Source organism: Janthinobacterium sp. OK676 (genome assembly GCF_900103595.1).
In the GTDB taxonomy this organism is placed as follows: Bacteria; Pseudomonadota; Gammaproteobacteria; order Burkholderiales; family Burkholderiaceae_D; genus Janthinobacterium.
Genome location: NZ_FNHA01000001.1, coordinates 335288 through 390393, shown reverse-complemented (window position 1 = coordinate 390393; position 55106 = coordinate 335288). Strand labels below are relative to the sequence as shown.

General features: G+C 64.2%; 57 protein-coding genes (2 of these 57 running past the window's edge). 31 read left to right on the top strand and 26 right to left on the bottom strand.

Features of this window, described 5'->3' with window-relative positions; all coding sequences use genetic code 11:
* Both BLU39_RS01870 and BLU39_RS01865 read left to right on the top strand, forming a co-directional pair.
* Positions 1-988: the 3' end of a polysaccharide deacetylase family protein gene (locus BLU39_RS01870; RefSeq protein ID WP_092708870.1), read on the top strand. The gene continues 1715 nt to the left of window position 1, outside the view; the window shows 988 of its 2703 coding nt (coding positions 1716-2703); the start codon falls outside the window, past its left edge; the stop codon is at positions 986-988.
* Between the two features lie 2 nt (positions 989-990).
* Positions 991-1359: an immunity 22 family protein gene (locus BLU39_RS01865; protein WP_157808749.1), complete on the top strand. Its 369-nt coding sequence runs from the start codon at positions 991-993 to the stop codon at positions 1357-1359.
* Here BLU39_RS01865 and BLU39_RS01860 read toward each other — a convergent pair.
* Positions 1344-2567 (bottom strand): response regulator, encoded by a 1224-nt coding sequence (locus BLU39_RS01860; protein ID WP_175539181.1) that lies wholly within the window; start codon positions 2565-2567, stop codon positions 1344-1346. The two genes, BLU39_RS01865 and BLU39_RS01860, sit on opposite strands and share 16 nt — an antisense overlap.
* Positions 2568-2687: 120 nt before the next feature.
* On the opposite strand from BLU39_RS01860, the gene BLU39_RS01855 reads away from it, so the two are divergent.
* Both BLU39_RS01855 and BLU39_RS01850 read left to right on the top strand, forming a co-directional pair.
* A complete protein-coding gene (locus tag BLU39_RS01855; protein ID WP_254788857.1) occupies positions 2688-4736 on the top strand; it encodes a TonB-dependent receptor in 2049 nt (682 codons plus the stop codon).
* A 17-nt stretch (positions 4737-4753) separates the two neighbouring features.
* Positions 4754-5299, top strand: a complete 546-nt coding sequence (locus BLU39_RS01850; RefSeq protein ID WP_092708859.1) for an RNA 2'-phosphotransferase — start codon at positions 4754-4756, stop codon at positions 5297-5299.
* 4 nt (positions 5300-5303) lie between these two features.
* On the opposite strand, the gene BLU39_RS01845 is transcribed toward BLU39_RS01850, so the two are convergent.
* The 10 genes from BLU39_RS01845 to BLU39_RS01800 form a co-directional block, all read right to left on the bottom strand.
* Entirely contained in the window at positions 5304-6518 is a 1215-nt protein-coding gene (locus tag BLU39_RS01845) for a PepSY-associated TM helix domain-containing protein (RefSeq protein ID WP_198511155.1), read from the bottom strand.
* Entirely contained in the window at positions 6518-8980 is a 2463-nt protein-coding gene (locus tag BLU39_RS01840) for a TonB-dependent siderophore receptor (RefSeq protein ID WP_092708856.1), read from the bottom strand. The genes BLU39_RS01845 and BLU39_RS01840 overlap by 1 nt, the downstream gene beginning before the upstream one ends.
* A 93-nt stretch (positions 8981-9073) precedes the next feature.
* Positions 9074-10069 carry a FecR domain-containing protein gene (locus BLU39_RS01835; RefSeq protein WP_092708853.1) on the bottom strand — a complete coding sequence of 332 codons (996 nt, stop codon included), beginning with the start codon at positions 10067-10069 and terminating at the stop codon, positions 9074-9076.
* Positions 10066-10575: a sigma-70 family RNA polymerase sigma factor gene (locus BLU39_RS01830; protein WP_092708850.1), complete on the bottom strand. Its 510-nt coding sequence runs from the start codon at positions 10573-10575 to the stop codon at positions 10066-10068. Before BLU39_RS01830 ends, BLU39_RS01835 begins: the two co-directional genes overlap by 4 nt.
* Positions 10576-10703: 128 nt before the next feature.
* Positions 10704-11873 (bottom strand): HupE/UreJ family protein, encoded by a 1170-nt coding sequence (locus BLU39_RS01825; protein WP_092709852.1) that lies wholly within the window; start codon positions 11871-11873, stop codon positions 10704-10706.
* A gap of 17 nt (positions 11874-11890) precedes the next feature.
* Positions 11891-13102 (bottom strand): tetratricopeptide repeat protein, encoded by a 1212-nt coding sequence (locus BLU39_RS01820; protein WP_092708847.1) that lies wholly within the window; start codon positions 13100-13102, stop codon positions 11891-11893.
* Positions 13103-13165: 63 nt separating this feature from the next.
* Positions 13166-13414: a hypothetical protein gene (locus BLU39_RS01815; RefSeq protein WP_092708844.1), complete on the bottom strand. Its 249-nt coding sequence runs from the start codon at positions 13412-13414 to the stop codon at positions 13166-13168.
* Between the two features lie 13 nt (positions 13415-13427).
* Complete coding sequence (locus tag BLU39_RS01810; protein ID WP_175539180.1) at positions 13428-14927, bottom strand: DUF4331 domain-containing protein; 1500 nt, start codon at positions 14925-14927, stop codon at positions 13428-13430.
* A gap of 374 nt (positions 14928-15301) precedes the next feature.
* The gene (locus BLU39_RS01805; protein ID WP_092708841.1) at positions 15302-15949 is read right to left on the bottom strand and encodes an NrsF family protein; all 648 of its coding nucleotides are present in this window, start codon (positions 15947-15949) and stop codon (positions 15302-15304) included.
* On the bottom strand, positions 15946-16536 hold the full coding sequence (locus BLU39_RS01800) for a sigma-70 family RNA polymerase sigma factor (RefSeq protein ID WP_092708838.1): 591 nt from the start codon (positions 16534-16536) through the stop codon (positions 15946-15948). Before BLU39_RS01800 ends, BLU39_RS01805 begins: the two co-directional genes overlap by 4 nt.
* A 159-nt stretch (positions 16537-16695) precedes the next feature.
* Between BLU39_RS01800 and BLU39_RS01795 the strand changes: the two genes are divergently transcribed.
* The 7 genes from BLU39_RS01795 (at position 16696) to BLU39_RS01765 (ending at position 21912) form a co-directional block, all read left to right on the top strand.
* Positions 16696-17502 (top strand): DUF1223 domain-containing protein, encoded by an 807-nt coding sequence (locus tag BLU39_RS01795; RefSeq protein ID WP_092708835.1) that lies wholly within the window; start codon positions 16696-16698, stop codon positions 17500-17502.
* Positions 17502-18098, top strand: coding sequence for a cytochrome b/b6 domain-containing protein (locus tag BLU39_RS01790; protein ID WP_092708832.1), 597 nt, complete (start codon positions 17502-17504; stop codon positions 18096-18098). The genes BLU39_RS01795 and BLU39_RS01790 overlap by 1 nt, the downstream gene beginning before the upstream one ends.
* A gap of 10 nt (positions 18099-18108) precedes the next feature.
* Positions 18109-18879: a molybdopterin-dependent oxidoreductase gene (locus BLU39_RS01785; RefSeq protein WP_254788856.1), complete on the top strand. Its 771-nt coding sequence runs from the start codon at positions 18109-18111 to the stop codon at positions 18877-18879.
* An 83-nt stretch (positions 18880-18962) separates the two neighbouring features.
* Complete coding sequence (locus tag BLU39_RS01780; protein WP_092708826.1) at positions 18963-19235, top strand: pentapeptide MXKDX repeat protein; 273 nt, start codon at positions 18963-18965, stop codon at positions 19233-19235.
* A gap of 167 nt (positions 19236-19402) precedes the next feature.
* Positions 19403-20623, top strand: coding sequence for an MFS transporter (locus BLU39_RS01775; protein ID WP_092708823.1), 1221 nt, complete (start codon positions 19403-19405; stop codon positions 20621-20623).
* A gap of 61 nt (positions 20624-20684) precedes the next feature.
* On the top strand, positions 20685-21233 hold the full coding sequence (locus BLU39_RS01770) for a DUF6714 family protein (protein WP_092708820.1): 549 nt from the start codon (positions 20685-20687) through the stop codon (positions 21231-21233).
* 37 nt (positions 21234-21270) lie between these two features.
* Positions 21271-21912 carry a CatA-like O-acetyltransferase gene (locus BLU39_RS01765; RefSeq protein WP_092709846.1) on the top strand — a complete coding sequence of 214 codons (642 nt, stop codon included), beginning with the start codon at positions 21271-21273 and terminating at the stop codon, positions 21910-21912.
* On the opposite strand, the gene BLU39_RS01760 is transcribed toward BLU39_RS01765, so the two are convergent.
* Positions 21909-22667: an AraC family transcriptional regulator gene (locus BLU39_RS01760; protein WP_092708817.1), complete on the bottom strand. Its 759-nt coding sequence runs from the start codon at positions 22665-22667 to the stop codon at positions 21909-21911. The two genes, BLU39_RS01765 and BLU39_RS01760, sit on opposite strands and share 4 nt — an antisense overlap.
* 86 nt (positions 22668-22753) lie before the next feature.
* Here BLU39_RS01760 and BLU39_RS01755 point away from each other — a divergent pair, with 86 nt between their 5' ends.
* A complete protein-coding gene (locus BLU39_RS01755; protein WP_092708815.1) occupies positions 22754-23515 on the top strand; it encodes an alpha/beta fold hydrolase in 762 nt (253 codons plus the stop codon).
* 5 nt (positions 23516-23520) lie between these two features.
* Here BLU39_RS01755 and BLU39_RS01750 read toward each other — a convergent pair whose 3' ends face one another.
* Together BLU39_RS01750 and BLU39_RS01745 are read right to left on the bottom strand one after the other, a co-directional pair.
* Positions 23521-24162, bottom strand: coding sequence for a LysE family translocator (locus tag BLU39_RS01750; protein WP_034755914.1), 642 nt, complete (start codon positions 24160-24162; stop codon positions 23521-23523).
* 106 nt (positions 24163-24268) lie between these two features.
* Positions 24269-25345 (bottom strand): YeiH family protein, encoded by a 1077-nt coding sequence (locus BLU39_RS01745; protein WP_254788854.1) that lies wholly within the window; start codon positions 25343-25345, stop codon positions 24269-24271.
* Positions 25346-25451: 106 nt separating this feature from the next.
* On the opposite strand from BLU39_RS01745, the gene BLU39_RS01740 reads away from it, so the two are divergent.
* From BLU39_RS01740 to BLU39_RS01720, 5 genes are all read left to right on the top strand, one after another.
* Positions 25452-26354 (top strand): LysR family transcriptional regulator, encoded by a 903-nt coding sequence (locus BLU39_RS01740; protein ID WP_092708810.1) that lies wholly within the window; start codon positions 25452-25454, stop codon positions 26352-26354.
* A 40-nt stretch (positions 26355-26394) separates the two neighbouring features.
* Positions 26395-26967: a helix-turn-helix domain-containing protein gene (locus tag BLU39_RS01735; protein ID WP_092708807.1), complete on the top strand. Its 573-nt coding sequence runs from the start codon at positions 26395-26397 to the stop codon at positions 26965-26967.
* 7 nt (positions 26968-26974) lie between these two features.
* Positions 26975-27505, top strand: a complete 531-nt coding sequence (locus BLU39_RS01730; RefSeq protein ID WP_092708805.1) for a GNAT family N-acetyltransferase — start codon at positions 26975-26977, stop codon at positions 27503-27505.
* Positions 27506-27679: 174 nt separating this feature from the next.
* Positions 27680-27943 carry a DUF378 domain-containing protein gene (locus tag BLU39_RS01725; RefSeq protein ID WP_051991725.1) on the top strand — a complete coding sequence of 88 codons (264 nt, stop codon included), beginning with the start codon at positions 27680-27682 and terminating at the stop codon, positions 27941-27943.
* Between the two features lie 9 nt (positions 27944-27952).
* Entirely contained in the window at positions 27953-28303 is a 351-nt protein-coding gene (locus BLU39_RS01720) for a hypothetical protein (RefSeq protein WP_092708803.1), read from the top strand.
* A gap of 42 nt (positions 28304-28345) precedes the next feature.
* Here BLU39_RS01720 and BLU39_RS01715 read toward each other — a convergent pair whose 3' ends face one another.
* Together BLU39_RS01715 and BLU39_RS01710 are read right to left on the bottom strand one after the other, a co-directional pair.
* Positions 28346-28762 carry a c-type cytochrome gene (locus BLU39_RS01715; protein WP_092708801.1) on the bottom strand — a complete coding sequence of 139 codons (417 nt, stop codon included), beginning with the start codon at positions 28760-28762 and terminating at the stop codon, positions 28346-28348.
* 140 nt (positions 28763-28902) lie between these two features.
* Positions 28903-29781, bottom strand: a complete 879-nt coding sequence (locus BLU39_RS01710) for an EamA family transporter (RefSeq protein WP_175539179.1) — start codon at positions 29779-29781, stop codon at positions 28903-28905.
* A 210-nt stretch (positions 29782-29991) separates the two neighbouring features.
* On the opposite strand from BLU39_RS01710, the gene BLU39_RS01705 reads away from it, so the two are divergent.
* Both BLU39_RS01705 and BLU39_RS01700 read left to right on the top strand, forming a co-directional pair.
* The gene (locus BLU39_RS01705; protein ID WP_139178119.1) at positions 29992-30471 is read left to right on the top strand and encodes a hypothetical protein; all 480 of its coding nucleotides are present in this window, start codon (positions 29992-29994) and stop codon (positions 30469-30471) included.
* Positions 30472-30570: 99 nt separating this feature from the next.
* On the top strand, positions 30571-30987 hold the full coding sequence (locus tag BLU39_RS01700; protein ID WP_092708796.1) for a hypothetical protein: 417 nt from the start codon (positions 30571-30573) through the stop codon (positions 30985-30987).
* Between the two features lie 60 nt (positions 30988-31047).
* On the opposite strand, the gene BLU39_RS01695 is transcribed toward BLU39_RS01700, so the two are convergent.
* Positions 31048-32916: a phytase gene (locus BLU39_RS01695; protein WP_092708794.1), complete on the bottom strand. Its 1869-nt coding sequence runs from the start codon at positions 32914-32916 to the stop codon at positions 31048-31050.
* A 14-nt stretch (positions 32917-32930) separates the two neighbouring features.
* Positions 32931-35468, bottom strand: coding sequence for a TonB-dependent receptor (locus BLU39_RS01690; RefSeq protein ID WP_092708791.1), 2538 nt, complete (start codon positions 35466-35468; stop codon positions 32931-32933).
* Positions 35469-35773: 305 nt separating this feature from the next.
* Between BLU39_RS01690 and BLU39_RS01685 the strand changes: the two genes are divergently transcribed.
* The 6 genes from BLU39_RS01685 to BLU39_RS01660 all read left to right on the top strand — a co-directional run bounded on the left by BLU39_RS01685 (position 35774) and on the right by BLU39_RS01660 (position 42963).
* On the top strand, positions 35774-36682 hold the full coding sequence (locus tag BLU39_RS01685; protein WP_092708788.1) for a GGDEF domain-containing protein: 909 nt from the start codon (positions 35774-35776) through the stop codon (positions 36680-36682).
* Positions 36682-37707, top strand: a complete 1026-nt coding sequence (locus tag BLU39_RS01680; RefSeq protein ID WP_092708785.1) for an AraC family transcriptional regulator — start codon at positions 36682-36684, stop codon at positions 37705-37707. Before BLU39_RS01685 ends, BLU39_RS01680 begins: the two co-directional genes overlap by 1 nt.
* Positions 37708-38120: 413 nt before the next feature.
* Positions 38121-39515 (top strand): class I SAM-dependent methyltransferase, encoded by a 1395-nt coding sequence (locus tag BLU39_RS01675; protein ID WP_092708780.1) that lies wholly within the window; start codon positions 38121-38123, stop codon positions 39513-39515.
* Entirely contained in the window at positions 39515-40858 is a 1344-nt protein-coding gene (locus BLU39_RS01670; protein ID WP_092708777.1) for a sensor histidine kinase, read from the top strand. Before BLU39_RS01675 ends, BLU39_RS01670 begins: the two co-directional genes overlap by 1 nt.
* Before the next feature lies 1 nt (position 40859).
* Complete coding sequence (locus tag BLU39_RS01665; protein WP_092708774.1) at positions 40860-41957, top strand: hybrid sensor histidine kinase/response regulator; 1098 nt, start codon at positions 40860-40862, stop codon at positions 41955-41957.
* Positions 41950-42963: a response regulator gene (locus BLU39_RS01660; RefSeq protein ID WP_092708771.1), complete on the top strand. Its 1014-nt coding sequence runs from the start codon at positions 41950-41952 to the stop codon at positions 42961-42963. Before BLU39_RS01665 ends, BLU39_RS01660 begins: the two co-directional genes overlap by 8 nt.
* Positions 42964-43026: 63 nt before the next feature.
* Here the strand turns inward: BLU39_RS01660 and BLU39_RS01655 are convergent, their stop codons facing one another.
* The gene (locus tag BLU39_RS01655) at positions 43027-43554 is read right to left on the bottom strand and encodes an SRPBCC family protein (RefSeq protein ID WP_092708768.1); all 528 of its coding nucleotides are present in this window, start codon (positions 43552-43554) and stop codon (positions 43027-43029) included.
* Between the two features lie 227 nt (positions 43555-43781).
* On the opposite strand from BLU39_RS01655, the gene BLU39_RS01650 reads away from it, so the two are divergent.
* A complete protein-coding gene (locus BLU39_RS01650) occupies positions 43782-44567 on the top strand; it encodes a DNA/RNA non-specific endonuclease (RefSeq protein WP_092708765.1) in 786 nt (261 codons plus the stop codon).
* 21 nt (positions 44568-44588) lie between these two features.
* Positions 44589-44843, top strand: a complete 255-nt coding sequence (locus tag BLU39_RS01645; protein ID WP_092708762.1) for a nucleotidyltransferase family protein — start codon at positions 44589-44591, stop codon at positions 44841-44843.
* A 30-nt stretch (positions 44844-44873) separates the two neighbouring features.
* On the opposite strand, the gene BLU39_RS01640 is transcribed toward BLU39_RS01645, so the two are convergent.
* The 7 genes from BLU39_RS01640 to BLU39_RS01610 form a co-directional block, all read right to left on the bottom strand.
* Complete coding sequence (locus BLU39_RS01640) at positions 44874-45473, bottom strand: hypothetical protein (RefSeq protein ID WP_092708759.1); 600 nt, start codon at positions 45471-45473, stop codon at positions 44874-44876.
* Complete coding sequence (locus BLU39_RS01635) at positions 45470-46243, bottom strand: hypothetical protein (RefSeq protein WP_139178117.1); 774 nt, start codon at positions 46241-46243, stop codon at positions 45470-45472. Before BLU39_RS01635 ends, BLU39_RS01640 begins: the two co-directional genes overlap by 4 nt.
* Before the next feature lie 159 nt (positions 46244-46402).
* Positions 46403-49279 (bottom strand): M16 family metallopeptidase, encoded by a 2877-nt coding sequence (locus BLU39_RS01630; protein ID WP_092708753.1) that lies wholly within the window; start codon positions 49277-49279, stop codon positions 46403-46405.
* A gap of 75 nt (positions 49280-49354) precedes the next feature.
* Entirely contained in the window at positions 49355-49687 is a 333-nt protein-coding gene (locus BLU39_RS01625) for a type II toxin-antitoxin system RelE/ParE family toxin (RefSeq protein ID WP_092708750.1), read from the bottom strand.
* 1 nt (position 49688) lies between these two features.
* On the bottom strand, positions 49689-49976 hold the full coding sequence (locus BLU39_RS01620) for a type II toxin-antitoxin system Phd/YefM family antitoxin (RefSeq protein WP_092708747.1): 288 nt from the start codon (positions 49974-49976) through the stop codon (positions 49689-49691).
* 81 nt (positions 49977-50057) lie between these two features.
* Positions 50058-51158, bottom strand: a complete 1101-nt coding sequence (locus tag BLU39_RS01615; RefSeq protein ID WP_232731090.1) for a sensor domain-containing diguanylate cyclase — start codon at positions 51156-51158, stop codon at positions 50058-50060.
* Positions 51133-52032, bottom strand: a complete 900-nt coding sequence (locus BLU39_RS01610) for a sensor histidine kinase (RefSeq protein ID WP_092708744.1) — start codon at positions 52030-52032, stop codon at positions 51133-51135. The genes BLU39_RS01615 and BLU39_RS01610 overlap by 26 nt, the downstream gene beginning before the upstream one ends.
* Before the next feature lie 288 nt (positions 52033-52320).
* Between BLU39_RS01610 and queE the strand changes: the two genes are divergently transcribed.
* From queE to BLU39_RS01590, 4 genes are all read left to right on the top strand, one after another.
* Entirely contained in the window at positions 52321-52956 is a 636-nt protein-coding gene (gene queE, locus BLU39_RS01605; protein ID WP_034785949.1) for a 7-carboxy-7-deazaguanine synthase, read from the top strand.
* A gap of 9 nt (positions 52957-52965) precedes the next feature.
* Positions 52966-53412, top strand: coding sequence for a 6-carboxytetrahydropterin synthase QueD (gene queD / locus BLU39_RS01600; protein WP_035819191.1), 447 nt, complete (start codon positions 52966-52968; stop codon positions 53410-53412).
* A complete protein-coding gene (tadA, locus tag BLU39_RS01595; RefSeq protein ID WP_092708741.1) occupies positions 53405-53914 on the top strand; it encodes a tRNA adenosine(34) deaminase TadA in 510 nt (169 codons plus the stop codon). The genes queD and tadA overlap by 8 nt, the downstream gene beginning before the upstream one ends.
* Positions 53915-54137: 223 nt before the next feature.
* Positions 54138-55106, top strand: partial view of a TonB-dependent hemoglobin/transferrin/lactoferrin family receptor gene (locus BLU39_RS01590; RefSeq protein ID WP_092708738.1) — the start only. The gene runs 1395 nt beyond the window's last position; only the first 969 of its 2364 coding nucleotides appear in the window; its start codon is at positions 54138-54140; the stop codon falls past the right edge of the window.

The following is a 55106-nucleotide window of genomic DNA, read 5'->3' as shown; positions in this document are numbered from 1 at the left end:
CAGTTCCGGGCGCGACCTCGGCTATATCGTGCCATTTGACTCCGACCCGGCGCAGTTCGCCACGGATGCGATCCCGATGACGGAAATCCAGAATATCGCGGAGTCCCTGACGGCCAAGCACGCGTTCTTCGTCATGGATGCGTGCTATAGCGGCCTGGGCCTGACGCGCGGCGCCGGTTCCAGTTCCTTCCTGCGCGACAACGCCAAGCGCATCGGCCGGCAAATGCTGACGGCCGGCGGCGGCGACCAGCTCGTCGCCGACGGCGGACCGAACGGCCACTCCGTGTTCACGTGGACCCTGTTGCAGGGCCTGGCGGGCAAGGGCGACCTGAACGGTGACGGCCTGATCACGGCGACGGAACTGGCGGCCTATGTGGCGCCGGCCGTGTCCAGCGTCTCGAACCAGACGCCCGCGTTCGGCAGCTTGCCCGGTTCGGAAGGGGGCGATTTCGTCTTCGAATTGCCGGGCGAGACGGAATTCCTCAGCCCGAACACGACGCAGCTGTCGACGGAAGCCATTGCCCTGAACAGCAAGCTCGACGCCAAGCCGGCGGCAGCCAGCGTGACGGTCAAGGATTTGCAGGGCGGCGAACAGAAGATCGTCACGCCAGGCGCCGTGCCGACCTCGACGCGCCAGCTGGCGCAGCGGGCCAACGACCGCGGCTTGCAGCTGTACAAGGAGAAACAATATGCGGCGGCGGAAGCGCAATTTACGGAAGCGCTGAAATTGCGTCCCGACTTCGCGCTGGCGGCCAACAACCTGGGCTTCGTCTTCTACAAGCAGGAAAAATACCGCGAAGCGGCCCGCTGGTTTGAAAACACGGTCAAGATGGACCCGTCGCGCGCCATCGCCTATCTGAACCTGGGCGACGCGTATGCCAAGGCCGGCGATGCGGCCAAGGCGAAGGCGGCCTATAAAACCTATCTGGAACTGGCGCCGACGGCAGCGACGGCGCCAGCCGTGCGGCAAAAGATGGAGAAGCTTTAATTTTGCCGACAGTCCACGTATTTGCCTGCAGCGGCCGTTTCCCCAGTTGGGAAGCGCTGCAGGCCTACCTGTCGCCCACGTACACGGACGATGGCGATGCCGTGCCGTCCCCATTCATCCTGGAAACGGGTCTCACGCAGTACGAGCCGGCCTGTTTCGAAAGCGCCATGCTGGCGTCGCCCGCGCCGCTGGCGCAATTGCTCGATGGCGTGTCGTATCCCGACAGCTGGCTGGCGCAGGCGTGCGCGGACGCGGATGGGCAAGGCGTGCTGGCCGACACGGCCGTCTGCGTGTTTGCGCCGAACCAGCTGGCGCACCCGCAGCGCAGTGTGCTGCATTACGTGGGCAGCTATGCCTACGCCGGTGGCTGAGCGCCGTCCTGGCGCTCTTCATGCAATAACTTGTTGACCGTGGCCAGCAGGCTGGTGCCCGACGTGGTGATGAAACGGGCGCCCGCCGCCTGCGCTTCCGTGCCGTAGCTGGCAACCGTATCCTTGCTGCAATACACGACGATGGGCAGTTCCGGCAAGGTCTGGCGCACTTCGCGTACCGTGCGCACGCCCGCATCCTTGATCCGGCGGCCGTTTTCCACCCTGGCCATGTCCGTGATGAACAGCGCGTAACGCTTCTGTTGCAGCATGGCCAGCGCCTGCCGCGTCGATACGGCCTGGTCCACCTTGATGTTTTCCCGTCCCAGCTGTTCCACCAGCAAGGTATTGTTGCGCGGATGGTCGTCCAGCCACAGCACCAGGCTGGACGGTTTTTGCGCCGTCGGCACGCCGGCCAGGGCGGTGACGGCCGCGCCGCCATCGGGCGGGCGGGCCAGCAGCAGCTGGGTGACGGCTTCCTGCATGTCGTCGAGCGATTTTTGCTGCAAGCGGCTCAGTTCCGTCACTTCGATTTCCTTGCCGCTTTCCAGGCGCACGGATTCATTCTTGACGAGATTGTCCGCCCGCTTGATGATGATGGACAGGTAGATGCGCGTAAGCAAATAGCCGATCAGGAAGCCGTGCACGGAAAAGAACAGCATGATGCCGCCCACCACGGCCATGGCCGTGGGCGTGTCGGTGGCCAGGCTGGGCGCGATGAAGGCGGCCATGCTGCGCGCGCTGCCGGGCAGGCTTTTGAGCTCGATCAAGCCCACGCCGACGATGATCTTCGTCAGCCAGTCCGACACTTCCACCAGGTTCGAATTGATTTCCATGGGCGTGGGCGTGCCCAGGAACAGGGTATTGCTGGCGTTGCCAGCCGCCGCATCGGTCCCCGCGGCCGGTGGCTCGTCCGCGGGGCGGCCCTTGCCGGCTGCCCGCTCGTCGGGCGGCGCCATGTTGACGGTGCCCGAAGGCAAGGTGCGCGGGATGCCGAACAAAAAGCCCAGCAGCATGCCGCTGACGCAAAAGCCCAGGCTCCACAGCAGGGCCGGCACGGCGTGGTAATAGGGCGGCAGCAGAGCGCCCGCCAGCACGGCCAGCAAGCCCGCCAGCAGGATGAACAGCAGGATGTAGGGCAGCACGTCGCGTTTGCGCACGGCCGCGGCGGCGGTTTTTGTTGCCTTGCTGGCACTGTCGCTCAGATCCACAGCCGCTCCTTGAAAAATCCTGAATCCAGGCACCGAGCCTGCCGCGTATATAGTCCGTGGGAAGCCCATGCTGACATCATAAAAAGGGAAGACGCGATGCGATTGATAAAAAGCAAACGGATGGCAGCTTGTGCAGTGGCATTGTTGAGCGTGGGACGCCAGGCGCTGGCGCAGGACGGGGCCGCACCCCTTGCCGAGGAAGCGCGCATCGTGCGCGTGGCGGGCCACTACGACAACGCCGTCGGCACGTCGGACGCGGCCAGCCAGGGCGTCATCACCAGTGAACTGATCATCAACCGGCCCGCCTTGCGCACGGGCGAATTGCTGGAATTCGTGCCGGGGCTGATCGTCACCCAGCACAGCGGCGACGGCAAGGCCAACCAGTATTTCTTGCGCGGCTTCAATCTCGACCACGGCACGGATTTCGCCACCTATGTCGACGGCATGCCCGTCAACATGCGCACGCACGCGCATGGCCAGGGTTATTCCGACCTCAATTTCCTCATTCCCGAGCTGGTGCAGCGTATCGACTACAAGAAGGGGCCGTATTTCGCCGGCGAAGGCGATTTCGCTTCGGCAGGCAGCGCCCGCATCCGCCTGGCCGACAAGTTGCCGCAGGGCCAGGCCAGCATTTCCGCCGGGCAGCACGGCTACGTGCGCGGCGTCGTCGCCGATTCGTTCGCCGCCGGGCCAGGCACCTTGCTGGTCGGCCTGGAAGTGAACCGCAACAACGGTCCCTGGGACGTGCCGGAGCGCGTGCGCAAGTATAGCGGCCTGCTGCGCTACAGCCAGGGCACGCAGGACGACGGTTTCAGCGTGACGGGCATGGCCTATAAAAACGGCTGGAACGCCACCGACCAGGTGCCGCTGCGCGCCGTGGAATCGGGCCAGATCGGCCGCTTCGGCAGTCTGGCACCCAGCGACGGCGGCGACACCTCGCGCACCAGCCTGTCGTATGCCATGCGCAAGCGCATGGAGAACCGGCTATTCGAATTCGATGTCTATCTGATCCGCTCGCAGCTGGAACTCAATAGCGACTTCACGTACTTCCTCGCCGACCCGCAGCAGGGTGACCAGTTCCAGCAAAGCGAGCGGCGCACGGTGGCGGGCGTGAACGCCAGCGAAAGCTGGACCACGCAGCTGTTCGGTCTTCCCCTGCGCAACAAGCTCGGCGTGCAGGCGCGCTATGACCGCCTGTCGCCCGTGGGCCTGTACAACACGCTGGAGCGCGTGCGGCAAAGCACGGTGCGCGAAGACCGGGTGCGCGAAAGCAGCATCGGCTTTTACGGCGAAAACACGGTGCAATGGCTGCCGTGGCTGCGTTCCGTGGCGGGCGTGCGCTATGACGCCTACCGTTTCAAGGTCGATAGCAGCATAGACGGCAACAGCGGCTCGGCGAACGACCACGTGGTGTCGCCGAAACTGTCCTTGATTCTTGGTCCGTGGAGCAAGACGGAATTTTTTGTCAATTACGGCAAGGGATTCCACAGCAACGACGCGCGCGGCACGACGCAGACGCGCCTGCCCGACGGCGAAGCGTCTGCACCGGTGACGCCGCTGGTGCCGACCAAGGGCATGGAGCTGGGCGCGCGCACGGAATGGCTGCCGGGTTTGCAAAGCTCGTTGGCCCTGTGGCGCCTCGACATCGCGTCGGAATTGCTGTTCGTGGGCGACGCGGGCGAAACGGAGCCGAGCCGCGCCAGCCGCCGCCATGGCATCGAATGGAACAACCACTATATTGCCGCACCGTGGCTGCTGTTCGACCTGGACCTGGCCGCTTCGCGCTCGCGCTACACGGAAAATGATCCGGCCGGCAATTTCATCCCTGGCTCGATCGACAAGGTGGCCTCGTTCGGCGTGACAGTGACGGACCGGGGCCCATGGTCGGGCGCCTTCCAGCTGCGCTATTTCGGTCCTCGTCCCTTGAACGAGGACAACAGCGTGCGCTCGGCCTCGACGACCCTGGCGTATGCGCGCGTGGCGTATCAGATCAACCGCAAGACGCGCTTGTCGCTCGACGTGTTCAACCTGTTCGACAAGCGCGCCAGCGACATCGATTACTACTATGCGTCGCGTTTGCCAGGCGAAGCAGTGGACGGGGTGAGTGACCGGCATTTCCATCCGGTCGAGCCGCGTTCCGCGCGCCTGACCTTGTCATACGCGTTCTGATAACGGTAGACTGGGGCATGACAGATCACTCAGTAAATACCAGCAAATTCCTTTCCCTCATACTGCGCCACGCGCCCGAAAAGATCGGCCTGGTACTCGATACCCAGGGCTGGGCCGATATCGGCCAGCTGCTGGCGCTGGCGACCCGGCATGGGCGCCGCATTTCCCGTGAGCAATTGGATGACGTGGTGGCGCGCGACAGCAAGACGCGCTACGCCATCAGTGCCGACGGCTTGCGCATCCGCGCCAACCAGGGACACTCACTGGCCGCCGTCGATATCGCACTGCCGCCCGCCACGCCGCCCGCCATGCTGTACCACGGTACGGCCAGCCGCTTTGTCGACGCGATACGCGCCGGCGGCTTGCTGGCTGGCGCGCGCAATCATGTGCACCTGTCCGGCAATCGCGAAACGGCCGTGGCCGTCGGCGCGCGCCATGGCAAGCCCGTCGTGCTGACGGTGGATGCGGCCGCCATGCAGGCACGGGGCCATGTGTTTTACCTGTCCGACAATGGGGTGTGGCTGACGCAGGCCGTGCCGGCGGCATTCATCGGCTTTGCCTGACTAATTAATGACTTAGCGCTTTGGCCCTGGCTTGCCCCTGGCGCTTGCGGCGCCAGATCAGCACGCCCGTCACGCTCAGGCCCGCCACCAGCACGCCCATGGCGCAAATGAACATTTTAAAAGGCCAGCCCCACATCGAGGCCATGTGCAGGGCGCTGATCCAGCTGCGGATGGTGTCGCCGCTGGCCGCTCCCGTGGGAAGCCAGGTGGCCAGTTGCCGGCCGCTGGCCGCGTCGAAAAAGACGGTGGTGAGTCCCTTGTGGGCGCGCACGTCGCGGCTGCTGCGCACGTTGTAGCTGTACACGCCCAGCGCGCGTTCATAGGCCAGCGCATTTTCCTCAATGATGGTGAATGCGTGCTGGCGCGCCAGCGCGCCCATCAAGTGGCGGCCCTGCGCGCGCGCGGCGGGCCAGTCCAGCTGTGGCCCCGGCGACGGCGTGTGCCGCGCGACGATTTCCTCGGTACTCTGGTGGGCAAACAGTGGATGCATGACGGCCGCATAGGCGCCGTACAGGTTGAAGGCGACGCCGCTCCAGGCAAACACCAGCAGCATGGCCCACAGCCACAGGCCGCCCGCGCGGTGCAGGTCGAACACCAGTTTATAGCTGCCGCCGTTGCGGCGCAGCAGCCACGATGGGCGCCAGCGCAGCAGCCAAGGTTTGCTGCCCGGCGAGCGTTTTTTCAGGCGGGCAGGGAAGGTCAGGGCGGCGCCGATGAAGCAGTCGACCGTCCACACGATGGCGATCAGGCCGAACATCAGCAAGCCCGTGTCGCCCAGCGCCAATGCGTAATGGAGGCGCTCGATGAAGGGCAACAGGTTGATGGCGCCCTCGCTGATTTCACCCCAGCGGCGCTGGCCAAGGATCGCGCCCGTGTAGGGATCGACGAACACCTCGTCGCTGGCCAGCGGTGTGTCTTCGGGCTGGCGCAGGTAGAACACCATGCTGTGGCCGGGTGGCGCGGACAGTGGCGCGTAGCTGACCTGCGCCAGGGGAAAGCGCGCGGCGATCGTCTCACGCAACAGCAGGGCGTCGAGCGGTGCCGCACCAGGCGTGGGCGGCGCCACGCGGAAGACGGCGGGCAGCATGACCGCCTCCAGTTCATCCTTCCACGCCAGCGCGCTGCCCGTCACGCCGGTCACGATGAGGAAGCCGGCCATCAGCAGGCCGGCATAGCGGTGCAGCGCCGCCAGGACGGGGCGCATGTGCAGCGAAGGCATCAGAAGCGGTACATGGCGCTGACGTTGGCCGTGCGTTCGGCATTGCGGTAGCACAGGTTGGGCAGGTAGCCGCAGTCATACAGGGTCTGCTTGTTCAGCACATTGTTGACGTTGAGGGCGAACTGCCACGGCCCGCGCGACACGCCCAGCGCCGCATCCCACTGCGTGATGCCGCCATTGCGGATGTTCAGGTTTTCGCCGTCGGAGTTCGAGCGCATGGCACCGAGAAAGCGCATGCCCAGCGCCGCATACGCGGGCAGGCTGCCGGCCAGCGTGAACGATTGGCGGGCCCAGGCCGAGGCGCTATGGCGCGGCGCGCCCGCTTGCTGCAAACCCAGGTCGCCATTGTTGCTCTTTGTGACCTCCGTATCTAGGTAGGTGTATTGGGCGATCAGGCTCAGACGGCTGGCGAACTCCGTGCGCGCTTCCAGTTCGACGCCGCGCGACTTGACCTGGCCCGTCTGCAGCAGGAAACCCGGATTCCCGATGTCGGACGTGGAGACATTGTCGCGCACCAGGTCGAACATGGCTGCCGTATAGCTGGCGCGCTGGCCCACGGGTTCGTAGCGGACTCCGGCTTCGAACTGCTTGCCTCGCGACGGTTTCAAGGCGCCGCCGCCCATCGTCGTGCCCAGTTCGGGCGAGAACGAGGTGGCGTAGCTGACATACGGCGCCCAGCCGTCATCGAACAGGTAGACGGCGCCCAGGCGGCCCGTGGTGGCCGATGGCGACTGGTGGTAGTCCGGTTTGACGGCGCCGTTATTGAGGTCGGTGACGTCGCGCGATTGCGTGGCCTTGTCGCGGCGCAGGCCGGCGGTGACGACCCAGCGGTCCCATTTCAATTGATCCTGCGCGTACAGGCCCAGCTGGCGCGAAGGGGCATCGGCGCGCGTGGGCGCCTTGGACGGGACCAGGGGCTGCTTCCCGTACACGGGCTGGTACAGGTCGAGCGGCTCGATGAAGCCCCGCTGGTGACGGTAGTCGTCCGTGTTGCGGATGTTCGCGTAATCGACGCCCAGCAGCACCTGGTGCGTCAGGCCGCCCGTGGCAAACCGCGCCTGCAGCTGCGTGTCGGCGAACAGGCTTTTCGAGTCCGTGTCGACGGGCCAGAAATATCGATCAACGGTACCGTCGTCGTTCAGGCCTCCGGGGAACATGTCCGTGCGGTCGTTCTTCAGGCGCGTGTAGCGCAGGTTCTGGCGCAGCGACCAGGTATCGTTGAATGTGTGCTCGAACTCGTAGCCCAGCATGGTATTGCGGCGCTTGAAGCGGTTATCGTCGCCCATCAGGTTCACACTCGGATCGACCTGGCCGCGCGGGCCCGGCTCCAGCAGCTGGTTCGGGAACGCGTACTGCTGGTTGTCCTGCTCGTAGCGGGCCAGCAGGGTCAACCGCGTGGCGGGGCCTGCCTGCCAGGTGAGCGAGGGTGCGAAGTACAGGCGGTTGTCGCGGTCGCGGTCCAGCCGCGTATGGGCTTCGCGGCCCAGCATGACGACCCGGTAGGTCCAGGCGCCCGGCGCGTCGATGGTGCCGCCCACGTCGGCTTTCAGCTGGCGGCGCTGGTAGCTGCCGTATTCCACGCCCACTTCGCGCACGGCGTCCGCGCTGGGACGCTTGCTGACGGCGTTGACCATGCCGCCCGGCGGTATCTGCCCGTACAGCACGGACGCGGGGCCGCGCAGCACTTCCAGGCGTTCCAGGCCATACGGTTCGATCGAGGCGCCAAAGGTGCGCCCCGAATTGCGCAAGCCATCTTGCAGGATGCCGTTCGTTTCAATGGTGAAGCCGCGCAGCAGCGAGGAATCGTCGCTGCCCAGCGGGCGCTGGTTCGGCGTCACGCCAGCCGTGTAGCGCAGGGTTTCATCGAGCGACTCGGCATTGCGGTCGCTGATTTCATCGGCCGTGACGACGGACACGGATTGCGGGTTTTCATTCAGGGCCGTATCCGTCTTGATGGCCGAGCCGGCGCGGCGCGCCACGTAGCCGCGCACGGGGCCTGTCGCCGTTTCGCGTTCGCTGCTGGCATTGATGGTGATGGCGGGCAGGGTGGCGCTGGCCTGGGCCGGCGTGGCTGCCGGTGCAGTCTCCGCCCGCAGCGCATACGCGCCGTTGGCACCCGCCACCACGCGCACGCCCTGGCCGTGCAGCAGTTCCTCGAAACCCTGGCGCACCGTGTAGCTGCCTACCAGGCCGCCGCTGCGCTTGCCCTGCAACAGGGCCGCGTCGGCCGACAGTTCCACGCCGGCCGCGCTGGCGAACGTGGTCAAGGCCCGTTCCAGCGGTCCCGCGGAGACCGCGTACTGGCGCTTCGCTTGCGTCGTGTCGGCCGTCTGCGCATGGGCGGCAGGGGCCGTGACGGCGACGGCGCCCACGGCGGCGCCTGCGAGGAACAGGGCCTGGATGGCAGCGGCGAGGGGGAACGCACGCAGTTTGTGCGCAGGTGCGGTCAGGCGAGGAGGCATGGTGCAAATCCTTGGAAAGTGGCAGGAAAAAATCGGTTCTTCCCGTATTCCGAACGAAAAGCAAAAACCCTCAACGTTTTTTCACTTATTTTTTCAGCTGGCCTGGCGCGGCCCCACGCTGACCCAGTAGCGCGTGCGGTAAACCAGCTGCACGGGCAGGCTGGCGGCCAGGTTGGCCAGCGAGCGGTCCGTGTCGCGCAGCGAATACACGCCCGTCACGCGCAGGCCGGCGATCGATTCGTCGCAGCGCAGCACGCCGTGGCGGTAGCGCCCCAGCTCGGCCAGCAGCACGTCCAGGCGCATGCGTTCGGCCACCAGGCTGCCATCGGCCCAGGCGGCGGCGCTGTTTTCGACGTTCGTCACATCTTGTACTTCCAGGCGCGTGTAGCCGGCCTGCTGGCCGGCCTGCAGGTGCAGGGCGGGGGCGCCGTCACGCATCGGCTGCAGCGGCTGCAGGGCGACTGTGCCCTGGAACACGGCGACACGGCTCTCGCCATCATCGAGGCGCACGCTAAAACGCGTGCCCAGCGCCGTGGCCGTGCCTTGCGGCGTTGCCACCAGCAGCGGACGGTAGACGGGCGCCGTTTCGTGCGCGCTGGTGACGAGGATGGCGCCAGCGCGCAGCACGATGCGCCGTTCACTGGCGCCGTAGCGCACGTCGATGGCGCTGGCCGTGTCGAGCACCACGTGCGTGCCGTCGGCCAGCACGATGGCGCGCGTCTCGCCAACAGCCGTGCGGTAATCGCTGGAGGTGCGCTGCCACAGGCCGGACTCGTGCACCAGCAGGGCCGTGCCGCCGACCGCCGCGATCATGGCCAGCAGCTGCAAGGCGCGCCGGCGGCTGGTGGTATGGCGCGGCGCCGTTGCCAGGGCGTTGCGCGCCACGTCGCGCGGTAACGTCTCGAATTGCCGGGCAAAGCGCTGCAGCCGGGCCCAGGCCCGTTCGTGTTCGGGGTGGGCGGCGCGCCAGGCGGCGCAGGCGTCGGCATCGGCCGCGCTGGCGTCTTCCGCCCACAGCCGTGCCATCCACTCGGCGGCGCGCTGCAGCACGGCGGGGGCGATGGGGGCGCTGTCCAGCTGGGAGCTCATGCGAATTGCGCCGCGCAGCAGGCCAGCAGCGCGCGGGCGATGTATTTTTCCACCGACGAGACGGAAACGTCCAGGCGCGCGGCGATGTCGGCGTAGCCCATGCCTTCGAGTTTGCACAGCAAGAAGGCGTCGCGCACTTTATGCGGCAGGCTGGCGAGGATGGTATCGATTTCCATCAGTGCCTCGACGATCAGCGCGCGCATTTCCGGCGTGGGTGCGACCGCTTCCGGCTGCGCGGCGATGGTGTCCGCGTAGGCTGATTCGATATGCCGGCGACGGAACAGGTCGACCACGAGGCCGTTGGCGATCTGCGCCAGGTGCTGGCGCGATTCGTCGCGTCCGGGCGCGCGGCCCCGCGCGAGGATGCGCAGATAGGTGTCGTGCGCCAGGTCGGCCGCATCGAAGGCGTTGCCCAGCTTGCGGCGCAACCAGCCCTGCAGCCAGCCGTGGTGGTCGCTGTAGAGCACTTCGATTTGCCGATGCAGTTCCAGTTCGGGGCGTAGCATGCAACCTTTCCATGCCATGGTCCGCGGACAAACAGGCCTTGATGCGATTGAGAATTGTTCGTATTGTAGCCCGGTTGTGCGCGCTTGTGGCTCGCTTGTGGCCGGCTAGTGGCTGTCCAACAACGCCATCAGCTTGAAATCAGCTTGATGTCGACCACTCTCTCCACCAGCCAGACGGCCGCCACCAGGGCGATGGCCAGCGAACCCACGGTCAGCACTTGCCGGTAGAACCAGGTCTTGCGCAGCAGCCAGGCGAGGGGTAAAAACGCGGCGACGATGGCCAGCTGCCCGAGCTCCACGCCCACGTTGAAGCCGAACAGGCTGGCCAGCAGGGACCCCTGCGGCAAGCCCAGGTCGCGCAGCACGCTGGCAAAGCCGAAACCGTGGATCAGGCCAAAGGCGAAGGCGGCCACGGGGCGCTTGCCGCGGAACAGCGGCAGCAGGTTGTTCAGCGCGGCCAGGATCACGGAAGCGGCGATGGCCGATTCCACCCAGCGCGACGGCAGGGACACGAGCGACAGGCTGGCCAGGGTCAGGGTGATGGAGTGGGCGAGCGTAAAGGCCGTGACGACTTTGAAAACGTCAATAAAAGCCGCATTCAAACCCAGATGCGAGGTCCGGGGTCGGACCCTCAGGGTCCGACCCCGATTTTCTGCCGTTGGGTTTAAGCGCTTTTGTTGCTCGCTTATACCAGGCAGCAGCACAGCCGGCAGCAGCAAGGACAGCAAAAACAAAATATGGTCGTAGCCGATCCAGATATGCCAGACGCCGTGTTTCACATACGCGCCGAACTGCGCCAGGCGGTCGGGCGTGGCCAGGGAAATCGTCTGGCGCGGACTGTCCGGGTCGAAGATGGCCGTTTGCGTATTGCCACCGCTATCGATTTTGACGAGTCCCTTGTGCTGCGGGTCGAGGTCGGCGAACAGGGTGTAGCCGATGGCAAGGCTGGCTGGCGCAGCGCCGGGACAGCTGGCCTGGAAGCGCAACACGCTGTAGGCGCCGTCCGTGTGATGGTCGAGCAGCTGTTCGACGGCTTTCAAGGGGCACGCGCCCTGGTCGCCGGCCACGTGCAGGCGCTGCAGCGCGTAGGCGGCGATGGCGGCGTGGCGCGCGCGGATTTCATCCCAGGTCAGGGCGCCGTCGCCATTGCCATCGAGGCCGATGGCGAAATCGAGGTCGCGCAGGGCGATGTCCCATTGCCCGTCGATCTGCTGGCCGTGCACGGCCAGGCTCAGGTAACTGTCGCTGGGCTTGTGGGCTTGCGCGGGCGCTAGCCACAGCCACAGGAGCAAAGACATGGAAAGCAGGCGCAGTTTCACAGGGTCCCCGCTTTCTTGTTAAAACTGATCTTCTGCCCATCCTGCGGCCCCAGCTGCCTGACGAGGCGCTGCAGGGCCACGTCTTCCACGCCATTGGCCGCGATCCAGGCCAGCACGGGCTGTGCCGCCGCATAGTTGCGCGCGGCCAGCGATGCTTCCAGCAAGATGCGCATGTCGGGCACTTCCTTCTGGATGGCCCAGTTTTTCTGCGCCAGTTGCAGGGCGACGGGGATATCCTGCTGCAAGAACAGGGCGAAGCGGGCCTGTTCGCGCTGGTGCACGGTGTCGCCCCGTTGCATGGCGGCGTTGAAGCGGGCTGCCAGTTCCGCTTTCGCCGCCAGGAAGGCCGGCTGCTGGCTGGGCAGCGCCTGCAGGGCCAGCGCGTAGCGCAGCAGCAGGGCATCGATGCGCTGCTGCTCTTTCAGCAGCTTGGCGACTTCCTGCGGGCGCTGCCGGTCGAGCAGGAAATCCGCGTAGGCGCCCAGCAGATAGCTGTCGCGCGGCTGCTGCGCCAGCGCCTTGGTGTAGCGGGCTTCGGCCAGCGCCCACTCTCCGCGCCGCGTGGCCATTTCCGCCAGCAGTGTTGCTGCCCAGCTTTCCAGTTCGGGCGCCGCGCCGGCGCTACGCTGCAAGGTCAGTTCCAGCAAGCGCTCGCTGGCCGCGGCGCGGCCCGTGACGCTGGCGATGTTGGCAAGGCAGGTGACGGTGACGAGCTGCGTTGTCAAGGCCGACAGCCGGGCGCAGCTGGCCGTCGCCTTCGCGTAGTCGCCCTGCACGGTGAGCACGGTGGCGCGCGTCAGCCAGGCCTGGCCGTTGCCTGGCTCCTGCGCGATGACGGCGTCGAGATCCTGCAGCGCGGGGCCGAAACGGTGGGTGCTTTGCAAGATGGTGGCGCGCAGCAGGCGCACGGGGACGGGTGGCGCCGCTTGCCGCCACCAGGGCGCCAGCGCCGCTTGCGCATAACCGAGGTAGCGCGGATCCGTGTCGCTGCGGGCCAGGGCAATGTAGCGCTGCGCCAGGCCGCTGGCCAGCGCCAGGTCTTGCGGTTTGGCGTCGAGTTGCTGGCGCAGGCTGCGCAGGGCCAGCTGCGTGGCGTCGGCGCGGCGCGGCAGCTGTTCGATGACGGCGCTGCCGTCTTTCGGCGTGTAGGGCGCGGCCAGGGCCAGCAAGGGCAGGCAGGCGCACAACAGGGAAATCGGTGTTTTCATCGTGGACGCCGTCGACGGGAATGGGTACGGGCGCCGGGGATAGCCCCCCGGCGCCCGCAGGGCTTACAGCGGCACCGGTTCCGTAGTTTCCGGAGATGTCGCCATGATGGCGTCGATGGCCACGCCATCCTTGTCATCGCTGGTGGTCAGGATGACGTTGCTGACGGCCACATAAAACGTGTCGAGCAGGACGACGGGCGGGGGATTGACGCCGCCGTCGCCATTATCGCCGCCGTGGCTGCTGCCGCCGCCACCGCAGCCGGCCAGCAGGACCGTGAGCGCCAGGGCGCCGCATGCATAGAGCTTTTTCATCGCGTTCTCCTCGTTACAGCTGCGGCGAACCGGCCACGGGATTTTTCAGGTAGGGGAAACCGGCCGTGAACGACGTTTCGTCGAGGAAGGCGCCATCCGTGAAGTGCAGGCCGCCGGCGGGGGCGTCGGCCGGGGCGCAGCCGATGTTCAGGGTGCACAGCTTGCCCATGGCCACGCGCAGGACCACGTCGACCACGTCGTCGCCGGGGCGGCGGCCGTTCGGGAAGCCCGCGTTATCGCCGCCGATGACGCCGAGGCGGTTTTGCGCACCGACGTTGGTGGCCGCGATCGAGGTGTTCAGGCGCAGCATTTCCGAGGCCGTCACGGTGACGGGCTGGTTCACGCCCTTGATGCCTGTCAGGAAGGTGGCGACCAGGTCGTTGCGGGGGAAGTTGGTGGGCGCCTTGGCGCCTGCCGAGCCGAACAGCACTTCCACGAGGGCTGGCGCCGTGGGGTTGGTGACGTAATCGGCAAATTGCGCGTCGCCCGACGGCTTGCTGGCGTTGAAGCGGTCCTTGTCCTTCAGGCCGATCACCAGTTCATTGACCAGCGGCATGCCCAGGCGCGACACTTGCACCCAGGCGCCGCCTTCCTTCGACGCCGCGGTGGTGGTGCCCGGCGCGGGGTTCAGCAAACGGCCCTGGCGCAGGCTGGCCGTGGTCCAGCCGCCGATGACGGGATCGCTGCCCGCCGTCAGGCAGGCGGTCGGCACTTCCATCTCGATGGCCGTGACGTTTTTCCGGGCCAGGTCATCCTTGGCGGCCGACTCCGCATTCGCGGCAAACTCCGTGGCGGGCGCCTTGATGTTGATCAAGTCGAACGTTTCGCCCAGGTTCACGACGAACGGGTCCTTGCGCTGGCCGACGAACAGGCGCGCCGGCGTGGCGCAGCCGGGGATATTCACCGTGTAGACGTGTTGCGCGGCATACGCGGCATAGTTGGGGATGGCCTTGGTGCCGATGTAGTCGACGGGCTTGTCGAAGGTCGTGCCGCCGCCCGTGGCGTTGGTCACGCTGCTGCGCATGCCCGTGCGGCGGTCGCCCCGCACCACGGTCACGCTATAGGTTTCGCGCACGTTCAGGCCGGCCGGGTTGACGGTGTCGATGGCGCCGCCGTTGATGACGAGCGGAATCGAGACTTTCTTGCCGCCCACGGTGAACTGGCCATCCTTGATCGTGTTGGTGAAGCGGAACTGGAAGGTGAGGTCTTCCTTGCCGTCGCCATTGTTGTCGATATGAATTTCGTACAGCGCGTTCGGGTCCATGGCGAAGTAATTCGGGCCGCCGTAGGCATCCTGCAGGGGAATATAGTCGGCCACCAGCGTGGTGTAGGCCCCGCGTCCCGTTTCATAGCTGCGGAACATATAGAAGTCGGTGGCGTCGACCTTGGGGTTTTGCGTGATGAACGGCGCTTCGCGGTGGCTGGAAGCGTAGGCCGATGGCGCGAGGGCCAAGGCCAGCAGGTTGCCCAGGAGGGCGGCGCCCAGTGCGGTTTTCGAGTGTAACAATGACATGTCGATTCTCCCTGATTGTTATGCGCAGTGACGGAACTGGTGGAAATTACGGGGCTGCATCAGTTGTACGGGGCGCCAGCACGATCGGATTCATTCCTTGCAAATTATTTTTGGGCAGCGGAATGAACGGCCGTTGATCGTCAGGGGGCTGGCGCACGAGGTCGAATCTACGTGCTTATTGCTCCTGGTCAGGAATAAATATTTTGTGGACAAGAACAGACAGTTGCGCCAGTGATGGCGATAGCTTGTTGCGCTATGTCAATGCGTATGCGACGGCGGGCAGGGGCGCGTGGGAATGCGTGAGTATGCGGGTATGGAGGCGATAGACGCTCGAAACCCGCTTGACCGGCGCCCCGCTTGCGGGGACAGTGCGCTTACCAGGCCAGCACTTTCGGGCCGACGGCCGAGCCGATGGCCGTTGGCACCAGCATGCCCAGCACGTACCAGAAGCCGACGAAGCTGGCGGCCAGCTCCGGGCAGTGCAGGCAGTAGACGAGGGCCGCCATGGCGCCGGCGGCAAAACCGGCGGCCGCGCCGGCCAGGCGCAAACGCGTGGGCGCCAGCTGGCGCATCAGGCGCAGCACGGCGGCCAGGATGGGCAGCGACAGCAGGGCGATCAGCAAGGGGCAGCTGCGCCAGGTGGCGCCCCAGAACAGCTCGGCGCGTTGTTCGGGCGGGGCTTCCTGCACGATGATGGCGCCCAGCGCCCACATCAGCAGCAGGGGCATGGCGAGCAGCAGGGGCAGGGCGCGTGTAGCGGCGCCCGGCATGCACAGGCGGCGGCTGACGTGCCAGGCCGCCAGGGAGAGGCAGATGACGAAACCAACCTTGATCCAGAAATCGGGCAGCAGGGCCAGTTGTTCCAGGTTGGGCCGCACGCCCAGCAGCATGGCCATCAGCGCCACGCTGGCCAGCAGGCCCGCGCCCAGGGTGCCTGCATCGCGCCAGTGCGTGCCCGGCGGCGACGCGGCTGCCACGTCGGGGCCGCTGGCCAGCATGGCGATCAAGTCATCGGTTTTCATGGTGTGTTTCCTTCAATTCTTAAATTGGCCGCCAGTGCCTTCAAGCCGCGATGCACGGCCACTTTGACGCTCGCTTCCGAAATGCCCATGGCGGCCGCCGTGTCGCGCACGGACCAGCCGTCGAGCTTGGTATGCACGATGGCGCCGCGCTGCTGCGCCGGCAAGGTGGCCAGCAGCTTGCCCAGGTCGCGGCTGGCCTCGGCAGCCTCGGCATCGGCGCTGGAAAACAGTTCTTGCGCGCTATCTTCTTCGTCGTACGGCAAGTGCTGCGCCTCGCGCCGCCCATGCCGGCGCAGCCAGTCGATCAATTTATAGCGCGCGATCGCATGAATCCACGACGTCAGCGGCACGCCCGTGTCATACGTCAGGCGCTGGTTGTGGATGGCCAGCAGACACTCCTGCACCAGGTCTTCCACCTCGTCCGGCCAGCGCTGCAGGCGGCGCCGGAAAAACGCGCGCAAGTGCTGGCTGCTTGCCTGCAAAAAACTGCGGTAGGCCGCCGCATCGCCATCGAGCCCGCGCAGCATCAGGCCATGCAGCCGCAATTCCGTGCCATGCAGGTGTTTGCTTACAGGTATTCGTTGCATGCAGGCCTTTGGTGACAGGCGTTGAAAAAAATAAATTCAAAAATATGGGAGGGTGGCTGTAACCAATCCGGCCATCGCGGCGAATTGACAGGCAAGCACGCTTCTTTAACTCACGCTTCTTATTTCACGCTTCTTATTTCAATATACCGGCTAAAGACCATGGACATCAAGCACCGCCTTGCAACACTGCTTTTACCCGTCCTGAGCATGGCCGTGGTCGCCCCGGCCATGGCGCAAATGGCGGCCGGCCAGCGCTGCGCCGTGCAAAGCGGGCCGCAGACGGCGGCCCTGGTGGAGCTCTACAGCAGCGAAGGCTGCTCCAGCTGTCCGCCCGCCGACCAGCGCCTGAGCGCCTTGCGCAAGGAAGCGGGAGCGGCCAGCCTGATCGTGCCGCTGGCCTTGCACGTCACCTACTGGGACCAGATCGGCTGGACGGACCCGCTGGCGCAGGCGCAATTCGATGCGCGCCAGGCCGAACTGCTGCGCCACCAGCCGCGCCACGTGGCCTATACGCCGCAGTTCTTCGTGGGCGGCACGGAATTGCGCAGCTGGGATACGCAGCTGCCATCCGCCATCCGCCGCATCAACGCGACCGCCGCGCCCGTCAAGATTGACCTGTCCGCCACGCCGGGGCCCGGTGGCAAACTGGTGCTGGAAGCCAATGCCAGCGCGCCGGATGCGCGGACGGGAGGCCAGTTGTACGTGGCCATCAGCGAAAGCGCCATCGTGTCCAAGGTGCTGCGCGGGGAAAACCGGGGCGTCACCCTGCAGCACGATGCAGCCGTGCGCCTGTGGCTGGGACCGGTTGCGCTGGCGCAAGGCCGCGCCCAGCTGCGCCGCGGAGTCAAGCTGCCCGCCAGCTGGCGCCCGGAGCAGCTGCAAGTGGTGGCCTTCGTGCAGCGCAGCGACAGCAGCGCCATCCTGCAAGCCGTCAGCACGGCATCCTGCGCGAAGGGAGCGATGTGATGAACGGGCAAGCAAACGTGATCCATCCCGCCTGGCTGCGCATCACGCACTGGCTCAATGCCGTGGCCGTCGTGGTGCTGGCGACCAGCGGCTGGCGCATCTATAACGCGGCGCCGTTTTTCCCGTTCGAACTGCCGCGCGCCCTGACCCTGGGCGGCTGGCTGGGCGGCGCCCTGCAGTGGCATTTCGCCGCCATGTGGCTGCTGGTGGCCAATGGCTTGCTGTATCTGCTGATTAACATCGTCTCGGGACGGCTGCGGCGCCAGTTCTTTCCCTTGTCGCCGCGCGCGCTGCTGGCCGATTTTGCGGCCGCGCTGAAGGGCAAGCTGGCCCACGCGGACCCGCGCCACTACAACATGGTCCAGCGCGCCGCCTACCTGTTCGTCATGCTCGACTGCATCGTGCTGGTGCTGTCCGGCCTGGTGCTGTGGAAATCCGTGCAGTTTCCCATCTTGCGCGAGCTGCTGGGCGGCTATGAGAGCGCGCGCAGGGTCCACTTCATCGCCATGGCGCTGCTGGTGGGCTTTGTCGGCGTGCACCTGCTGATGGTGGCGCTGGTGCCGCGCACCCTGGTCGCCATGCTGCGCGGCCGCTAAGGAGATGAGCATGAAAAAAACCATCATCGTGCAAGAGCAGGGCCAGGCCATGCTGGCCGACGCCTTGCGTCAGATTAAACAGCCGTCGCGGCGCCTGTTCCTGCAGCGCAGCCTGACCCTGGGCGGCCTGTCCCTGCTGACGGGCTGCAACGCCAGCGACCCGTCCGGCATCGAAACGGCCCTGACGGCGGTGTCGCGCATGAACGACCGGGTGCAGGGATGGCTGTTCGACCCCAATAAACTGGCGCCCACCTATCCCGACTCGATGATCACGCGGCCGTTTCCCTTCAACGCCTATTACGGCGAGGATGAAGTGGAGGAGGTCGACGGCGAGGCCTGGCGCCTGGAATTGAGCGGCTTGATCGCCGACAAGAAAGCGTGGACCTTGCCGCAACTGCGCGCCTTGCCGCAGGAAACGCAAGTCACGCGCCACATCTGCGTGGAAGGCTGGAGCGCCATCGGCAAGTGGGGCGGCGTGCCGTTCTCCCATTTCCTCAAGCGAATCGGCGCCGACACGACGGCGAAATATATCGGCTTCAAGTGCGCCGACGATTATTTTACGAGCATCGACATGGCCACGGCCCTGCATCCGCAAACCATCATGGCCCTGAGCTACGACGGCCAGGAATTGCCGCCCAAGTATGGCTACCCGATGAAACTGCGCATGCCGACCAAGCTGGGCTACAAGAACCCCAAGCACATCCAGGCCATTTTCGTGACGAATACGTATCCGGGAGGGTATTGGGAAAATCAGGGCTACAACTGGTTTGGCGGCTCTTGAACACTTTTGGCAACACCTGTAGCACAGCAACAGCTTTACCACCGGGCAATCTCGCCCATCCCACACTGAGACAAGGACCTATCATGAAAACCACCATCACCGCCATCATCGCTTCCGCCATCCTCATGTCGGGCGCCGCTTTCGCCCAGGACGCCATGAAAAAAGAGCCGATGGCCAAGGACGCTTCGGCCGATGCCATGCACAAGGATGCGATGGGCAAGGACGGCATGAAAAAGCCGATGGCCAAGAAGCACATGAAAAAAGACCACATGGCCAAGGATGGCATGGCGAAAGACGGCATGAAAAAGGATGAAATGAAGAAAGATGGCATGGCCAAGGATGCGATGGCCAAGTAAGGTGGAAGCCCGGCGCCGTCAACGTGACGACGCCGGGCCTGGTTTGCGCTCCCCCTGCGTTTGCGTCAGACCAATCTTGCAATAACATTAGTCTTGCTACGCTTCAAGATGCGAAGTTGCCAATTGGTGTAAGCTGGCTGTCTCGCGTTTTCCCCGCTTGCAGAATCATGAACGAACCATCGCTTGCCGCGCTGTCCCCCGAAGTACCTCCCTCCGACAAACCGATACGCCGCCGCTCGCTGTTCGCCGCCTGCAGTGCGCATGCCGTGCATGACGGCTTGACGGACGTGATCTATGTGCTGCTGCCCATCTGGCAGGCGCAGTTTGCCATCAGCTATGCCATGGTGGGCCTGTTGCGGGGATCGTATTCGGGCATGATGGCCGGTTTTCAGCTGCTGGCCAGCCGCATGGCCAAACGCTGGGGACGCGAGCGCCTGCTCGTGGGCGGCACGGCGCTGGCCGGGGTCGCCTATCTGGTCGCGGGGCAGGCGGGCGGCCTGGCCGTGTTGCTGTTTGCCTTGCTGCTGGGCGGCCTGGGCGCCAGCACCCAGCATCCGCTGGCCTCGTCCATTGTCACCGACACGCACGAGGCGGGCGGCGGCGTGAAGGAAGCGCTGTCGCACTACAATTTTGCCGGCGATATCGGCAAGACCCTGATCCCCGCGCTGGTGGGCTTGCTGTTGCTGGTGTGTAGCTGGCAAGCCAGCGTCTCGCTGCTGGGCTTGCTGGGCCTGGCGGCGGCCGGCTTGCTGTGGTGGCTGTTGCCCAAGCCGGGCGACATCCAGGCCAACCAGCAAAAAGTCAGCAAACCCATCGCGGGCAATGGCTCGCCCGCGAGTTTCCGCGCCTTGCTGGCCACGGGCACCCTGGACAGCGCCGTGCGCATGGGTTTTCTCACCTTTTTGCCATTCCTGCTGAAAAGCAAGGGTGCCGGCACGGCCGGCATCGGCGTGGCCTTATCGTTGCTGTTCGTGGGCGGCGCCTTTGGCAAGCTGCTGTGCGGCTATCTGGGCGCGCGCATCGGCATGATGAAAACCGTATGGCTGACGGAATCGATGACCTCGCTGCTGATCGTGGCGGCTCTGTGGCTGCCGCTGGCCGGCGTCATGGCCATGCTGCCCTTGCTGGGGCTGGCGTTGAACGGCACCTCGTCCGTGCTGTACGGCGCCGTGCCGGAACTGGCCGAGCCCGGCAAGCGCGAGCACGCGTTTGCCCTGTTCTACACGGGCAGCATCGGCGGCGGGGCGCTGTCGCCCGTGCTGTTTGGCGCGTTGGGTGACCATACGAGCGTGCCCACGGCCTTGCTGGTGCTGGCGGCCGTGTTGCTGCTCACTTTACCGTTGGCGTGGAAGGTGCAGCGGGGTTTGGCGCACGGCGCCGCCAAATGACACCACAAGAGGGCGTGGCGGAGGTGGCCCGGGCCATTTTGGGGATATCCAAGGATTTTGAATGAATTGTTCAGATAATTTATCGACAGCCACGGCCGATGCGGCCAGCCTGATCGCCTGTATTGAACGCGAGTTCGCTGGTACGCAGCGCGCGGAAACATCTTTGCGCCAATTTCTCTTGACGGATAAATACGGTATGTCGGAGGACATCAGCGAAAGGGAATGGGCTGCAAGTGGCAAGGAGCGAGTCGATTCGATCTGGCAAGAGATTCCCGATGCTGAAATCGAGGAGTGCGAAGGTTTGCTCGCCCATATGGAAGCTGAGGAATTTCTGTATTACTTGCCGGCATACATGCGCTACGCCGTGGCATATCATCATCGGACAAGCTGGGAAACAGATGTGCTTGGAATGACGGTGCATGCGCTTTCTCCGTTTGAACGGAACCGGGATTTGCGCGCGCATGCCATCGCGAAATACGCCGGCTTCAATGCGGCGCAAAGACAGGCCGTCGTGCTATTCCTGACGTTTGTCGCACAGGTGGATGAGAGCCTGTCCGGACAGTATGCCCTGGACGCCCTGGCAAATTACTGGCAAGCCGATACGGCATGACTTGCCCGCCAGCACTGCCATCGTCTACACTCGCCGCATGAAAAATTTTGAAAAGCGGCGCGACCGCTATGATTTGTTCCGGGCGTTTGACAATCCCCTCGTCAACATCAATTTCCAGCTCGACGTGCCGGATTTCCGGCCCTGGTGCAAGGAACGGAACATTCCCGTGTTTCACTTTTTCCTGTTCTGCCTGCTCAACACGGTCAGGGAGATCGACAACTTCATGTACCGCATCCACCAGGGCGAAGTGATACGGATCGACGATTTTCCCGCTTCCTACACCGTCATCAACGGCGACGATAACCTCAACTACACGCGCTTCGCGATGACGGACCAGCTCGATCTATTCATCGCGCGCAGCCTGGAAGCGAAACGCGTCGCCGAAGCGAGCAGCGCGCTGATCAACACGGGCGAGGGAGAGACCGAGCGCGAGCAGCGCAACAATATCTTCATCACCTGTTTGCCATGGCTGGAGCTGGCGGCCATCGAGCACCCTGTCTGCCGCCACCGCGACGCCGACATCCCGACCTTTACCTGGGGCAAGTTTGGTCCCGCGCAGGACGATGGCCGCATGCGCGTGCCGTTTTCAGCGCAAGCCCATCACGGCTTTGTCGACGGCTACCATGTGCAGAAACTGGCGCAGGCCTTGGCGCGGCGCATCGCCGCCATCATTGCCTAGGCTAGATAATCGCTGGGCGCCTGGCCCAGCACGCGGCGGAAGGCGGCCGTGAAGGCGCTGGGGCTGGCATAGCCGAGATCGAGCGCCACGCGGGTGACGGCTTGCCCGCCGGCCAGGCGCGTGATGGCCGCCAGCAGACATGCTTGCTGGCGCCATTGGGCAAAGCCCAGCCCCGTCTGGGCGCGAAATTGCCGCGTAAAGGTACGCCGGCTCATACCGGCCTGCGCCGCCATCGCATCGAGGCTGCTGTCCAGGCTCGGTTGCCGCAGCATCTCCATGCACAGCCGAGCCAGCCGCGGTTCCTGCGGCAGGGGCGCGCTCAGGGGCAGGGGCCGGGCGGCGGCAATCTCGTCAAGCAGCAAGGCCATCAGTCGTCCTGCCCGCGATTGCTCCACGTACAAGGCATCGACCATTACTGCCTCGGCCAGCAACTGGCGCAGCAGCGGCGGTGTGTCCAGCACCTGGCAGTGGGGCGGCAAGCCGGTCCCGGCAATGGCGGCCATGTCGATAAACACGTTGTGCATGGTCACGGCGCCATGCATGCGCATGCCGTGCGCCAAGTGCGCCGGAACCCAGCAGGCCCGTTGCGGCGGCACCAGCCAGTTGCCTTGCGGCGTGTGCACGCTGATGACGCCACGCGCCGCATACGCAAATTGCCCGCGCGCATGGCTGTGGCTGGGAAACATCGTGCCTGCGCCATAGTCGCGCACCGTGGCGATCAAGGGGCGCGGCACTTCCGTGTAAAAATCATCCATGGCCCGCACTCTACAGTATTTGGCCTGTCATCGAAAGCGGGCCGACGGCTGGCCGCTTACCATCACACTCTTTTTCAGGAGTGAACATGCACAATACCTGTCATCGCGTGGGCCATGGTCCCCACGCCGTCATCGTCCTGCACGGCTGGTTTGGCGACGCGCACGCGTTCGCCCCCATGGAGGCGGCCCTTGATGGCGGCGCCTTCAGCTATGTCTTCATGGACAATCGCGGCTACGGCGGCATGCGCGGCGCCGCAGGAACGTGCTCGATGGATGAGGTCGCCCGCGACGCGCTGGCCCTGGCCGATGCGCTGGGCTTTGCCACGTTCAGCGTGGTGGGACACTCGATGGGCGGCATGGCGCTGGAACGGCTGGCCTTGCTGGCGCCCTTGCGCCTGCGCAAACTGGTGGCCGTGGCGCCCGTGCCCAGCTGCGGCGTGGCGCTCGATGGGGCGGCGCGGCAACTGTTTCTTGACGCCAGCGGCAACGTCGATGCGCGGCGCGCCATCATCAACCGCAGCACGGGCGAACGCTTGCCAGCCGCCTGGCTGGACTGGAAGGCGCAATATTCGTGGGAAAGTGCGGATCCGGCCGCGTTTGCTGCTTATTTCCTCGCGTGGAGCGGGACGGATTTCAGTGAGGAAATCAAGGCGGCGCGTGTGGCATTGCCCTTGCTGGCGCTGGTGGGGGAGCACGACCCGCGTTTTGATGCGGCCCTGATGCGCCGCACCTATCTGGCGTGGTACCCGCAAGCCCGGCTCGAGGTGCTGGGCAATGCGGGACACTATCCGATGAATGAAACGCCGCTGGCCCTGGCGGCCAGCATCGAGGCGTTTTTATCGGCTTAGTGGCTTTACGCCGCCTTGCTGCGCAGGCGCAGCAGGCTCAGTCCCAGCAAGACGAAGGCGCCGCCCGTGATGCGGTTGAACAACTTGGCGCGGCCCGGCGTGGCCAACTGGGTTTTCAGCAGGCGCGCCAGGTTGGCGTAGAACAAGTGGGCCAGCATGGCGCAGGCGACAAACGAGGTCGTCAGCACGGTGAACTGGATGGCCACGGGTTCGCCTGGCGTGATGAATTGCGGGAACAGTGCCGAGAAGAACAGGATGGCTTTCGGATTGGTCAGCGCCACCGTCAAGCCCTGGCGGAACAATTTCCAGAACGAATTCGGATTCGCCGCGCCGGCCACCACGGGCGCATCGGCCACGACGCTGGTCTTGCTGCGCCATTGCTTGATGCCCAGGTACACGAGGTACAGGGCGCCAGCCAGTTTCAGCAGCATGAAGGCCGTGGCCGAGGTGGCCAGCACGACGCCCATGCCGGCCATGGCCACGCCGGAAATGATGAACAGGCCAAAACCATTGCCCATGCTGCTGATCATCGCGCGGCGCGGGCCGACGGCGATGGCATTCGAGATGGCCAGCAAGACGGCCGGGCCGGGAGAAAACGTGACGAGCAGGGCGACGCTGCAGAAAAGCAGCCAGTTCGAGAGGTGCATGGATGTTCCTGGGTGGGGCCGAAGCCGGTTTGAGAGTCAAAACACTTGTATTGTACGAAGTTTTCGGCTCCCGCGTCAGTGGCCTCGGCTTGAATCAGGCTCGTGGTCAGGCAAACAGGCTGGTGATCACATGGTTGATGGCGGCGCCACCGGCGATCAGCCAGCAGAACAGCAGGCCGGCCAGCAGCAGGGGCTTGATGCCGGCGCGGCGGATGGCCGACATGTGCGTCGTCAAACCCAGGGCCGCCATGGCCATGGCCAGCAGGGCCGTATCGAGATCGGTGATGGCGGCCACGGCGCCCGCTGGCAGCAGGCCCAGCGAATTGAAGGCGACGACGCCGATAAAGATGAAGGCGAACCAGGGGATGGCCAGCTTGGTGGCCTTGTCGTGGCCGCCGGACTTTGCTTTGCCGCGCGCCAGCACGGCCGACAGGATCACGAGAAACGGCGCCAGCATCATCACGCGCACCATCTTGGCGATCACGGCCGCATTCGCCGCTTCCTGCCCGATCGACTTGCCGGCCGCCACCACTTGCGCCACTTCATGCACGGTCGAGCCGATGTACACGCCAAACGCCGTGGGCGCGGCGCCCAGCACGTGCCAGCCCAGGTTCAGCTGGTACAGCAAGGGATATAAAAAGATGGCGATGGTGCCGAACACCACAACGGTGGAGACGGCGACGGTCACGTCTTCGCTGCGCCCCTTGACGACGGGTTCCGTCGCCATCACGGCCGCCGCGCCGCAGATCGAGCTGCCCGCGCCGATCAGAATGGCGCTGTTGCGTTCCAGCTTGAATACCCTGGTGCCGAGAAACATGGCCAGGCCAAACGTGGACGCCAGCACCAGCGCGTCGATGGCGATGCCGGCCAAGCCCACTTGACCAATATCCTGGAAGGTCAAACGGAAGCCGTACAGGATGATGCCGAGTCGCAATAAAGTTTGCTTGGAAAAGGCCACGCCCGCGCCGCAGGTGGGCGCCAGGCGGCCATACACGCTGTTGCCCAGCACGATGCCCAGCATGATGGCCAGGGTCAGCGCGCTCATGCCGTGGCTTTGCATCCATTCCAGCTTGCCCAGTTGAATGGCGCCCCAGGCGATCAGGCCGCTCAGCAGCAGGCCCGGCAGAAGGCGGCCGTAGCGGTCGCTGAAATTGCTTGTGTTCGTTGTTGAGAGGGATGACATGCCGTACTCCATGTTCTTGTTGCGTATAGCATGACTGTACAGTTCACCGATTAAATGGTAAAACGGATTGTTTTTGTATGTTTAACCGTAAAAATAGGTAGATCAGATGGCGTTGACCTTGCGGCAGTTGCAGATTTTCCTGGCCGTGGCCGACACGGGCAGCACCAGCGCGGCCGGCGAGCAGATTGCGTTGTCGCAATCTGCCACCAGCGCGTCCCTGAACGAGCTGGAAACCTTGCTGGGCGCGCAATTGTTCGACCGGGTGGGCAAGCGGTTGCTGCTCAACGACAATGGCCGCCTGCTGTTGCCGCAGGCGCGGCAGATGCGCGACGGGGCCGCCAGCATCGAGCGCCAGTTCGCGGGCGCCGACCCATCCGTGCCCGTCAGCCTGCAAATCGGCGCCAGCACCACCATCGGCATCTATTTGCTGCCGCAGATCCTGGCGCAGGCGGCGCAGCAATACGGGCGCAGCATTCCGCAGGTGACCATCGCCAATACGGCCGACATCGCGGCCGCCGTGGCCGAGTTCCGTGTCGATATCGGCCTGATCGAAGGGCCGTGCCATGAAGCGGGCTTGCTGGTGGAACCGTGGCTGACGGACCAGATGCTGATCGTGGCTGCGCCCACGCATCCGCTGGCGCAGCTGCGCCATCTGCTCAGCTTTACGGAACTGAACCAGGCAGGCTGGCTGCTGCGCGAAGCGGGCTCGGGCACGCGCGAAGCCGTCGAGCAGGCGCTGGTGCCGTATCTGCACTACCTGCGCGCGGCGGGCGAATTCAGCAATTCGGAAGCCATCAAATATGGCGCGGCGGCGGGGCTGGGCATCGCCTGCCTGTCGCGCGTCGTCGTGGCCGATCTGCTGGCCAACGGGCAACTGGTGGAGCTGGAAACCATGCTGCCGCCCTTGGAGCGCAACTTTTATCTGATCCGTCAATCGAAAAAGATATTGTCGCCGCGCCTGGCCGGTTTCCTGGAACTGTGCCGTCATGCATCGCGCATGGCGGGCTGACAGCTTGACTGTTTTCCATATAAGGGATAAATTCCCACATATGGAAAATTCAGCACTCACAGAAAACGGTACGGAACAGCGGCTGGCCGCGCGTTTGAAACAGTTGCGCGTGGAGCGGGGATGGTCGCTGGACCAGCTGGCCGGCGCCAGCCAGGTCAGCCGCGCCACCCTGTCGCGCCTGGAAAATGGCGAAGTCAGCCCGACGACTAGCGTGCTGGGCAAGTTGTGCGCCGCGTACGGCCTGGCCATGTCGCGCTTGCTGCGCATGGTGGAAGACGATTTTCCGCCCCTGTTGCGGCGGGCACAGCAAAGCGTGTGGACGGACCCGGACACCGGTTTTATCCGCCGTTCCGTCTCGCCCCCGTCGCGCGCGCTGGCTGGCGAAGCGCTCGAATGCGAGCTCGATGCGGGCGTGACGATCAGCTACGCGGCCTCGCCCCGGCCCGGCATGGAACACCATCTGTTGCTGCAGGAAGGCAAGCTAAACGTGACCGTCGATGGTCGCTCGCACGACTTGCTGGCCGGCGACTGCCTGCGCTACCAGCTGCACGGTCCCAGCGCATTCATGACGCCGCCAGACAGCGGCGCCCGCTATTTTCTCTTTCTTGTCTGAGGTCGCCATGCCCCCATCGCTACGCCATTTTTCATCCACCGACATAGTCGAACGCTTGCCGGAACTGGGCGCCTTGCTGCACGACTGCGTGCACGACGGCGCCAGCATCGGTTTTATCTTGCCCTTCGACACGGCGGCCAGCCAGGCGTTCTGGACGGATAACGTGTTGCCGGCCGTCACGCGCGGCGTGCGTTTGCTGCTGGTGGCCGAAGTCGATTGCCGGGTGGCGGGCGCCGTGCAGCTGGACTGGGATACCAATCCCAACCAGGCGCACCGGGCCGAAGTGCGCAAGCTGCTGGTCGCGCCCGCATTCCGCCGGCAGGGCATCGCCCGCCAGCTGATGCAGGCGTTGGAAGCACAGGCGCGCCTCTTGCCGCGCAGCCTGCTGACCCTGGACACGCGCAGCGGCGACCATGCGCAAGCGCTGTACTTGTCGCTCGGCTACGCGGTGGCGGGCAGTATCCCCGGCTATGCGCTGGCGCCCGCTGGCGACCGGCTGGACGCGACTACCGTCATGTACAAGCAACTGCGGCAATGAGTCTGCAATTGTCCGATGCGCTTGGCGTTGTTGCCAGATAAAATCACCCGCCGGATTACAGAGTCTTCCTACTTGAATGCCCGGCATCGTCCGACTGGCGTGTGCCGGCGCCGCGCCTACACTGTTTCTTGCATGGACCCGGCGGCGGGTCCTTTCTTCTCACAGGAGGCTGATATGGCGAATATCCAGGCAGGATCGGACGGTGCGGCAAAACAGGAAATGTCGGCAAAGCGTTTGAACGTGGTCGACTGGATCTCGATGATCCTCCTGATCGTGGGTGGCTTGAACTGGGCGCTGGTGGGGCTGTTCGATATCGACATCGTGGCCAGCATCCTCGGCGCCATGACGGCCGCTTCGCGCGGCGTGTACGTGCTGGTGGGGCTGGCGGCGCTGTATTCCATTTATTTGTGCCTGCGCAAGTTGCCGGCCAAGCCCTAGGAGGAGCGTATGCCCGTCGGTGCCAATCCCAAGCGCGAACGCGAATTCAAGAAGCTGGAAAAAGATTTCAAGCAGGAAGGACGCTATCCGGGCCGCGAGGAAGAAGTCGCGGCGCGCATCGTGAACAAGCAAAGGGCGCAGTCCGGTGAAACCAGGCAGGCGCGGCAGCGAAAGAAAGCCGGCGGCGCTGGCCCGGATGCATCACAGCCGGACTTGCCCATCGCCGGCTACCAGCAATTTACGGTGGCGCAGATCCGCGACAAGCTCGATGGCCTGTCTGATGCCCAGCGCAAGCGGCTGCGTGCCTATGAGGCGGCGCACAAGCAGCGCAAGGGTGTGCTGCAAGCGCTGGAAGCTTGACTCGGCGTCATGGGCCGGATTGCCTGCGCAAACTGGACGCCGTTATTGCGTGCGCAGATAGGCCAGCAGGTCGGCTACTTGCTGCCCATTGCCGATGCCCCAGAAACGCATGTTATTGCCGGGAATGAAGTCGCTCGGCGCTTTCAGGAAGCTGGCCAGGTTTTGCTCGGTCCAGACGATATTCGCGTTTTTCATGGCCGCCGAATATTTGTAGTCGGTGGTCGAGCCGGCTTTGCGGCCGATCACGCCCGACAGCTTGGGGCCGAAGCCGCCGCGTGCCGATGGTCCCACCTGGTGGCAGGAGGCGCACTTGCGAAACGCGGCCTTGCCCGCTTCGGCATTGCCTGTGAGGGCGGCAGGAGCTGCAGGAGCGGCCGCCTGCGCGAAGGGGGCTGGCGCCAGCAGCAGGGTTGCGGTAGCGAAAGGGGAGAGCAGGCGAAAAAGAAGTGTGGATGTCATCGGTGAGTCGGGCATGCATGATATGGCAATGATCATGCATTTTACAGGCGGCATCAAAACCTGCCTGCCAGTTGCGCAGCGTTGTCAGCGCGCGGTGCAAGAATCGCTTCAGGATGCGCGGCGGGTATCGGTAGGGACTCCTAGCGCTTGCCGCCTTGGGCACCCAGCGCCGCCATGGCCGACGCGAACACGATGCAGGCGATGGCCAGCCACTGCGTCAGGCTCAGCAGTTCTCCCAGCACCACCATGGCGGCCAGCGCGCTGACGGCTGGCGCCGCGCTGCTGAACATGCCGAACACGCCTTGCGGCAAGCGGCGCAGGGCAAAGATTTCCAGCGAATATGGCAGGGCGCTGGACAGCATGGCGATGGCCAGGCCCATCAGCGCGATCGATGGCGCCAGCAGGGCCGTGCCCGAATACGCGACGCCGATGGGCACCGTTACCATGGCCGCCACCGTCATGCCCCAGGCCACGGCTTGGCCGCCCTGCAAGGTCGAGGCGCGCTTGCCGAAGATGATGTACAGCGCCCAGCACAGCGCCGCTCCCAGCGCATACGCGACGCCGACAGGGTCCAGGCTGCCCGGACTGCCCTGCAGGGGCAGCAGCAGATACAGACCGAACACGGCGCAGGCGACGGCCAGCAAATCGCGGGGCCGGCGCGACGACAGCATGGCGACGGCCAGCGGTCCCGTGACCTCGATGGCGACCGCGATGCCGATCGGTATCAGCGCAAAGGCCCGGTAAATCAGCAAGTTCATCAGTCCCAGCACGGAACCGTAGACGAGCAGGTTCAGCACATCCTTGCGCGTGAGGCGGTAGCGCCACGGCCGGAAGATGGCCAGCAGGATCAGCGCGGAAAATCCCACGCGGTACGCCGTAATGCCTTCCACGCCGATGACGGGAAACAGGTTCTTCGCAATCGCCGCCCCCAGGTTGACGGAAATTTGCCCTCCCAGTACGGCCAGGGAAGGGAGCAGGATGCTGTCGGGGAGGGAAGAGGTCGAGGCGGGGGAGGTCATGGGACGGTATTTTAATACGCCGCAGGCCGCCAGTCGCTGGCAGATCTGCCAGCGGCGGTAATTTATCTGCCTGAACGGGCAAGCGGGCACTGTTGAGGCAGTGCAAGTATTTTCTGATAATGCTATTCTGCCTGCACACCGGGAACCGCCGGGTGCCACCCTGATTCTTCATCCTGATGGAGTCGCATTATGAATCGCAGAAGCATGGCAGTGACTGTCGCTTTGGTGTTCGCCACCGGCCTGGCTGGGGCGCAGGCTTTGCCGCCGCAGGCGCAATTGCCGGCCTGGGCGACGCAACAGCTCGATAGCCTGGCCAAACGCGAAGGCATTGAAGTCAGCGTCCGCATCAATCCCTTCGTCTTGCGCGGCGATTTCGATGGCGACGGCAAGGGAGACCTGGCGGTCCTCGTCAAGAACAAGGACAGCAAGAAAGAGGGCATCGTCTTCCTGTTCCGGCAGAAAACGGCGCCCCTGATCGTCGGTGCGGGCCATGCCTTGTCCAACGGCGGCGATGATTTTGCCTGGCTGGAAGTCTGGCAGGCGGAGGACAAAGGCTCGCTCCAGCACAGCTATCATGAAAAATCGCTCAAGCTGAAAACGGACGGGATCGTGGTGGCGAAAGAGGGCTCTGCCAGCGCCTTGATCTATATCAAGGACGGCAAGGCGGTCTGGCAACAGCAGGGCGATTGAATAGTGCCCGCGCAGGTCTGCTGGCCGAGGCGGCATGACGGCCTATGCCAGCGGCCTGTCGGGCAGTCGATTCATGGATCAATCAGGAGTTGCAGGGTAATGCATGTATTCAGTATCGGCGACACCAATTTCGAAGTGGATGTCGCGAAATCCCGGATCAGCGTGTCGGCACAAGCCGATGGGATGTGGGAAGTCAATATCAGGATCGAGGCCGACGACGATGTGTTCATGCGGCTGACGGAAGACGACGATGCGCCCTGGTCGTGGGCGCTGTATCCGCCATCCTTCTCGTTGCAGGGCTTGCGCGTTGCGGGAGCGGATGCCGCGCCCGTGCGGATGCTGGCCGTCGATGCCGGCAATCCGCACTGTGAATCCGCTCTCTACATGATGGAATACCGTGACGTCGCGGATCTGCGCCTGGTGGAATTGTCGGCGCAACGCCTGGCCGTGACGGGCAAGGTGGACTTTTTTGGCAAAAGCCTGCCTTTTGCCATCGATATGCCGCGCACAAGGTAGCGGCAATCCTTAACGCCGCTATCGGACATGGGACAGCCTTGACCGGCTGCCCCACGGTCCTTAGTCCAGCTTCAACGCCTTTGCCACATCCCCCCACGCCACATACTTGAAGTTCTGCGGTCCGTCGGGCAGGCGCTTGTAACCGTCCTGTATCACCAGCATGCCTTGCGCATACGCGCCGCCCAGGTTGGCGGAAGTGACGTCGAGGCCATCCGTTTCCGACGTGCCGTCTATGCCGGCGGGCAGGTTGAAGCCCACCTTGAAGCGGCCGCGCACCTTGTACGGGGCTTGGGCGTCGAGCACCACATAGCTGCTGTCGCCCTGGCTGGAGACGATCAGGTAGCCGGTGTTGGCCTTGGCGTCAGGCTGGCGGTAGATGGCCATGCCTTCCACGTCCGCCGTCAGGTGCTGGCCGACCGGCAAGACCATGGCGAGGGCATCGGGCTTGGCGGCATCGGCCGAGGTGGTCCAGATACCGCGCGTTTCCTCGCCCAGGAACAAGCGGGCGTTGGCGTCGTCGGCCACGCAGCCTTCCGGTTGGGTGGCGACCTTGAAGCTGCGCAACAGGGTGGCGCTGAACTGCTTGCCGCTCATGTCGATCTTGTACTGCTGGAAAGTGCCGTCCTTGTCGTTGATGAACGCTTGCACGCCGCCGCTGGCCGGCTGGTACAAGCACATGCCGTAGATGCTTTTCAGGCCGGTCGGAAAACGGCCCGCTTCCGCCACGACGCCAGCGGCATCGATGGTAAACAGCATCATGCTGTTGTCGTCGCGCTGGGTGGCGACGGCCAGGTCGACCTTGCCGCCGCCAAGCTGGATGTTTTGCCGCACGTCGACGTTGTTCAAACGGCCCACTTCCAGCAGCTGGGTCTGCTTGCCCTGCAAGTCGTAGACCAATAAGCCCTGTTTCTTGTTGGTGCCCAGGATGCGCGCATTTGCAGGATCGCTGGCCAGCCAGATGGCAGGATCGTCGGCCGCGTCGCCCTGGCGCGCCATCGGCGCCGTCTGCGCTTGCGGGGCGATGATGGCCACCGCAGACGACGTTTCCGCCTTGCCGGCCCATTTCAATGGCCGCGCTTGCCAGCCGCTCTTGCCGCGCAACATCAAGGAATTCCCGTCGAGCGCCAGCTGGCTGTCGCCCTTGCGCACGTTCAAGGCCACGGCTTGGGCTGGCTGTGCCGTCCATTTACTTCCCTGATGGGAGTACAGGTGCAGCATTTCCGCCTTGCCGTCGAGCACGGCCACGCCGCCAGGCAGCACGGCCAGCGCGCCGGCGCCGCCGTCCAGCTGGCCGTACGGCTTGCGCAGGGCCACTACTTCGCGCTTGCCCATGCCTTCCGAATCGGCGTCATACGCCCACACGCCCATGTTGGCCTCGCTGACCAGCAGGCGCTGGGCGCCGTCGTCTACCCGGCAATGCTTGGCGTGCGGCGGCAAGGCGAGTTTGCGTACCAGGCTGCGCTGTTCACCCTGCATCACCCACTGTTCCGCCTGCCCATCCTTGCCGATCAAGAACAGGTGATCGAGTTGCTGGGCGTCGCGGTACAGGCACGACGCTTCCACGGAAAACGTGGGAACGGGGAACGGTGCCAGGCGATTGAGCTTGCCGGCCTGCACGTCGACGGACACGGGCAGCGGGCGCTGCGTGTCCGCTTCCAGGAAGACGGCCAGCACCTTGCCGCCATCGCTGCGCGTGTCGAGCTGCTTGGCGCGCACGGCGATGCGGTCGCGTTCCTGGCCGGCTGCGTCGAACAGGCGCAAGCCATGCTTGTCGAGGGTCAGCCAGCCGCCGCCCGGCAGGCGCGCCAGTTCTTCCGCTTCCTGCGTGAACGAGGGGACTGCTTGGGCAGGCGCAGCTTGCGCTGTGCCCGTGAGGCAAAAGGCAGCCAGCAAAGCGCTGCAGAGTACGGTTTTTTTTATGTTATTCATGTTAGTTGACATCATCAGAAGGCGCTGGCTTTCAGGCTCACTTTGAAAGTGCGGCCGTATTGTTCGTTCTGCACGTTGTATTGCTTCGTGCCTTGATAGACATAGTATTTCTCGTTGTTCAGGTTGGCCGCTTCGAACAGTACCTGAAACTGCTTGTTGATCTGGTAGGACAGCGAGAAGTCGAGCTGCTTCTGGCTGGCGACGATATGGTCCTGGCTTGGGTCGAGGATATCGCCGCCCATTTCCAGCAGATACGGCGACTTGTAGTTGAGGGCCAGGCGGGCGCTGACCGGTCCCGTTTCATAGCCCAGCATCAAGTTCATCACCTGGTTCGACTGGCCCGGCAGGCGGATGTCGCGGTGCATCTGCTTGTTCGTCGCCTTGTCGAAGCGGCCGATTTGCGCGCTTGAGGTGCTCAAGGTGCCGTTCACGCCGACGAGGAATTTATTGAATGGCGCCAGCAGCATGCGCAGCGGCTGCATGTAGGCCAGTTCGATGCCTTTGACTTTGGCCGCGTCGCCGTTCGCATACGAGGTGGCCGTCGTGTAGCCCGTCCATTGGCCCGTGCCGGCCAGGTTCGTCGTGTAGGTGAAATTCTTGATGTCCTTGTAGAAACCGTAGGCCGACATCACGCCGTCGTTGCCCAGCACCCGTTCGATACCGAGGTCCAGGTTGTTTGCTTTCAGCGGTTTCAGGTCCGGGTTGCCGATCACGGCTTCCGTGTTGCTGGCCAGGCTGATGCCGGGCGCCAGCTGGCTGAAGTTGGCGCGCACGACGGCTTGCGTCCAGGCGGCCCGCACGCTGGTCTTTTGATCGACGTCATAGCGGGTTTGCAGGTTCGGCAGCCAGTTGGTGTACGAGCGTTCGCGCGTCAAAGGCGTCGCCACGCCGGCGCTGTCCACTTGCGAGCCGGCCGCTTCAAAGCTGGTGCGTTCGGCGCGCACGCCGCCCAGGATGTGCCAGGCGTCGAAGTCATAGCTGTTTTGCACATACATGGCGTTGATGTCTTCATGCATGCGGTAATCGTTGATGATGGATTCCGTGGCCAGGCGCGCCTTGGCGCGGTCGAGTCCCGCCACGCGGGCGCGTATCAGGGCCGGATCGAGCGCCACGCCGATGTTGCCCAGGTCGTAGTCGAGGTTGTGGCCCTGCACGAAATTGCTCATCGACGTGGAGCCGGCGCCCCAGTAATTGCCGCTCGTGGCCTTGCTGCTGTTGTACGCCCATTGATCCGTGTCATTGGTCTTTTCGCGCCGGCTGACTTTCGCGCCGAATTTCAGGGTGGCGATGTCGAACTTGCGCGCCAGGTCGATGCGTGCATGGTGTTCATTGTCCTTCGAGTAGCGCTTTTGCAGGGTGATGGCGTTGAGCGCATAGCTGGCCGGATCGTACAGCGAGGCGGGGCCGCTCAATTTCGGCTCTTGCGTATCCGTAAAGCTGATGCCGGCGAAATTGCTGATGCCGCGGAAACGGCCGTCGTTCAGGGATTCCGGCGTGTCTTCCGTGGCGCGGCTCAGGCCGCCTTTCACGTCCAGGGTCCAGTCGCCCGATTTCTGTTGCGTACCCAGCACGAGCGAGCGTACTTGCTGCGTGTACTTGCGCTGGCGGATGCGGCGCTCGGCGCGCGCGCTGGCCGTCTGGTCTTCGGCCGCGCTGCCGCCCGCGATATTGCTGATGGTCAGGCGGTCGCGCACTTCATTGTCGGAAAATTCGCTCACAAAAGAGCGTAAAAACCAGCTGTTGCCCGCTTCGGGACGGTAATCGAGGTTGACGGCCAGGGCGCCGCGTTTGCGCACGGGCAGGTAGTCGCGCAATTCCAGACTGGACAATTTACCCTTGCTCCAGGCGCCGCCCGTTTCCACGTCGTCGGAGCCGAACGAGCGCTTTTCCGCGCTCAGGCCGGCCGCCACGCCCAGCTTGCCGTCGAGGAAGCGCTGTGCCCACAGGGCGCCGCCGCTGGGGCTGGTCTTGCCCGTTTTTTCGTCATGGCTGGCGCCCACGTTGGCCGACAGCAGCTTGCCCGGCAAGTCGAAGGCGGACAGTGATTTCACCTCGACCGTGGCGCCCAGCGAGTTGGCGTCCATTTCCGGCAGCAGGGTCTTCGATACTTCCAGCGTGCGGATCAGGCCGGCTGGCAGGATGTCGAGCGCGACGGCGCGGCGGCCCGCTTCCGGCGATGGCACGAGCGCGCCGTTGATGGTGACGGCATTCAAGTCGGGCCCGAGGCCGCGCACCGTGATGTAGCGGCCTTCGCCCTGGTCGCGCTGCACGGACACGCCCGGCAAGCGGGCCAGCGCCTCGGCCGCGTTTTTATCGGGCAAGCCGCCGATATCGTCGCTGCTGATGACGCTGATGATGTTGTCCGCTTTCTCTTGCGCGGCGATGGCGTTGCGCAGGCTGGCGCGCTGGCCGCTGACGACTACGGTGGCGGCCGGCTGGCCATCCTCGCCTTGCGCTTGTGCATGGCTTTGGCCGCTGAAGACGGCCATGATGCCGAGGGCCACGGCCGTCAGGCGCAGCGGGGAGGGAATCGAAGTGTGCATGGTTTTCATGAAAAGCTCGGTTAGGGGAAGGAACCGGGCGGATTCTAGGCAGCAAATATGACGGTTGCGTGACAGGCAAGGGCTTGCCACCTTGAAAACAACGGCCCGTGAACGCTTTATGGCTGGAAATGAATCGTGGTGAGCTGAAATGACCTGCCACGGCTGAGCGCATGGGCAATGGCTTGCCGGATTTGCATCCGCTGCACTGGTAATGCTGAGCCGTTTGCACCTGCCGCACGGGCGCGGGGCATGTCATCGTGCCGTCATGGGCGGGCGCTATCGTGGCGACAGCACCACTTTTAAAGGTTCCCCACATGCTGCCGTTGCACCGTAACAGCCTGATTGCCGCCGCGCTCGCGTTGCCCCTGTTCTTTTTCCTGTACGCCACACTGGGGCACCCTAAACCGATTGCCATCTGGAAGTGGATGGATATCGTCTGCGAAGGCGGCACGGCCGTCATGGCGGGCGTCTGGTTTTTGTTTACCCTCAGCAGCCGCCCGCGCGGAAGGGTGACGAGTCTGATCGCCGGCGGCTTGTGCGCCATCATGCTGGGCTCGTGGGCCGATTGCCTCGACGAATTCTTCGCTATCGACAAGAGCGCCGTGTGGGATAACTGGCTCGAAGGCTTGATTCCGTTTGGCATGCTGCTGGTGACGATCGGCATGTATTACTGGCGCCAGGAACAGTTTCGCCTGAACGAGCACCTGCAAAAGCGTGAACGCCTGTTCCGCGACCACCGCGCCTTCGACCGCATCACGCAGCTGGCCGACGCCAGTTACCTGCGCACGCAGATGCGCCTGGAACAGGAGCGCCGGCCTGGCCTCGATTGCGCGCTCGTCTTGCTCGATATCGACAGTTTTCACCTGATTAACCGCGAATACGGCCACCGCGAAGGCGACCGCGTGCTGCAAGCCGTGGGCCACATGCTGCTGCTGAACTTGCGCAATGACGATTTGCTGTGCCGCTATGCGGGCGACCGCTTTGCCGTGCTGATGCCGGGTGTGTCGCGCGAGGACGCGGCCGTGAAGGCGCGCCACCTGTGCGCCATGGTGGGGCAGATGCGCCACTACGCCAACGACAACCGCGAAATCCGCCTGAGCCTGCGCCACGCCTGCTCGCTGACGGATGGCGTGCCGGAAGTGGTGCTGGCCGAGCTGAGCCGTGCCGTGGAAACGCCGGGCCGGAGTGCCGGTCCCCGGGCCGGCACCGCCGCGCCTGCCTGATGCCGTTGAACCAGCAAAGCGACCCCAGCATCGCCGCCCATCACCAGCCGGCGCTGGTGCTCGACTACGCGCGCAGCCGCGAGCTCGACACTGCGCCGCTGCTCAAGGGCACGGGCCTCGACGGCGGCGCGCTGCCGTCCGCGGAAAGCCAGGTCAGCGCCGCGCAATACCTGCAATTGCTGGCCAACGTGGCGCGCGGCCTGGACAGCGCCGACACGAGCTTCATGCTGGGCCAGCAAATGCTGCCCGGCCATTATGGCGCCGCCAGCCACGCCTTGCTGCAGGCGCAGAATTTGCGCCAGGCGCTCGGCATCCTGTGCGATTTGCATACCTTGCTGTGCCCGCTGCTGCAGCCGCGCTTGCGCGAGGCGGGCGACATGCACGTGCTGTACTGGGTCGATGCGTTTGGCGCGCCGAGCCAGCTGCCCTTTCTCGTGGAAATGCACATGACGGCGCTGGCGGCCATGTGCCGATGGCTGGCCGGGGAAGCCTTGCCGTGGCGCTTCTGCTTCAACCGCGCGCGGCCCCGCCACGTGGAGCAGCACGAAGTGCACCTGGGCCAGGCCCTGCGTTTCGATTGCCAGGTCGACGCCATGCTCATCGATTCCAGCTGGCTCGACAAGCCCTGGCCGCGCGGCAATGCCACGGCGGCCGCGCTGGCCTTGCGCGCGGCGGCCCTGGCGCCCGTGCCGGCCGTCAGCCTGCTCGGTGCGCTGTACGATTACCTGCTGGCCAATATCCGCTGCGCGCCGACCCTGGAGCGTACGGCGCAGGAATTCGGCGTCAGTCCCGCCACCCTGAAACGCCATCTGGCGCGCCACGGCACGCATTTCCAGGCCGAGCTGGACCAGGTGCGCGCGCACAAGGCGATCTACCTGTTCCAGGCGCATGGCTACGACAACGATGCCGTGGCCGCCTACCTCGGCTTTCATGATGCCACCAACTTCCGCCGCTCGTTCAAGCGCTGGACGGGGCAAACGCCGCAGTTGCTGCGTCATGCCCTGGCCCTGTTCGTCGCTGGATGAGAACGCCGATCAAAACCTGCTGCGCGTCGTGACTTGCGGCCTGCGATGCTCACTGTGCTAGAGCACAGTTGCGCTTCTCGGCCGCAATTCACTTCCGCTCGCTACGGTTTTGATGGGCGTCGCCCATTCCATGTGGGGCGCGCGGGTTTTGTCGGGCGTTGCGCGCCAGCGCCACGGACAGTCGTTCCTGCGGGAACAATTGCCCGTTCTGCTACATCCATAGTACACTCGATCAGAGAGCGAACAGACGCGCTTTGAGGCGCTCCGGCACGGCGTCGCGCGACGCCGCAATACCGCCATTGCGATGGCGGCGCCGGCGGCAGACGACTGGTGTGCCGTGCCTTAACCCAGCCTGGAATCGGGTGTCACCAGTGTGGTGCGCCGGAAACCGGGCAACTTGATAATGCTCAATCGTGTATTCACAATCGCAGATCGATCCAGTCGTCAGTTTCCGCAACACCCAGGGTGAGGCGGTGCGCGGCACGATTTTCAACTTGCAGCGCAATTCGCTGGTCATGGAAATCTACAATCCATACTCGATCGTGCAGGTCAGCGAGGTGCTCAATGACGTGACGGTGCGCATGGGGGCGAAGAACGCCTACGTGGGCAAGGCCGTCGTCATCAGCAGCGTCAACACGGGCCTGACCGCCATCGTTTCCGTGACCCTGATCGACGAGTGGCGCGAGCTGAGCGACGTGGTGGTGGTCAAGGGCGCCGTATTGAAAGAGTCCAGCGCCTTCGTCGCCGGCTGGGGCGAGCGCTTCCGCATCCGCCGCGACTACCAGATCGTCGTCAATGAAATGCGCGCCTTCCTGTCGGAAGTGGCGCGCTGGGTCGAGCAGGTCGACTTGTCCGACTCGCTGCCGAAGGAAAACGGCCGGCTGCGCCCCGACATCTTCGATGAACTGGCCTTGCCGCTGATGGAGCAGACCCAGCTGTACCTGCGCCAGCTCGAGGTGGAAGCGTCGCTCGTCGAGGAAGAGCGGGCGCCGGCCCACCGCGCCTTCGCCCAGGCGGCGCTGCACCCGCTGATCCTGCGCGCACCGTTCGTCTTCCGCACCTTTACCAAGCCGCTCGGTTACGCGGGCGACTACCAGATGGTCAACCAGCTGCTCGACGACCCGCGCCAGGGCCCGAGCACGTATTTTCAGATCGTCAATGCGGCCTTCCTGCAGGCGGCCGTGGCCACCGCGCACCGTAACCGCATCGATATCCTGACGGAATTCCTGTCGCAGAAGGCGGCCACGGCGCGCGCCGCCGGGCGCGTGTATAAAGTGCTCAACGTGGGTTGCGGCCCCGCCATCGAGGTACAGCGCTTTCTGGAAACCTGCCCCGATGCGCAGTGGCTGGCCTTCGAACTGGTCGATTTCAGCAGCGAGACTCTGGACTGGACGCGCGCGCGCCTGACCACCATCATGCAGCGCACGGGGCGTGTGGTCGAGATCGACTACGTGCACGATTCCGTGCATAACCTGCTCAAGCGGCGCCATGGCTCGGGCGCCACGGGCTTGCCCGGCAGTTTCGACGCCGTGTATTGCGCCGGCCTGTTCGACTATCTGTCCGACAAGGTGTGCGCGCGCCTGCTCATGCACTTCGCCTCGCGCGTGGGGCCGGGCGGACGCTTGCTCGTCACGAATGTGCACGCCGACAATCCTGGCAAGTTCGGCATGGAGCATTTGCTCGAGTGGCATCTGATCTATCGCAATGAAGCGGGCCTGTCGGCCCTGCTGCCCGAACATGCGACCGAGCCGAAAATCTATGTCGATGCGACGGGCGTGAATGTGTTCGCGGAAGTGAGCATTCCTTGATGGATACTCCAGGCCTGCACGCCGGCTACACGGCCGTTTTGCGCGACTTCCGCCTGGAATTCAGCCGCGGCGGGGCCTACACGGGCATCGTGCTGATCCTGCTGGGCATGGGCCTCGATTCGGCCCTGTATCCGGACAAGCAATCGGCGTTTACCGGTGCGCGCATCCTGGTGTCCGTGCTGATCTTTTGCGTTGTGCTGGCCATGCGCACGCGCTGGGCGCAAGACCGCATCCAGGGCCTGACCTTTGTGTGGCTGATCCTGCCGCAAATCATGATTGCCTGGATGATCGCCGTCACGGAGGGCGCCACCTCGATCTATTACGTGGGCATGACCCTGGCCATCTATTCCTCGGGCATCGTGCTGGCCTTCGGCCTGTGGCAAAACATGGTCTTCGGCGCCATCTCCTGCCTGCTGTACGTGGCCGCCTGCGCCTGGCATGCGGGCGGCTTCGATCTGCCGGGCACGTTCGTTGTCAATTGTTTGTTCCTCATCATGTCGGCCAGCATCAGCGCCGTATTTACCTATTTTAACGAGCGCGCCCGCTTCATGCTGTTCCAGCTGAAGGCGGAAGTGGCGCAAAAGAACACGCAGCTGGAAGAGACGAATAAAAGCCTGGCCGATATCAAGGGGCAGATGCTGCAGCAGGAAAAAATGGCCGCTATCGGCACCCTGGCCGCCGGCATGCTGCATGAAGTCAATAACCCCGTGAATTTCTGCATGATGGCCATCGAGGTGGCCATCGAAGACCCGGCCGCCAAGCAAAGCGCGCTCGTCAGCGAATGCCTGGCCGACGCCAAGCAGGGCATGCTGCGCGTGCAGCACATCGTGTCCGATTTAAAAACCTTTGCCTACCGCAAGAGCGGCAACCAGCTGGAAACGGGACACTTCCAGTTCCGCAGCGCGCTCGATGCGGCCATCCGCCTCGTGGGCCATGAAACGAAGAATGTCAGCATCAGCCACGATTTGCCGGTCGACACCCTCGTGCGCGGCGACGAGGCGGCCATCGTGGGCGTGCTGATCAACTTGCTGGGCAATGCCGTGCTCTCCATGCGCAAGGGCAATGCGCCGCCGTTCGAGATCCGCATCACGGCCCACTGGGATGACAACCGCCTGCGCATCAGCGTGCGCGACAACGGCCCCGGCATCGCGCCGGAAAACCTGGCGCGCGTGTTCGAGCCGTTCTTTACCACGCGCGAAGTGGGGCAGGGCCTGGGACTGGGCTTGAGCATCAGCTATGGCGTGATCGAGCGCCACGGGGGAACATTGAACGCCGAAAGCGAGCTGGGCAAATGGGCCAGCATGAACTTCGACTTGCAGCGCTCGAATTGGGAGGGCCGCTAGCATGGACAGCGATAGCCGCGCCTGCGTGCTGTACGTGGATGACGAAGCGCTCGCCTGCAAGTATTTCGAGCGTGCCGTCGGGTCCCGCTACCGCGTACTGACGGCGCAGAACGTCGATGCGGCGCTGGCCTTGCTGGAAGACGAGGCTGGCCAGGTCGACGTGCTCGTCACCGATTACCGCATGCCGGACCGCCTGGGCAGCGAATTGCTGCAGGAAGTGGCGCAGCGCTATCCGCACATCGTTTGCATGCTCGTCACGGCGTATGCGGACAAGGACGTGCTGCTCGAGCTGATCAATGGCGGTTCGCTGTTCCGCCTGCTGGAAAAGCCGCTCGACCTGGCCGCCATGCAGACGGCGCTGGAACTGGCCGTGCAGACGGGCCGCGAGCGGGCCGCGCGCCGCCAGGGCCTCGTGGCGATGGAGGAGTCGCTGGCCTTCCTCGCCCATGAATTGAACACGCCGCTGGCGGCCATCGCCAATTTTGCGCGCGGCATCGAACGGCGCGCGCAGGCGGATGCGGCACAGCAGCCCGAGATTGGCGAAGCGGCGGCCCTGATGCACGACAATGCGCGCTATTGTTTGTCCGTGCTGGCCAGCTTTGTCGATACGGTGCGCCTGGCCAGCGCCGGGCCCGGCATGCAGGGCGGACGCCGCGCCGGCAGCGCGCGCCAGCTGCTGGCCGCCTTGCTCGACAGCTATCCCTTGAGTACGGCCCAGCGCGCCGCCATCACGGTCGAGGAGGGCGACGATTTCGCCATTGCCGAGTCACCGAACTGCGTCGCGCTGATATTATCGTCCGTGCTGGCGAATGCCTTGCGTTCTGCCGGCGAGCAAACCCATCCTGAGATCGGCATCCGCATCGAGGCCGGCCGCATCACGGTGCGCGACAATGGCGCCGGCATCGCCCCCGAGATTGTCGAACAGCTGTTGATCGACCCCGTCGGTGCCAGCGGCAACGAAGGCAAGGGATGGGGCATGGTGTTTTGCCACCGCATGATGCAGTCGTTCGGCGGCAACCTCGATATCGCCACCGAGTTCGGCACGTCCACCACGGTAACCCTGAATTTTCCAGTACATATAAGGAACGAGCATGATTGACGCCAATCTGCGTTTACCGGCTCAGCGTGAGCCGGCGCAAGGCTTGCCGACGATACTCTATGTCGATGACGAGGCCAACGCCCTCAAATACTTCCAGCGCGCCATCGCGCCGCTGGCCGACGTGCTGACGGCCACTTCGGTCGAGGAGGGCAAGCGCATCCTCGACGAGCAGGCCGACCGCATCGCCGTGCTGGTCTCCGACCAGCGCATGCCCGGCGCCTACGGCAACGAATTGCTGTCGTATGCCTGGGACCGCCATCCGCACATCGTGCGCATTCTGACCACCGCGTATTCCGAACTCGAGCACACGGTGGAAGCCGTCAACCAAGGCCAGATCCACCGCTACATCCAGAAGCCGTGGGATATCGCGGCGCTGCGCATGGAACTGAAACAGGCGCTGGAACTGGCGCGCTTGCGCAACGAACACGCCCAGTTGCTGCGCGAAAAGCTGATGGTGCGCCAGCGCCAAGCCGTCGCCAACCGCATCGGCACCCTGTACGCCCTGTGCGCCAGTCTGGCCGGTCCGGAACAGCAACTGCCCGTGGAAGCGTATTTGTCGGCGGCCCTGACGGCCGGCGTGACGCCGCCCGAACCGGACTGGCTGCTGATGGATTATGCTGACCTGGTCAGCTCGGAAGCCTTCCGCGGCACGGCCTTTGCCGCCGCCGTGCGCCAGCAGCTCGACACGCTCGAGCGCGAGCATCCGGGACGGGGCGTGGAGCAGGCGATCGACATGCTGCTGCCCGTATTCGGCGCGGCGCTGCAAAACCACGGCGGCACGGCGCTGTTCCTCGATGGCCGGCTGCTGACGGAATTCCTGGAAACGCCGACCACGGCGCCCGTCTCGGCCATCCACTCGTTCTGGCTGGCCAGCTTGCTGTGGCTGGCGCGGCGCGGCTGGTCCCTGCAGTTGAGCAAGACGGAACTGGGCTTGCAGGGCAAGGTGGTGCAGGCTGAACCGGCGCTCACGCCCGATCACCTGGCGGCCTGGATCGAGCAGTTCTGACGGGGTAACAAGGGGGTACCAGGTAAAACAGGGCCGCGCGGGCCCTGTTTGCTGCGCGCGGACTCAGCGTTCCGCGGCCGCCTTCAGGTTGTTCAAGCCTTTTTCAAAATCCTTGCCGATCATCCTGTCCATGCTGACGAACACCGTCATGACCTTGCTGACGTAAGGGCTGGGGCCCGTCATGGTCCAGTTCACCTTGGTGCCGTCGCCCTCTGGCGTCATGGTAAACGTGGTGGTGTTGTGGCTTTCGAACGGTTTGAGGAAGTCCAGCTTGATGACGGTGCGTTCGGGCTGGGCCGCTTCCGTGATTTCCATGCGGCCGGCGCCCACCTTGTCATTGCCTTGCCATGCATATTGCGCGCCCTGGCCGTTGGCGGGACCCGCAAACGTGCGGCGCATGGCGGGATCGAGCTTTTCCCACGGCGACCAGGCGGCCCAGTAGTGGAAGTCCGTGATCAGGCCAGCGATTTTCTCGGGCGGGGCCTTGATGGTGATTTCGCGCTGGACACTGAAGGTATCGGGCTTGGTGGTGGCATAGCCGAGGATGGCGGCGACGACGACTACGATCAGCAGCAGGGTTTTTTTGATCATATGCTCTCCAAATCTTGAATGGTCGATGCGAACGAATCAAGGCAATCTTAGCAGATATGAATGGCTGTGCGCGGCCTGTTGGCCTTTATTTGCACCAGCTTTGCGCAGGGCCGCCCGCACGCCCATCCTGCGCCACGCACAGGCGCGCACGCCAGGTTTGCGCGGGTTTGTGGTGATGGCCGCCGTCCGCTAGAATGCTGGCCTGCAACGATTTCACTTAGGGAAATATGATTCAACGATCGATCGCCAGGCTGACCCTGGCGTGCGGCTTGCTGGCGTCCGCCTTTGCCGCGAACCTGGCGCATGCCGATGCCTGTCCCGCCCATTACGTCGATGGCCGCAAGCCGGAAATCACCAATCCCAAGCTGGACGTGGCGACCAAGGAGCTGTGCTACAACGTGTTTGGCGTAATGCACTCGGGTATCACGCGCACGCCGCTGTGGTCGGCCGAGCACCTGACGGCCAACAATCTCGAAGCGGCGCAGGACTTGTCGCGCGAAAACTCCTTCCACGCCGAACGCAAGCTGCCCGCCGCCCAGCGCGCGGAGCTGGCCGACTATGCGCGCAGCGGCTTCGACCGCGGCCACATGGCGCCCAACGGCGACATGCCGGACCGCGACAGCCAGCGCGACAGCTTTACCCTGGCCAATATGGTGCCGCAAGATTCGCGCAACAACCGCTATGTATGGGCCGGCATCGAAGGCGCCGTGCGCAAGATGGCGAAGAAGGAAGGCGACCTGTACGTGATCACGGGCCCGGCTTTTATTGGCGGCAACTTGCGCAAGGTGGGCCGGGTGATCGTGCCCAGCCATCTGTACAAGGCCGTGTACAGCCCGCGCCAGCGCGCCGGCGCCGCCTACTTCATTGAAAACGTCGATACCAAGACGTATGAAGTGCTGAGCATTGCGCAACTGGAAGACAGGATAGGCATCGATCTGTTACCGTCGCTGACGCGCCAGCAAAAACTGCGCATGCTGAGTTTGCCCAAGGTGAAGAGCAAGTCCAGGAAATAAGACCGTCAAAAAGGAAATCCCATGTGCGCAAAGAAATTCGTCCCGTATGCCAATGAAAGCGATGTGCTGGAAATCGGCAGCCTGACCATCGAGAACCGGGTCGACCGCATCAGCATCAGCGGCGACGTCGACCTGACCCAGGACAAGCCGGGCCTGGCCCTGGCCAAACAGCTGCAAAAACTGCTGGCCGACGTGGTGGCGCAGCTGGAAAAGCAGGAACTGCCCGAGCAGCTGCCGCCGCCCGAGGTGACGTCGGTGGCCAATCCCTTCGAGTGAGTTGGCCATGGCCGGGCTGCATTAGTATCGTCAGACCAGGCCCGGAAGCCGCTTGAGTTCGGCCAGCAGCAAATCCCAATGCCAGATTTGCTCTGGAATATGCAATGCGCCGCCCGGCCCCGGGCGCAGCATGACTTCGGTTGCCACGCCATTTGCCATGAGCTCGCGTTGCGCCCACTGCATCACGCGACGCTGGCCCGTCAGCCAGCTGCGATGTTCAGGCGACAGCAGCGCCAGGGCGTGGGGCAGGCGACAAGCTAGGGTTTGCCGCAGGCGGACGACTGCTGCTTTGTCTGACCGCTCAAAGGCGGGCTCAAGCACGTAAGCCTGGCCGGCCGCGTCACGGACGTCATATTTATCCTGCAGGTAGTGACTGACACGGTTTCCGCTCACAACGGTCTCGATCTTGCCTGACAGGACGTCAAGCAAGAATGCATTGACGCCGACGTAGCAATGCTCGCTGCGGCCATGTACCACATATGCCTCTGAATTGGCACGGATGATCCAGTAGTCGCCGCGTTCGGACAGGATGCAACACTGGATCGCGTGCTTCACGTAGCGCGGCGACTGCGTGTCGCCTTCGCAGAACTGCAATATCATCGCTTGTGCAGCGTCAGCGCTGATCATCATTTTCGCGGCCCCTGTGACCACTGCAGATAATGCAGGGCAATCGCGATGCCGTTCATGGCGATGGCCCAGTTCCGCAGTTGCCACAGCGACGGCCCCATTTGAACAGCGTACGGTGACACATATTTATAGAAAAACATCTGCACCAGGTACAGTGCGAATGCGGTGGCCAGGATGCTGGCCCTGGCCAGGCGTCCCGGTGTGTTGCCCACCCACTCCGCGATAAAAATGATCGGCAAGGTAATAAAGATCAGCTTGTCGCGATGCAGGCTTGCCGGATAGATCTCGGTAATGCCCAGTACAATCGCATTCAGGCACCAGTAGGCATAGATGGCAGCGATGATGTACAGGCAGGCGCCGATGCGCCGCCGGCCGCCAGGGCTGGGAGACGGCGCTTGCATTGATGCAAAGTACAGCCGGGCATCCTCGCGGTACAGCAGGTAGAGGAAGGCCGCGAACGCCGGTATGGCAAACAGCAGTCGCAGGGCGAGGCTGCCCTGTGCCGGTGCATCGATGGCGATCATGCACCCCATGCCCATGGTGCCGGCAATGACGTAGGCCACGCGGGCCCAGCGTTGTGCGCAAAGCAGGCCCATGGCAATGAAAAAATTGGCATAGCCGCATGCTTCAAGCAACTGCAGCGCACCGGACGTCACGTGGCGGCCAAACAGCATGAAATAAGTGACCATGCCGCCCCCGTTCATGAGTAACAAATAGGCTATCACCGTGACGGCTGCGGGACGCGGGCGTCTCGCCTGGCCACTGTCGGGCATGGCAGGCGGGAGCGTCTGCGGTCGTGGAGTATCGAATACTTCGGATGTCATGAGGATGTACGTGCCATGAGTTTGCTACGGCAGGGCGCGCGGCAGGCGCCCGTGCGAAAGAAATCCCATCCGACGGCCTGTATCGGATGGGGCTGATACAGCGCCGGCTTACCTGGCAAACGCCTGCGCCGCCGGTGTCACGGTGACGGCCGCAGGCTGGATGTTCAGCTGCATCGCGCCGATGACCTTGTCTTCATCGAGCAAGGCCTGCGGCTTGTTGCCGTCGTACTTGATGGGAGAAAACGCATCGCTGACGAGCTTATCCTTCAACCCGGCCGCATCCTTGGCGACGATCACCACGGACAGGTTCTTTGCCGACAGGTGCTGCTTGATGGCGCGGTTGACGTCCGCCACCGTCAGTGTCGACAAGCCGTCACGCATCAGCTTGGTGAACTCGGGCGTGCCATACCATTGCGAATCGAGCGCATAGCCCAGTTGCTGGTCCTGCGTCGACGTCATGACGAAGACGTTCTTCATCAGGTAGTCGCGCGTGGTGGCGAAGTCGTCCTGCGTGAGACCATTGTCGATCAGCTTGCCCAATTCCGTCAGGGCCACGCGCAGCGCGAAGTGGGCATTGTCCGGCGCCACGGGGCGTATCCAGACTTCGAACAGCTGCGCCTTGCGGCCCAGGTTCGGGTTCGGGAAAAACTGGTACATGCCACGCGGGAAGGCTTCGATGTAGGCGTAATCGCCATAGTTCATGCCGCGGATTTCACGGATGCGCTGGTACAGATAGGAATTCGAGGCGCGGTGCTCGCCCAGCCACGTTTTCGCCAGCCACAGGGCGGGGAAGTCCGGGTGCGTGCGGGTCACGTCCAGCGGCAAGCCGAAGGAAATGGCCGTGGCGCGCGTGTTTTTCTCGATGATTTCCACTTCCAGGCCGTTCGCCTTGCGGCCCACGGGTTTCACGGTGGCCGGCAAGCCCGAACCGGCCGGCAGCTTGCCCAGCGCCTGCGTCAGCGACGCCGTCATGGCATCCGAGACGTCGCCGGACATGCCCACCTTGACGGCGCCTTGCGCATACGCGCTCTTCCAGAACTGTTTCACGTCGTCCAGGGTGATGGCGTCGATGCCGGCGACCGTGCCCAGTACGGGGTGGCCGTACGGCGTGCCTGCGTACACATTGGTTTGCAGGCGTTCCTTGGCGAATTCCTCTTCGTTATTGTCTTTCAGGTCCAGCAGCAGCGCGTTCTTTTGCGCATCTTTCAGGCGGCGGAAGTCGTCTTCCCGAAAACCGGGCGAGAGCAGCAGGGGCAGGGCGATGGCGTTGAACTGCGTCCAGTTATCCTTGTGGATGGAACCCGTAAACGTCGTCATTTCCTTGTCCGTCTGCTGGCTGAAACTGCCGGCCAGCGGGAACAGTGCCTGGTTGACTTCATCGATCTTGCGCTCGGAAGAGCCGCCCGACGCCACCATGGCGGCCGTCAGCGCGGCCAGGCCTTCCTTGCCTTGCGGGTCTTGCGCGGAACCTGCCATAAACAGCAGCTTGTAGCGGATTTGCGGCAGCGCCGACTTTTGCACCAGCACGTCGAACTTCGCGTTCGAGGCGGCCGGCAGCAGGCTGGCCAGCTTCGGCGTGGTGGCGATGGCGGCCGCCATCGGCTGGTGCGACAGGGTCGTCACCACCAGGCCCTCGTCCGTCAGGTATTTGCGCGCGGCCGCCTGCAGGTCGGCCGGCGTGAGCGTATCGATCAGGCGGTAGTACTGGTTGATGGTGGCATACGAGCGGTCGAAATGCACGAAGGACGCCAGGGTGCCGGCGATCTGCTCCGTATTGTCGAGCGAGCGTATCAAGCCGTATTTTTCGGCCGACTTGGCGTCCGCCAGGTCTTGCTCGCTCACCGGCGTGTCGCGCAGCTGCGCCACGGTGGCCAGGATGGCGTCGCGCACGTAGACGGCGTCATCGATGTTTTTCACGCGCGCGCCCAGCACGGCCAGGGTCGGATCGACCCGCTCCGGCGTCATGTCGAACAACTGGTCGACCTTCTGTTCATTCTGCACCAGGCGTTTATACAGGGGCGAGGTGCGGCCGAACGACAGCGACAGCAACGTTGCCAGTGCCGCCTGGTCCTTGTCCTTGACGGAAAACGCGGGCGCGTGGAAGCCGACGGCTACCCACGGCAGGGTCGGCGTGGGCCAGGCCACGTGCTTGTAGACGGGGCCTTGCGGTTTCGGCTCGACGGGCACGGCCGCCTGCTGCTTGCCGCGCTGCCAGCCGCTCCAGTATTTTTCCACCAGCGCGATGGCTTGCTGCGGCTCCACGTCGCCGGCGATGATGATGGTGGTGCGCTCGGGACGGTACCAGCGGTCGAAGAAGAGCTTCGAATACGCGTACTGGTTCGGCATGTCCTCGATGTCCTGGATGAAGCCCATCGTCGTATGCTTGTAGGTATGCGTCGTGTAGGCGCTGTCGCGCATCACTTCGAACAGTTTCGACACGGGATTGGCGCTGTTCTTGTTGTACTCGCCCAGCACGGCGCGCGACTCCGTCTTGAACGCGTCTTCCGCGTAGTCGAGGTGCTGGAAGCGGTCCGCTTCCACCTTCAGCACGGTTTCCAGGTCCTGCTTGGCAAACGTCGTGTGGTAATTGGTCAGGTCGTCGCTCGTATACGCGTTCTGGCGCGCGCCGGCGCGGGTGATGACTTCCTGGTATTTTTCGGGCGGATACGCCTTGGTGCCGCGGAACATCATGTGCTCGAAGAAATGGGCGAAGCCGGACTTGCCCGGCTCGACTTCATTGCGCGAGCCCGTCTGCACGGGTATCTGCAGCGAGACGAGGTTCGGAAAGCCGGTCGGCACGATGATGATCTTCAAGCCATTGGCCAGGGTCTTTTCTGTTGCCTTGAATGGCAGCAAATCGGCCTTGCTGGCGGCGGCGCTGTGGGTGGTGGCCGGTTTGACGGGGGCGGCGCCCAGGTTCGACGAGGCCATGGCCGACAGGGCCAGGGCGAAAGCGGGTAACAAGGCAGGCATGATTCTTGACACGGGGGCTCCTTCTTTTTGGAAATGTGGAAAGTGCAACACCGCAGCATAGAAGATTCGTGCCGCCCTGCATAGGGCCTAGAAGTCGGGCCGCAGGATGCGCTTGGTGAGGTGGCTCAGAAAATCGCGCCGGACGGGCAGGAACATGCGGATGTAGACGATGTCGTGCGCGCGGTCGTGGTGGTAGATGACGCGGATATCCTCGCACAGGCGTTGCCGCACATCCATGCCGACTTCGCGGGCGGCCTCGACGGGCACGCCGCTGTCGGGAAAGGATTTCAGATCAGAGAATAATTGCCGGAAAGCGCAGATGAACTGCGCATGGGCGGCGGCCGTATGGCGCGCCCTGAAGTCGCTGCGCAGCTCATGGAAATCGGCTTGCGCGCTTTTCAGCACGGCGATGCGCGTCATTTCAAGCCTGGTCGAGGCTGGACAGGAAGTCTTCTTCGGACACCACGTCGCCGCGCGCGATGTCCTGGTTGCCCATGGCGACCAGTTTCATGAACGCATGCTGTTCCTGCATCTGCCGCGCCTGCCGCTTGCCTTCCTGATACGCGTGCATGGACAGCACGACCATCTTCGCTTCGCCATTTTGCGTAATGATGATGGGCTCGTCCTGGCCAGCGTCAAAGCCGTTGACGATCTCCGTCGTATTGGCCTTGAGATAGGAAATCGGCTTGATGCGTTCCTTGAGGTTCATGGTAGCTCCGCGATTGAAATGTGCGACAGGACTAAATATACACCAAATTTGGTCGTGTTTCCTGATGCTGGTACTTGTTGTTTACGTCAGCGTCGTTTCCGGCAGGCTGATGCGGTTGCGGCCCAGGTGCTTGGCGCGGTACAGGGCGCAGTCGGCCGTGTGGATCAGCTGCCCCAGTTCCGTGCCGGGACCGGGCAGGGCCGTGGCGGCGCCGATGCTCACGGTAACGCAGGCGCCGTCGGCGCGCTGGCGCGGCAGTTGCAGGCGCTCGACGCGCTGGCGGATGCGCTCGGCCACGATGGCCGCGCCCTTGAGCGACTGATTCGGCAGGATGACGGCAAACTCTTCGCCACCGTAGCGGGCCACCAGGTCGTTGGCACGCATTTCGCTGGCCACGGCGCCGGCCACCTTGCGCAGGCACAGGTCGCCGCCCTGGTGGCCGTGGCTGTCGTTGTATGCCTTGAAATTGTCGACGTCGGCCATCAGCAGCGACAGGGGCTGCTCTTGCCGCTGGGCGCGCTGCCACTCGGCCAGGAGGGTGTCGTCGAAGCAGCGCCGGTTGGCCAGCCCCGTCAGGCCGTCGCGCGTGGCCAGGCGTTCCAGTTCCACGTGTGCGCGCTTTTCCTCCGTCATGTCGCGCAGGGTTTCGACGACGGCGATCAGCTCGCCGTAATTGCCGTAGATGGGGCTGGCATCGACGGCCAGGTAGCGCCGCCGTCCCGTGCGCGGCATGTCGCACCAGTTTTCCGCGCACAGATTGCTGCCCGTGCCGCTGCGGTATTGCTGCTGCGCGTGCAGGGTGCGCACGTCGCCGCCGCGCCCGGCCAGCAGCAAATCGGCCAGGGTGGGGCGCTCATCGTTGTAGAAGCAGCGGCCCGGCGCGCGCGCGCCCAGCACTTCGGCCGCCGGCACCCCCGTCAGCTGCTCGCAGGCGCGGTTCCAGATCATCACCTTGCCATGCACGTCGAGTACGAAGGTGGGCACGACCAGCAATTCCATCATCTTGACGGCGAAACCCTGGGTTTCACCATATGGCGATGGGCTGGCATGTGCATGGCTATCCGGCATGAAAGCGTCCTTCCTGGGCGTGAATGGGGCTGGCTCGCAGACCATGATGCAGCGTGGCGCGCCGATGATGTTGATATTGGGCAATATTTCAATGGTGGGCCAACGTTTCATCATGGCAGATCGGCAAGGGGAGCGACACGCGCAAGGTGGTGCCGGCGCCGCTGCGGCTGTCGATGTGCAGGCTGCCGCCCGCGGCGGCCACGCGCTCATGCATGCCGGACAGGCCGCAGCCGAGGCGCGGCGGCGAACCCGACAACCCGATGCCATCGTCGCTGATGCGGCAAGTCACGGTGGCGCCCGTTTGCTGCAAGGACAGCCGGACATGCGTGGCGCGCGCATGGCGGGCAATGTTCGCCAGCGCTTCCTGCGCCACGTGGTACAGCAAGGCGTCATGCGCGCGGCCGGCGGATGCATCGAGCCGGTAGTCGCAGCCGCAGCCGATGCCCGTGGTGCGCGTGAAGTCGGCCAGCAGTTGCTCGCACGCCGCTCGCAGGCCCGCGTCGAGGGCGGGCGGGCGCAGGTCATGGATGACGCAGCGCAGCGCCGCGATGGTCAGGTCGACATTGCGCGCGATCACGGCCAGCTGTTGCGCCAGGTGGGGAGCCGCGCCATGCGTGCCGGTTTGCAGCATGGACAGGTCGATCTTCAGGGTCAGCAGATGCTGGCCCAGGTCGTCGTGGATGTCGCGCCCGATGCGCAGGCGCTCCTGCTCGCGCGCCTGTTGTTGCCCCCTGGTCAGGCGCGCCTGTTCGGCGTCCTCACGCAGCTGGTCCAGCGCCTGCAGGCGCAACGCCTGGCGGTGCTGGCGCCACAGCAACAGCGCCAGCGCGCCGAGCAGGACGGCGCAAGCCACCATCAAGGGTGGGGCGACGCCGGCCGGCGGCACCGGCCCGGCCGCGTATCCGGCGTGCACGGTGGAGAGTGCGCTGGCCGCCAGGCAGGCCAGAATGCTCAGGAGGTACGGCAGGCGTAGCCAGCGTTGCATCATTTCCTCGCTCCTAAATGTTTTCCAACAGGCAATGTTATTACAGAAAATATATTAACCCATGGCTATTAATATTGTCTAAACGCAAAAGCTGCGCAATTATGCGTGACGCTGTGGCTTTCCGGCCCATTGGCGCCGCCAGGTCAGGTGACGGGAACGGCATTTGCACGGGAAGTGTCGTGGCGGCATATAATAGAGGGTTGTCAATCGGCTTTTGCGGTTCCGGCGGCATGCGCCGGCATCGCTGCGTACGCCCTGCGCGAGGACGCCAGCCAGCTCTTAGGAAATACAGTGACTTATAGCATCAAAGAGATTTTTTATACCCTGCAGGGCGAAGGTGCGCACGCGGGCCGTCCGGCCGTGTTTTGCCGCTTTTCCGGCTGCAATCTGTGGACGGGCCGCGAAAGCGACCGGGCCACGGCCGTGTGCCAGTTCTGCGACACGGATTTCGTCGGCACGGACGGCGAACTGGGCGGCAAGTTCAAGACGCCGCAGGAATTGGCCGCGCTGATCGACAGCCTGTGGCCGGCCAGCTACGCGCCGAGCAAATACGTGGTGTTTACGGGCGGCGAGCCACTGCTGCAGCTGGACACGGCCCTGATCGACGCCATGCACGCGGTCGGTTTTACCATCGCCATCGAAACCAACGGCACCTTGCCCGTGCCGGCCGGCGTGGACTGGATCTGCGTCAGCCCGAAGATGGGATCGACCCTGGTCGTGCACAAAGGCAACGAAATCAAGGTGGTGATTCCCCAGTTCCAGCAAGACCTGGCTGCTTACGAACAACTGGATTTCGAGAATTTCTTCGTGCAGGCGATGGATGGCCCACTGGCCGCGCACAACATGAAGCTGGCCATCGAAACGTGCAAAAGCAACCCGAAGTGGAAGCTGAGCCTGCAAACCCATAAACTCCTGCAAATACCTTAATAAAATAACATGCTGACTATCACACGCAAGCTCGAATTCGACGCGGGCCACCGCATTCCCGACCACAAAAGCCAGTGCCGCAACCTGCACGGCCACCGCTACACGGTGGAAATCACCCTGGTCGGCAAGGTCATCGAAGCGGAAGGCAATTCCGACAATGGCATGATCATGGACTTTTCCGACGTGAAAACCCTGGCCAAGCAACATCTGGTCGACGTCTGGGACCACGCCTTCCTCGTCTACGAAAAAGACACGGCCGTGCGCGACTTCCTGGCCAGCCTGCCCGACCATAAGACCGTCGTCATCGACCGCATCCCGACCGTGGAAAACCTGGCGCGCATCGCCTTCGAGATCCTGAAGGCGGCGTTTACCGACCATTTCGGCACGGGCTTGCACCTGCATAAACTGGTGCTGCATGAAACGCCAAATTGCTGGGCAGAAGTGACCGATGACTGAAACGCACGCTGGCGCGCAGGACGCGCGCTACATGCAGCTGGCCCTGGAGCAGGCACAGCACGCGTGGGAGCTCGGTGAAGTGCCTGTCGGCGCCGTTGTCGTCAAGGATGGCGTCGTCATCGCCGTCGGCTACAACCAGCCCATCGGCCGCCACGACCCCACGGCGCACGCGGAAGTGATGGCCTTGCGCGCAGCCGCCGAAAAGCTGGGCAACTACCGCTTGCCCGGCTGCGAGCTGTACGTGACCCTGGAACCGTGCGTGATGTGCTCGGGCGCCATGCTGCATGCGCGCCTGGCGCGCGTCGTGTATGGCGCAGGCGACCCGAAGACGGGCGCCTGCGGTTCCGTGTTGAACCTGTTCGAACAGCCGGCGCTGAACCACCAGACCGCCATCGAAGGCGGCGTGCTGGCCGACGAGTGCGGCGCGTTTCTCAAGCGTTTCTTTGCCGAGCGCCGCCGCGCCCAGGCCGAAGCGCGCAAGCTGGCCAATCCGCAGGGCTAGCGTTCCGCGGAATAGGGCAGGGCCGCCATGGGCCTTCCCGGCATGCCAGCCATCCCGGCTGGCATTTTTTATAATTGTTGCGAAATAACATCTGACTAGACCAATTGCCATTCTCAAATGAGAATGATTCGTGTTACAGTATTGTTTTCGCCAGCAAACTTCCCTTGCGCATCGTTATCGATCCGGGTTCAAGAGCCAGCCTTTACTCTTAGACCGGATCATCATGACTACTGTGCTTTTGCAGCGCACCGCTGCACCCGTCGTATCCCCAGCCCATCTGCCTGCCCGCCGCCATAACCTGGTGCTGCGTGCCGCCTTGCTGGGCTTGTTCGCGGCGCCCTTGCTGCCTGCCACCGCACAAACGGCCGCCATCAATGCGGGCGTGGCGGCGCAAGAGCCGGCCAAGCTGCCCGTCTTCCCGGAAATCGTCGTCAACGCCCAGCAGGATTACGCGCGCCGCGCCGGCACCAGGACGGTTGTGACGGCGGAAGACCTGGAGCACCGCAATGTCACCGAGATGGGCGGCATCGTGCGTTATTTGCCCTTGATCAGCGCGCCGGCGGCGGCCTCGGGCAGCGGCAGCGTGTGGGATGGCTCGGGCAATACGGGCTACAATATCCGCGGCCTGGAAGGCAACCGGGTCAGCCTCGATGTCGATGGCATTGCCTTGCCCGATGCGGCGCCCAAGCCCGATGCCAATACCCTCAACGCCTTCGGCACGGGCCGCGATTATTTCGATCCTGAAACCTTCCGCGAAGTGCGCATCGATTCGGGCACGACGGCCGTCAGCGGCGCCAGCCCCGGCCTGGGTGGCGGCGTGGCCTTCGTCACCAAGTCGCCCGAGGATTACCTGGGCGAAGGGCAAGACCATTACGTGGCCTATAAATACGGCCGCGCCACGGCCGACCGCAGCAATGCGCACACCCTGACGGGCGCCGCCCGGATCGGCGCCAGCTTGCAAGGCCTGGCCGTGTACGTGCACCGCGATGGCGAGCAGATGGACAGCCGCGGCACCACGCCGCCCAATCCCGATGACTGGCATTCGAACGCCTTGCTGTCCAAGCTGGTGTGGACCTTGCCGGGTGAACAGAAGCTGGACTTGACGGTCGACATGTTCGAGCGCAAGAACAAGCGCGATCTGCGCAGCAAGGTCAGCACGTATTATCCGACGGGCGTGCAGCAGGATTCCACC

Excerpts from the sequence above, each read along its gene's own strand:
- BLU39_RS01855 (WP_254788857.1), top strand. The coding sequence starts at position 2,688 with ATGGCAGCTTGTGCAGTGGCATTGTTGAGCGTGGGACGCCAGGCGCTG.
- BLU39_RS01850 (WP_092708859.1), top strand. The coding sequence starts at position 4,754 with ATGACAGATCACTCAGTAAATACCAGCAAATTCCTTTCCCTCATACTG.
- BLU39_RS01845 (WP_198511155.1), bottom strand. The coding sequence starts at position 6,518 with ATGCCTTCGCTGCACATGCGCCCCGTCCTGGCGGCGCTGCACCGCTAT.
- BLU39_RS01840 (WP_092708856.1), bottom strand. The coding sequence starts at position 8,980 with ATGCCTCCTCGCCTGACCGCACCTGCGCACAAACTGCGTGCGTTCCCC.
- BLU39_RS01835 (WP_092708853.1), bottom strand. The coding sequence starts at position 10,069 with ATGAGCTCCCAGCTGGACAGCGCCCCCATCGCCCCCGCCGTGCTGCAG.
- BLU39_RS01830 (WP_092708850.1), bottom strand. The coding sequence starts at position 10,575 with ATGCTACGCCCCGAACTGGAACTGCATCGGCAAATCGAAGTGCTCTAC.
- BLU39_RS01825 (WP_092709852.1), bottom strand. The coding sequence starts at position 11,873 with ATGTCTTTGCTCCTGTGGCTGTGGCTAGCGCCCGCGCAAGCCCACAAG.
- BLU39_RS01820 (WP_092708847.1), bottom strand. The coding sequence starts at position 13,102 with ATGAAAACACCGATTTCCCTGTTGTGCGCCTGCCTGCCCTTGCTGGCC.
- BLU39_RS01815 (WP_092708844.1), bottom strand. The coding sequence starts at position 13,414 with ATGAAAAAGCTCTATGCATGCGGCGCCCTGGCGCTCACGGTCCTGCTG.
- BLU39_RS01810 (WP_175539180.1), bottom strand. The coding sequence starts at position 14,927 with ATGTCATTGTTACACTCGAAAACCGCACTGGGCGCCGCCCTCCTGGGC.
- BLU39_RS01805 (WP_092708841.1), bottom strand. The coding sequence starts at position 15,949 with ATGAAAACCGATGACTTGATCGCCATGCTGGCCAGCGGCCCCGACGTG.
- BLU39_RS01800 (WP_092708838.1), bottom strand. The coding sequence starts at position 16,536 with ATGCAACGAATACCTGTAAGCAAACACCTGCATGGCACGGAATTGCGG.
- BLU39_RS01795 (WP_092708835.1), top strand. The coding sequence starts at position 16,696 with ATGGACATCAAGCACCGCCTTGCAACACTGCTTTTACCCGTCCTGAGC.
- BLU39_RS01790 (WP_092708832.1), top strand. The coding sequence starts at position 17,502 with ATGAACGGGCAAGCAAACGTGATCCATCCCGCCTGGCTGCGCATCACG.
- BLU39_RS01785 (WP_254788856.1), top strand. The coding sequence starts at position 18,109 with ATGAAAAAAACCATCATCGTGCAAGAGCAGGGCCAGGCCATGCTGGCC.
- BLU39_RS01780 (WP_092708826.1), top strand. The coding sequence starts at position 18,963 with ATGAAAACCACCATCACCGCCATCATCGCTTCCGCCATCCTCATGTCG.
- BLU39_RS01775 (WP_092708823.1), top strand. The coding sequence starts at position 19,403 with ATGAACGAACCATCGCTTGCCGCGCTGTCCCCCGAAGTACCTCCCTCC.
- BLU39_RS01770 (WP_092708820.1), top strand. The coding sequence starts at position 20,685 with ATGAATTGTTCAGATAATTTATCGACAGCCACGGCCGATGCGGCCAGC.
- BLU39_RS01765 (WP_092709846.1), top strand. The coding sequence starts at position 21,271 with ATGAAAAATTTTGAAAAGCGGCGCGACCGCTATGATTTGTTCCGGGCG.
- BLU39_RS01760 (WP_092708817.1), bottom strand. The coding sequence starts at position 22,667 with ATGGATGATTTTTACACGGAAGTGCCGCGCCCCTTGATCGCCACGGTG.
- BLU39_RS01755 (WP_092708815.1), top strand. The coding sequence starts at position 22,754 with ATGCACAATACCTGTCATCGCGTGGGCCATGGTCCCCACGCCGTCATC.
- BLU39_RS01750 (WP_034755914.1), bottom strand. The coding sequence starts at position 24,162 with ATGCACCTCTCGAACTGGCTGCTTTTCTGCAGCGTCGCCCTGCTCGTC.
- BLU39_RS01745 (WP_254788854.1), bottom strand. The coding sequence starts at position 25,345 with ATGTCATCCCTCTCAACAACGAACACAAGCAATTTCAGCGACCGCTAC.
- BLU39_RS01740 (WP_092708810.1), top strand. The coding sequence starts at position 25,452 with ATGGCGTTGACCTTGCGGCAGTTGCAGATTTTCCTGGCCGTGGCCGAC.
- BLU39_RS01735 (WP_092708807.1), top strand. The coding sequence starts at position 26,395 with ATGGAAAATTCAGCACTCACAGAAAACGGTACGGAACAGCGGCTGGCC.
- BLU39_RS01730 (WP_092708805.1), top strand. The coding sequence starts at position 26,975 with ATGCCCCCATCGCTACGCCATTTTTCATCCACCGACATAGTCGAACGC.
- BLU39_RS01725 (WP_051991725.1), top strand. The coding sequence starts at position 27,680 with ATGGCGAATATCCAGGCAGGATCGGACGGTGCGGCAAAACAGGAAATG.
- BLU39_RS01720 (WP_092708803.1), top strand. The coding sequence starts at position 27,953 with ATGCCCGTCGGTGCCAATCCCAAGCGCGAACGCGAATTCAAGAAGCTG.
- BLU39_RS01715 (WP_092708801.1), bottom strand. The coding sequence starts at position 28,762 with ATGACATCCACACTTCTTTTTCGCCTGCTCTCCCCTTTCGCTACCGCA.
- BLU39_RS01710 (WP_175539179.1), bottom strand. The coding sequence starts at position 29,781 with ATGACCTCCCCCGCCTCGACCTCTTCCCTCCCCGACAGCATCCTGCTC.
- BLU39_RS01700 (WP_092708796.1), top strand. The coding sequence starts at position 30,571 with ATGCATGTATTCAGTATCGGCGACACCAATTTCGAAGTGGATGTCGCG.
- BLU39_RS01695 (WP_092708794.1), bottom strand. The coding sequence starts at position 32,916 with ATGAATAACATAAAAAAAACCGTACTCTGCAGCGCTTTGCTGGCTGCC.
- BLU39_RS01690 (WP_092708791.1), bottom strand. The coding sequence starts at position 35,468 with ATGAAAACCATGCACACTTCGATTCCCTCCCCGCTGCGCCTGACGGCC.
- BLU39_RS01685 (WP_092708788.1), top strand. The coding sequence starts at position 35,774 with ATGCTGCCGTTGCACCGTAACAGCCTGATTGCCGCCGCGCTCGCGTTG.
- BLU39_RS01680 (WP_092708785.1), top strand. The coding sequence starts at position 36,682 with ATGCCGTTGAACCAGCAAAGCGACCCCAGCATCGCCGCCCATCACCAG.
- BLU39_RS01670 (WP_092708777.1), top strand. The coding sequence starts at position 39,515 with ATGGATACTCCAGGCCTGCACGCCGGCTACACGGCCGTTTTGCGCGAC.
- BLU39_RS01665 (WP_092708774.1), top strand. The coding sequence starts at position 40,860 with ATGGACAGCGATAGCCGCGCCTGCGTGCTGTACGTGGATGACGAAGCG.
- BLU39_RS01660 (WP_092708771.1), top strand. The coding sequence starts at position 41,950 with ATGATTGACGCCAATCTGCGTTTACCGGCTCAGCGTGAGCCGGCGCAA.
- BLU39_RS01655 (WP_092708768.1), bottom strand. The coding sequence starts at position 43,554 with ATGATCAAAAAAACCCTGCTGCTGATCGTAGTCGTCGTCGCCGCCATC.
- BLU39_RS01650 (WP_092708765.1), top strand. The coding sequence starts at position 43,782 with ATGATTCAACGATCGATCGCCAGGCTGACCCTGGCGTGCGGCTTGCTG.
- BLU39_RS01645 (WP_092708762.1), top strand. The coding sequence starts at position 44,589 with ATGTGCGCAAAGAAATTCGTCCCGTATGCCAATGAAAGCGATGTGCTG.
- BLU39_RS01640 (WP_092708759.1), bottom strand. The coding sequence starts at position 45,473 with ATGATGATCAGCGCTGACGCTGCACAAGCGATGATATTGCAGTTCTGC.
- BLU39_RS01635 (WP_139178117.1), bottom strand. The coding sequence starts at position 46,243 with ATGCCCGACAGTGGCCAGGCGAGACGCCCGCGTCCCGCAGCCGTCACG.
- BLU39_RS01625 (WP_092708750.1), bottom strand. The coding sequence starts at position 49,687 with ATGACGCGCATCGCCGTGCTGAAAAGCGCGCAAGCCGATTTCCATGAG.
- BLU39_RS01620 (WP_092708747.1), bottom strand. The coding sequence starts at position 49,976 with ATGAACCTCAAGGAACGCATCAAGCCGATTTCCTATCTCAAGGCCAAT.
- BLU39_RS01615 (WP_232731090.1), bottom strand. The coding sequence starts at position 51,158 with ATGATGAAACGTTGGCCCACCATTGAAATATTGCCCAATATCAACATC.
- BLU39_RS01610 (WP_092708744.1), bottom strand. The coding sequence starts at position 52,032 with ATGATGCAACGCTGGCTACGCCTGCCGTACCTCCTGAGCATTCTGGCC.
- queD (WP_035819191.1), top strand. The coding sequence starts at position 52,966 with ATGCTGACTATCACACGCAAGCTCGAATTCGACGCGGGCCACCGCATT.
- tadA (WP_092708741.1), top strand. The coding sequence starts at position 53,405 with ATGACTGAAACGCACGCTGGCGCGCAGGACGCGCGCTACATGCAGCTG.